This is a genomic window from Streptomyces sp. NPDC006140 (genome assembly GCF_040628815.1).
In the GTDB taxonomy this organism is placed as follows: domain Bacteria; phylum Actinomycetota; class Actinomycetes; order Streptomycetales; family Streptomycetaceae; genus Streptomyces.
Window position 1 is genome coordinate 1 of sequence record NZ_JBEXTS010000029.1, and the last position, 54,653, is coordinate 54,653.

Annotated in this window: 46 protein-coding genes, 6 pseudogenes and 1 riboswitch; of the genes and pseudogenes, 19 read left to right on the forward strand and 33 right to left on the reverse strand. The window is 68.8% G+C overall.

What is annotated here, in order from left to right:
* Positions 1-291: 291 nt before the first annotated feature.
* The 4 genes from ABZ386_RS40885 to ABZ386_RS40900 all read right to left on the reverse strand — a co-directional run bounded on the left by ABZ386_RS40885 (position 292) and on the right by ABZ386_RS40900 (position 1,853).
* A complete protein-coding gene (locus tag ABZ386_RS40885) occupies positions 292-747 on the reverse strand; it encodes a hypothetical protein (protein WP_356506333.1) in 456 nt (151 codons plus the stop codon).
* 385 nt (positions 748-1,132) lie between these two features.
* Positions 1,133-1,336: a hypothetical protein gene (locus ABZ386_RS40890; protein WP_355721877.1), complete on the reverse strand. Its 204-nt coding sequence runs from the start codon at positions 1,334-1,336 to the stop codon at positions 1,133-1,135.
* 113 nt (positions 1,337-1,449) lie between these two features.
* Complete coding sequence (locus tag ABZ386_RS40895; protein WP_355721896.1) at positions 1,450-1,608, reverse strand: hypothetical protein; 159 nt, start codon at positions 1,606-1,608, stop codon at positions 1,450-1,452.
* Positions 1,566-1,853 carry a cytochrome c biogenesis protein CcdA gene (locus ABZ386_RS40900; RefSeq protein WP_355721874.1) on the reverse strand — a complete coding sequence of 96 codons (288 nt, stop codon included), beginning with the start codon at positions 1,851-1,853 and terminating at the stop codon, positions 1,566-1,568. Before ABZ386_RS40900 ends, ABZ386_RS40895 begins: the two co-directional genes overlap by 43 nt.
* Here ABZ386_RS40900 and ABZ386_RS40905 point away from each other — a divergent pair.
* Together ABZ386_RS40905 and ABZ386_RS40910 are read left to right on the forward strand one after the other, a co-directional pair.
* Positions 1,839-2,117: pseudogene (locus ABZ386_RS40905) on the forward strand (four-helix bundle copper-binding protein); the annotation flags it as partial. The gene ABZ386_RS40900 and the pseudogene ABZ386_RS40905 sit on opposite strands and share 15 nt — an antisense overlap.
* 146 nt (positions 2,118-2,263) lie before the next feature.
* Complete coding sequence (locus ABZ386_RS40910; RefSeq protein WP_355721871.1) at positions 2,264-2,581, forward strand: metal-sensitive transcriptional regulator; 318 nt, start codon at positions 2,264-2,266, stop codon at positions 2,579-2,581.
* A 566-nt stretch (positions 2,582-3,147) separates the two neighbouring features.
* Here ABZ386_RS40910 and ABZ386_RS40915 read toward each other — a convergent pair.
* Both ABZ386_RS40915 and ABZ386_RS40920 read right to left on the reverse strand, forming a co-directional pair.
* The gene (locus ABZ386_RS40915) at positions 3,148-5,430 is read right to left on the reverse strand and encodes a heavy metal translocating P-type ATPase (protein WP_355721868.1); all 2,283 of its coding nucleotides are present in this window, start codon (positions 5,428-5,430) and stop codon (positions 3,148-3,150) included.
* A gap of 107 nt (positions 5,431-5,537) precedes the next feature.
* Entirely contained in the window at positions 5,538-5,831 is a 294-nt protein-coding gene (locus ABZ386_RS40920; protein ID WP_355722468.1) for a heavy-metal-associated domain-containing protein, read from the reverse strand.
* Positions 5,832-6,038: 207 nt separating this feature from the next.
* A riboswitch (cobalamin riboswitch) is annotated at positions 6,039-6,109 on the forward strand.
* A gap of 51 nt (positions 6,110-6,160) precedes the next feature.
* Here ABZ386_RS40920 and ABZ386_RS40925 point away from each other — a divergent pair.
* A complete protein-coding gene (locus tag ABZ386_RS40925; RefSeq protein WP_355722465.1) occupies positions 6,161-6,397 on the forward strand; it encodes a hypothetical protein in 237 nt (78 codons plus the stop codon).
* An 11-nt stretch (positions 6,398-6,408) separates the two neighbouring features.
* Positions 6,409-7,161, forward strand: coding sequence for a CbtA family protein (locus tag ABZ386_RS40930; protein ID WP_355722462.1), 753 nt, complete (start codon positions 6,409-6,411; stop codon positions 7,159-7,161).
* A 67-nt stretch (positions 7,162-7,228) separates the two neighbouring features.
* Here ABZ386_RS40930 and ABZ386_RS40935 read toward each other — a convergent pair whose 3' ends face one another.
* From ABZ386_RS40935 to ABZ386_RS40965, 7 genes and pseudogenes are all read right to left on the reverse strand, one after another.
* Positions 7,229-7,501 (reverse strand): cupredoxin domain-containing protein, encoded by a 273-nt coding sequence (locus tag ABZ386_RS40935; RefSeq protein ID WP_355722459.1) that lies wholly within the window; start codon positions 7,499-7,501, stop codon positions 7,229-7,231.
* A gap of 373 nt (positions 7,502-7,874) precedes the next feature.
* Positions 7,875-8,750, reverse strand: a complete 876-nt coding sequence (locus tag ABZ386_RS40940; protein ID WP_355722456.1) for a DUF5134 domain-containing protein — start codon at positions 8,748-8,750, stop codon at positions 7,875-7,877.
* A gap of 319 nt (positions 8,751-9,069) precedes the next feature.
* Entirely contained in the window at positions 9,070-9,675 is a 606-nt protein-coding gene (locus ABZ386_RS40945) for a M15 family metallopeptidase (protein ID WP_355722453.1), read from the reverse strand.
* A 448-nt stretch (positions 9,676-10,123) separates the two neighbouring features.
* Positions 10,124-10,765 (reverse strand): GNAT family N-acetyltransferase, encoded by a 642-nt coding sequence (locus ABZ386_RS40950; RefSeq protein WP_355722450.1) that lies wholly within the window; start codon positions 10,763-10,765, stop codon positions 10,124-10,126.
* A gap of 491 nt (positions 10,766-11,256) precedes the next feature.
* Positions 11,257-12,948 (reverse strand): VanW family protein, encoded by a 1,692-nt coding sequence (locus ABZ386_RS40955; protein ID WP_355722474.1) that lies wholly within the window; start codon positions 12,946-12,948, stop codon positions 11,257-11,259.
* Positions 12,949-13,759: 811 nt separating this feature from the next.
* Positions 13,760-14,056, reverse strand: a complete 297-nt coding sequence (locus tag ABZ386_RS40960; RefSeq protein ID WP_356619491.1) for a zf-HC2 domain-containing protein — start codon at positions 14,054-14,056, stop codon at positions 13,760-13,762.
* A gap of 746 nt (positions 14,057-14,802) precedes the next feature.
* Positions 14,803-15,549, reverse strand: a pseudogene (locus ABZ386_RS40965) (M23 family metallopeptidase); the annotation flags it as partial.
* Between the two features lie 830 nt (positions 15,550-16,379).
* Here ABZ386_RS40965 and ABZ386_RS40970 point away from each other — a divergent pair.
* A complete protein-coding gene (locus tag ABZ386_RS40970; RefSeq protein WP_356506332.1) occupies positions 16,380-17,081 on the forward strand; it encodes an ElyC/SanA/YdcF family protein in 702 nt (233 codons plus the stop codon).
* A 166-nt stretch (positions 17,082-17,247) separates the two neighbouring features.
* Here the strand turns inward: ABZ386_RS40970 and ABZ386_RS40975 are convergent, their stop codons facing one another.
* Positions 17,248-17,430 (reverse strand): hypothetical protein, encoded by a 183-nt coding sequence (locus ABZ386_RS40975; protein WP_355725204.1) that lies wholly within the window; start codon positions 17,428-17,430, stop codon positions 17,248-17,250.
* A gap of 289 nt (positions 17,431-17,719) precedes the next feature.
* Positions 17,720-18,934 carry an Ig-like domain-containing protein gene (locus ABZ386_RS40980; protein WP_355725201.1) on the reverse strand — a complete coding sequence of 405 codons (1,215 nt, stop codon included), beginning with the start codon at positions 18,932-18,934 and terminating at the stop codon, positions 17,720-17,722.
* Positions 18,935-19,160: 226 nt separating this feature from the next.
* Between ABZ386_RS40980 and ABZ386_RS40985 the strand changes: the two are divergent.
* The 6 genes and pseudogenes from ABZ386_RS40985 to ABZ386_RS41010 all read left to right on the forward strand — a co-directional run.
* Positions 19,161-19,361, forward strand: a pseudogene (locus ABZ386_RS40985) (cytochrome c biogenesis protein ResB); the annotation flags it as partial.
* A 70-nt stretch (positions 19,362-19,431) separates the two neighbouring features.
* Positions 19,432-20,178: pseudogene (locus tag ABZ386_RS40990) on the forward strand (cytochrome c biogenesis protein ResB); the annotation flags it as partial.
* 31 nt (positions 20,179-20,209) lie between these two features.
* A pseudogene (locus ABZ386_RS40995) lies at positions 20,210-20,546 on the forward strand (cytochrome c biogenesis protein ResB); the annotation flags it as partial.
* A 194-nt stretch (positions 20,547-20,740) separates the two neighbouring features.
* A pseudogene (ccsA, locus tag ABZ386_RS41000) lies at positions 20,741-21,637 on the forward strand (cytochrome c biogenesis protein CcsA).
* Between the two features lie 88 nt (positions 21,638-21,725).
* Positions 21,726-22,184, forward strand: a complete 459-nt coding sequence (locus tag ABZ386_RS41005; protein WP_355725198.1) for a DUF6153 family protein — start codon at positions 21,726-21,728, stop codon at positions 22,182-22,184.
* An 82-nt stretch (positions 22,185-22,266) separates the two neighbouring features.
* Positions 22,267-23,883: a multicopper oxidase family protein gene (locus tag ABZ386_RS41010; protein WP_355725195.1), complete on the forward strand. Its 1,617-nt coding sequence runs from the start codon at positions 22,267-22,269 to the stop codon at positions 23,881-23,883.
* 412 nt (positions 23,884-24,295) lie between these two features.
* Here the strand turns inward: ABZ386_RS41010 and ABZ386_RS41015 are convergent, their stop codons facing one another.
* The 5 genes from ABZ386_RS41015 to murJ all read right to left on the reverse strand — a co-directional run bounded on the left by ABZ386_RS41015 (position 24,296) and on the right by murJ (position 30,156).
* Positions 24,296-25,093 carry a C40 family peptidase gene (locus ABZ386_RS41015; protein WP_355728308.1) on the reverse strand — a complete coding sequence of 266 codons (798 nt, stop codon included), beginning with the start codon at positions 25,091-25,093 and terminating at the stop codon, positions 24,296-24,298.
* 507 nt (positions 25,094-25,600) lie between these two features.
* Positions 25,601-26,332: a hypothetical protein gene (locus ABZ386_RS41020; protein WP_356506331.1), complete on the reverse strand. Its 732-nt coding sequence runs from the start codon at positions 26,330-26,332 to the stop codon at positions 25,601-25,603.
* 713 nt (positions 26,333-27,045) lie between these two features.
* Entirely contained in the window at positions 27,046-27,900 is an 855-nt protein-coding gene (locus tag ABZ386_RS41025) for a hypothetical protein (protein ID WP_355715941.1), read from the reverse strand.
* A complete protein-coding gene (locus tag ABZ386_RS41030) occupies positions 27,893-28,468 on the reverse strand; it encodes a SigE family RNA polymerase sigma factor (protein WP_355715944.1) in 576 nt (191 codons plus the stop codon). The genes ABZ386_RS41025 and ABZ386_RS41030 overlap by 8 nt, the downstream gene beginning before the upstream one ends.
* Positions 28,465-30,156 (reverse strand): murein biosynthesis integral membrane protein MurJ, encoded by a 1,692-nt coding sequence (gene murJ / locus ABZ386_RS41035; protein WP_355715947.1) that lies wholly within the window; start codon positions 30,154-30,156, stop codon positions 28,465-28,467. Before murJ ends, ABZ386_RS41030 begins: the two co-directional genes overlap by 4 nt.
* Before the next feature lie 143 nt (positions 30,157-30,299).
* On the opposite strand from murJ, the gene ABZ386_RS41040 reads away from it, so the two are divergent.
* The gene (locus tag ABZ386_RS41040; RefSeq protein ID WP_355715950.1) at positions 30,300-31,469 is read left to right on the forward strand and encodes a peptidoglycan bridge formation glycyltransferase FemA/FemB family protein; all 1,170 of its coding nucleotides are present in this window, start codon (positions 30,300-30,302) and stop codon (positions 31,467-31,469) included.
* 392 nt (positions 31,470-31,861) lie between these two features.
* Here the strand turns inward: ABZ386_RS41040 and ABZ386_RS41045 are convergent, their stop codons facing one another.
* Positions 31,862-32,512, reverse strand: a complete 651-nt coding sequence (locus tag ABZ386_RS41045) for a TetR/AcrR family transcriptional regulator (RefSeq protein ID WP_356506330.1) — start codon at positions 32,510-32,512, stop codon at positions 31,862-31,864.
* 117 nt (positions 32,513-32,629) lie between these two features.
* Here ABZ386_RS41045 and ABZ386_RS41050 point away from each other — a divergent pair, with 117 nt between their 5' ends.
* Both ABZ386_RS41050 and ABZ386_RS41055 read left to right on the forward strand, forming a co-directional pair.
* Positions 32,630-32,797, forward strand: a complete 168-nt coding sequence (locus tag ABZ386_RS41050; protein WP_356506329.1) for a hypothetical protein — start codon at positions 32,630-32,632, stop codon at positions 32,795-32,797.
* 6 nt (positions 32,798-32,803) lie between these two features.
* Positions 32,804-33,370 (forward strand): hypothetical protein, encoded by a 567-nt coding sequence (locus tag ABZ386_RS41055; RefSeq protein ID WP_356506328.1) that lies wholly within the window; start codon positions 32,804-32,806, stop codon positions 33,368-33,370.
* Between the two features lie 35 nt (positions 33,371-33,405).
* Here ABZ386_RS41055 and ABZ386_RS41060 read toward each other — a convergent pair whose 3' ends face one another.
* On the reverse strand, positions 33,406-34,863 hold the full coding sequence (locus ABZ386_RS41060; protein WP_355715962.1) for an MFS transporter: 1,458 nt from the start codon (positions 34,861-34,863) through the stop codon (positions 33,406-33,408).
* A gap of 164 nt (positions 34,864-35,027) precedes the next feature.
* On the opposite strand from ABZ386_RS41060, the gene ABZ386_RS41065 reads away from it, so the two are divergent.
* Positions 35,028-35,831: a helix-turn-helix transcriptional regulator gene (locus ABZ386_RS41065; RefSeq protein ID WP_355715965.1), complete on the forward strand. Its 804-nt coding sequence runs from the start codon at positions 35,028-35,030 to the stop codon at positions 35,829-35,831.
* 36 nt (positions 35,832-35,867) lie between these two features.
* Here ABZ386_RS41065 and ABZ386_RS41070 read toward each other — a convergent pair whose 3' ends face one another.
* The 5 genes from ABZ386_RS41070 to ABZ386_RS41090 form a co-directional block, all read right to left on the reverse strand.
* Positions 35,868-36,737 (reverse strand): F510_1955 family glycosylhydrolase, encoded by an 870-nt coding sequence (locus ABZ386_RS41070; protein WP_355715968.1) that lies wholly within the window; start codon positions 36,735-36,737, stop codon positions 35,868-35,870.
* A gap of 22 nt (positions 36,738-36,759) precedes the next feature.
* Positions 36,760-37,785, reverse strand: coding sequence for an NlpC/P60 family protein (locus ABZ386_RS41075; RefSeq protein WP_355715971.1), 1,026 nt, complete (start codon positions 37,783-37,785; stop codon positions 36,760-36,762).
* A gap of 217 nt (positions 37,786-38,002) precedes the next feature.
* Positions 38,003-38,911 carry a M56 family metallopeptidase gene (locus tag ABZ386_RS41080; protein ID WP_355715974.1) on the reverse strand — a complete coding sequence of 303 codons (909 nt, stop codon included), beginning with the start codon at positions 38,909-38,911 and terminating at the stop codon, positions 38,003-38,005.
* Positions 38,908-39,273 carry a BlaI/MecI/CopY family transcriptional regulator gene (locus tag ABZ386_RS41085; protein WP_355716009.1) on the reverse strand — a complete coding sequence of 122 codons (366 nt, stop codon included), beginning with the start codon at positions 39,271-39,273 and terminating at the stop codon, positions 38,908-38,910. Before ABZ386_RS41085 ends, ABZ386_RS41080 begins: the two co-directional genes overlap by 4 nt.
* On the reverse strand, positions 39,156-39,545 hold the full coding sequence (locus tag ABZ386_RS41090) for a heavy-metal-associated domain-containing protein (protein WP_355715977.1): 390 nt from the start codon (positions 39,543-39,545) through the stop codon (positions 39,156-39,158). The genes ABZ386_RS41085 and ABZ386_RS41090 overlap by 118 nt, the downstream gene beginning before the upstream one ends.
* Before the next feature lie 148 nt (positions 39,546-39,693).
* Here ABZ386_RS41090 and ABZ386_RS41095 point away from each other — a divergent pair, with 148 nt between their 5' ends.
* The 3 genes from ABZ386_RS41095 (at position 39,694) to ABZ386_RS41105 (ending at position 42,296) form a co-directional block, all read left to right on the forward strand.
* Positions 39,694-40,110 carry a DUF6153 family protein gene (locus ABZ386_RS41095; protein ID WP_355715980.1) on the forward strand — a complete coding sequence of 139 codons (417 nt, stop codon included), beginning with the start codon at positions 39,694-39,696 and terminating at the stop codon, positions 40,108-40,110.
* Positions 40,111-40,199: 89 nt separating this feature from the next.
* A complete protein-coding gene (locus tag ABZ386_RS41100; protein WP_355715982.1) occupies positions 40,200-40,844 on the forward strand; it encodes a DUF305 domain-containing protein in 645 nt (214 codons plus the stop codon).
* A 429-nt stretch (positions 40,845-41,273) separates the two neighbouring features.
* Positions 41,274-42,296 carry a tyrosinase family protein gene (locus ABZ386_RS41105; RefSeq protein ID WP_355715985.1) on the forward strand — a complete coding sequence of 341 codons (1,023 nt, stop codon included), beginning with the start codon at positions 41,274-41,276 and terminating at the stop codon, positions 42,294-42,296.
* 234 nt (positions 42,297-42,530) lie between these two features.
* On the opposite strand, the gene ABZ386_RS41110 is transcribed toward ABZ386_RS41105, so the two are convergent.
* Complete coding sequence (locus ABZ386_RS41110) at positions 42,531-43,184, reverse strand: DUF3105 domain-containing protein (protein WP_355715988.1); 654 nt, start codon at positions 43,182-43,184, stop codon at positions 42,531-42,533.
* A 575-nt stretch (positions 43,185-43,759) separates the two neighbouring features.
* On the reverse strand, positions 43,760-45,694 hold the full coding sequence (locus tag ABZ386_RS41115; RefSeq protein ID WP_355715991.1) for a copper resistance protein CopC: 1,935 nt from the start codon (positions 45,692-45,694) through the stop codon (positions 43,760-43,762).
* Positions 45,695-46,327: 633 nt separating this feature from the next.
* Between ABZ386_RS41115 and ABZ386_RS41120 the strand changes: the two genes are divergently transcribed.
* Positions 46,328-47,344 (forward strand): TerC family protein, encoded by a 1,017-nt coding sequence (locus tag ABZ386_RS41120; RefSeq protein ID WP_355715994.1) that lies wholly within the window; start codon positions 46,328-46,330, stop codon positions 47,342-47,344.
* 51 nt (positions 47,345-47,395) lie between these two features.
* Here ABZ386_RS41120 and serA read toward each other — a convergent pair whose 3' ends face one another.
* From serA to ABZ386_RS41140, 4 genes are all read right to left on the reverse strand, one after another.
* Positions 47,396-48,985 carry a phosphoglycerate dehydrogenase gene (serA, locus tag ABZ386_RS41125; RefSeq protein ID WP_355715997.1) on the reverse strand — a complete coding sequence of 530 codons (1,590 nt, stop codon included), beginning with the start codon at positions 48,983-48,985 and terminating at the stop codon, positions 47,396-47,398.
* Between the two features lie 150 nt (positions 48,986-49,135).
* Entirely contained in the window at positions 49,136-50,434 is a 1,299-nt protein-coding gene (locus tag ABZ386_RS41130) for an MFS transporter (RefSeq protein ID WP_355716000.1), read from the reverse strand.
* Complete coding sequence (locus ABZ386_RS41135) at positions 50,431-51,636, reverse strand: PLP-dependent cysteine synthase family protein (RefSeq protein ID WP_355716003.1); 1,206 nt, start codon at positions 51,634-51,636, stop codon at positions 50,431-50,433. Before ABZ386_RS41135 ends, ABZ386_RS41130 begins: the two co-directional genes overlap by 4 nt.
* 2,080 nt (positions 51,637-53,716) lie before the next feature.
* Positions 53,717-54,337, reverse strand: coding sequence for a M23 family metallopeptidase (locus ABZ386_RS41140; protein ID WP_355716006.1), 621 nt, complete (start codon positions 54,335-54,337; stop codon positions 53,717-53,719).
* Positions 54,338-54,653: the final 316 nt, after the last annotated feature.

Below are 54,653 nucleotides of genomic sequence, written 5' to 3' on the forward strand. Positions count from 1 at the left end.
GACGTCGAACACCTCTCTCAACGGCACAGGAGCCTCGTGCGTTGCGGGAAGCCGCCCCGTCACCCGACCGGTGACCACTCTGAAAACGCTCAGTGAAAAACGGTCGTGGTGAAAGTGCGGCCCCGACGATGCCGAAGGGCATCGCCCAGGCAGGCGGGCCGAGCGGGCATCAGGAACCACGACCTCCGCCCGGCCGGAACGAGGCGCACAGGAGCAGGCCACCGGTGCAGCAGGCACATCAGGAACGGAGCGTGGCCGCATGGGGGCGGGTTATACGCGGTGGATTAGCCCTCATGGAGACACTGCGCAGACATTTGCGGTGCGCAGCCGCCGCACGAGCGCGTAGAGGAGCAGCGCGACGGAGGCCGCCGCGAGCACCGGCTGCACGGGGGCGAAGTACGCCAGGGCGCCGCTGATGCCGAGGGTGAGCACTACGAGCTTGTTGCAGATCGGACAGCCCACCGCGAAGGCGGCCAGCAGACCCGCGCCCAAGGCGCGTGCGGTGCGGGGACATTCGGCTGGCGCGGTCTCACGGGCTTGAGTCGGGCCGACGCGTACGTACGTGGCCACGAGGAGGCCCTCGAGTACGGAGCTGACCAGCCAGACCGGGTAGTTCCACCAAAGCACCGGGGTCATCCGCGTATAGAAGGGAGTCGGCACCACACCCGTCGGCACGCCGATGACGATGGCCGCCATCACAGTGACCGCTGCTGTCACGGCCCATCTGCGGGCGGGCCAGGTACGCATAGGGGCTGCTCCTCGTGATCGGGCCGCCGACCGGCAGGCCAGGCGACGGGGAGCACCTACTCGCGGACTCCCGGTCGGCGACTGGCCGCCATCCTAAGTCACTATTTTACTTAGTAAGAGCGGCCGATCCCTCTGGGCTGGCGGGGTCGGGCGATGCGATGTCCGAGGGCGAGACTGTACGAGTGTGCGTCGACCCGGTCGTGCAGCAGTAGGCCCGCGCACCATCGTTCCTCGTCTTCCAGTGCCGCACGTCGTCCTCGCAGCCGAGCGAGCGGCGGCAGGCGGCTCGGGCGAGACCAGGCGCGCGATGCCGTAACAGCTGGAGGTGAGGAGCAGCACGGCGATCAGTACGACTGCCGCTGTCATGGCGCTGTCGGTCTCTGTGTCAGTTCCGCGAGGGCTGGTGTGTGTGCGTCTGGGCGGCGCGTAGCTCGGCGATTTCCTTGCGCAGCTTGGTCAGCTCGGCCTGCCCTCTGAGGGAATCGTTCCGCCGCGATGTGTGCGAGCCTCCGCGCATCATCAGCCACATCATCAGGCCCATGCCGATCGGGCAGGCCAGGAGCAGCAGCGGGTACAGGGACTGGGGCATGGAGACCTCCTGGCGGGTGAAGGGTCACGTGTGGGCCCTGCCGATCACTTTTCTACTAAGTAATTTAGATTATGTCGGGTGGGCGTGCCAGCCTGGGGCAGGTCTGCGGCAGTTCACAGGGGAAGCCGAAAGCCGGTGATCAGCGTACGGAGCCGGGCGATCAACTGGCCCCACCAGCCGGTCACCTGTATCACGCCTACCGCTATCAGCAGCACGCCGCCGAAGCACATCACGGCCCGTGCGTGCAGCCGTGCCCAGGTGAAGCGCCGCATGGCCCCGTCAAGGACGCAGCAGCGAGCAGGAACGGGATGCCGAGGCTGTAGGTGAAGGACAGGGCGGCCCCGCGTCCTGCGCTCGCACTGTCCGCCGCGAGTGACAGGACCGCCGCGAGGGTGGGGCCGATGCACGGCGTCCAGCCGATCGCGAAGAGGGCGCCGAGCAGCGGCGCGCCCGCGAGCCCCGCACCAGGCCGGAAGGAAGGCCGGCCACCGCGGTTAAGGAGATGCTCGACACCCACCCCGCCGACCTGGGCCGGGTCGACCGCGAGAAGCTCGCCCGCTGCATCGAAGAATGCATCGCCTGTGCGTAGGCGTGTACGGCGTGCGCGGACGCCTGCCTGTCGGAGGAGATGGTCGGTGAGCTGACCAAGTGCATCCGCACTAACGCCGACTGCGCTGACATCTGCAATGCCACCGCGTCGGTGCTCTTGCGCCACACCGGCTACGACGCCAACATCACCCGGGCGATCCTCCAGGCCTGTGCCACTGTCTGCAAGGCGTGCGGTGCCGCAGCCCAGACCAGGGGGTGTCCAACACTCCTCCGGGCTTTCGGACACCCCTTTTCGTCCGCCGGGCCCAGCACCCTGATCCCCGGTGCAGAGGCGGACTTCCGTCCGTAGGGCATCGCCAGGTCATACCCTTGGACAGTATGACGCCGCTGGAGCCAGTCGAGGCCGAGCAGCCCCCGCCGGGCTACCTCGACGACAAGGACGCCGTCCTCAAGCGGCTCCGTCGTATCGAGGGCCAGATCCGTGGTCTGCAGCGCATGGTGCAGGAGGATCAGTACTGCATCGACGTACTCACCCAGGTCGCCGCGACCACCAAAGCCCTTCAGGCGGTGGCCATGCACCTGCTGCAGGAACACCTGAACCACTGCGTACACGACGCCATGGTCGGCGGAGGCCAAGTGGCCCAGGACAAGATCGCAGAGGCCTCGCGGGCCATCGAACGGCTGCTGCGCACGTGATCCGGCCTGGGCCGGGCCCGGCGGTATGACCTGGGCAGCGCGAAGGCCGGGCACGCGCTGCGCCAAGTCGTCGTGCGCCGGGTGTTACCGCCCGGCCGTACGACATATGGTCCGGCGGGTCAGGTCTACGACTTTGGTGACTGGGATGCGCATATCCATTAAGCGGGTTAGTACCGTGCGCTGTGAAAGGTCCGCCGCAGCGCGGCTCTGCCAGGCAGCGATTTCGGGCGGCGGCTTTAACCGGCGGGGCCGCAGACGCGGCGAAACCTGATCTGAAGCAAGCCCCGAGCCGCGCGCACGGGCAGGGGAGGTGCCACGTCCTCCAAAGGAGCCTGCCCTTGCGCGCACCCGTCGGTTTCCGACAACGGCGAGCTGGCAGATGCCGCTCGGGCGACTGGGCAACTACTGACTCTGCGTTCTCGTGGTGAGGGCAGGGACCTTTTCACGCCGGGGCTGACGGTGCCCAGACTGGCTCGGCGGCCGAGCGTGGGCGACCCGGGCCCGGGCAACGCTGAGGCGTCCGGCTACAAAGGCCGGACGTCTCGGAGAACCGGTTGTTCATCTGCCTACTTGAAGGACCGAAGGCGCAGGCTGTTGGTGACGACGAAGACCGACGAGAAGGCCATCGCGGCTCCAGCGATCATCGGGTTCAGCATGCCGGCAGCGGCGAGCGGCAGGGCCGCGACGTTGTAACCGAAGGCCCAGAAGAGGTTGCCCTTGATCGTGGCGAGGGTCTTGCGGGACAGGCGGATCGCGTCCGCCGCGACTCGCAGGTCGCCGCGCACGAGGGTGAGGTCGCCGGCCTCGATGGCGGCGTCGGTGCCGGTGCCCATGGCCAGGCCCAGGTCGGCCGTGGCGAGAGCAGCGGCGTCGTTGACGCCGTCGCCGACCATGGCGACCGCACGGCCCTCGCCCTGCAGTCGCTTGACCACGTCGACCTTGTCCTCGGGCAGGACTTCGGCGATCACCTCGTCGATGCCGACCGCCTTGGCCACGGACTCGGCGACGAGCTGGTTGTCGCCGGTCAGCAGTACCGGCGTCAGACCCAGCCTGCGCAGTTCGGCAACCGCCTCGGCGCTGGTCTCCTTGATCGCGTCGGCGACGGTCAGGACACCGCGGGCCTCGCCGTTCCAGGCGATGGCGACCGCCGTACGTCCCTCGGCCTCCGCGGCGGCCTTGGCGTCGGCCAGCTCGTGGGGCAGTTCGATGACCCACTCCTTGAGGAGCTTCTCGCGGCCGACGAGCACAGCATGTCCGTCGACGACGCCCTGGACGCCGAGGCCGGCGACGTTCTCGAAGTTCTCCGGAACGGGCAGGCTGCCGATTCGCTCGGTGGCGCCGGTGGCGATGGCCTGGGCGATCGGGTGTTCCGAGGCGTTTTCCAAGGCGCCCGCCAGCCGCAGCAGTTCATCCTTGTCCACTCCGGGCGCGGGGATGACGTCCTGGAGCTGCATCCGGCCCGTGGTCACGGTGCCGGTCTTGTCCAGGACGACGGTGTCGACACGGCGGGTGGACTCCAGGACCTCGGGACCCTTGATGAGGATGCCGAGCTGGGCACCACGCCCGGTGCCCACCATCAGGGCGGTCGGCGTGGCGAGCCCGAGAGCGCACGGGCAGGCGATGATCAGCACCGCGACGGCGGCGGTGAACGCGGCAGCGGCATCCCCGGTGACGAACAGCCACGTCAGCAGGGTGCCGAGGGCGATGAGGATGACGACCGGCACAAAGACCGCCGAGATCCGGTCGGCGAGGCGCTGCACCTCGGCCTTGCCGTTCTGCGCGTCCTCCACGAGCTTGGCCATGCGGGCGAGCTGAGTGTCGGCGCCGACCCGGGTCGCCTCGACGACCAGTCGGCCTCCGGCGTTCACAGTGGCGCCGCTCACGGCGTCGCCGACGGTCACGTCGACCGGCACGGACTCGCCGGTCAGCATGGAGGCATCGACCGCCGAGGCGCCCTCGACCACGGTCCCGTCCGCTGCGATCTTCTCACCGGGCCGCACGACGAAGCGGTCACCCACCGCCAACTGCGCGACGGGTTTACGTACTTCCTTGCCGTCACGCAAAACCGAGACGTCCTTGGCGCCCAGCTCCATCAGCGCCCGCAGCGCCGCACCCGCCTTGCGTTTTGACTTCGCCTCCAGGTAGCGGCCGGCGAGGATGAACGTGGTGACGCCGGCCGCGGCCTCCAGGTAGATGGAGGACGAACCGTCCGAACGGGAGATGGTGAACTCGAAGCCGTGCCGCATGCCCGGCATCCCGGCATGGCCGAAGAACAGCGCCCACAGCGACCAGCCCAGGGCGGCGAGCGTGCCGATGGACACCAGCGTGTCCATGGTCGCGGCACCGTGCCGCGCGTTGGTGAACGCGGCCTTGTGGAAGGGGAAGGCGCCCCAGACGACGACCGGAGCGGCGAGCGTCAGCGACAGCCACTGCCAGTGGTCGAACTGCAGGGCCGGGACCATCGCCATCAGGACCACGGGCACGGTCAGCACCAGAGACACGTACAGACGCTGCCGCAGGGACAGCAGCTCGCTGTCCGCCGCCGGAGTGGCCTCGCCCTCGCGCTCGTGGGCAGGGACTGAGGCGGGCGGGGATGGCTCCTCGGCCGTGTAGCCGGTCTTCTCGACGATGGCGATGAGGTCGGCGACCTCGATGCCCTCCGGGTAGGTGACCTTGGCTTTCTCCGTGGCGAAGTTGACGGTCGCGGCGACGCCGTCCATGCGGTTGAGCTTCTTCTCGATGCGGGCCGCGCACGAGGCGCAGGTCATGCCGCCGATGGAGAGTTCGACCTCACGGGCTGGCGCGGTGGCCGTGGAGGACGGGGCCTTCTCGGTAGCCGTGCTGGTCATGTGCGTATCTCCTGGGGGATGCCGGGACGTACGGCGTCCGTTTGAGCGGAGCGGTACGTCCCGGCGCGGGGGCACAGCGGGGCCGGGGCCCAGGGCACGGCAGTCGTTCAGGCGCGGCCGACGAGCTCGTAGCCGGCCTCGTCGACGGCGGCGCGGACGGCCCCCTCGTCGAGCGGCGCGGCGGAGGTGACGGTCACCTCGCCGGTCTTGGCGACGGCCTGGACCGAGGTGACGCCGTCAAGCGCGGAGATCTCCTTCGACACCGCGCCCTCGCAGTGGCCGCAGGTCATGCCGGACACCTTGTAGACGGTGGTGACGCCCGCGCCCTCGATGTCGACCGTGTTCCCGGAGCCGCAGGAACCGGTGCCGCAGCAGGAGCTGGTGTTCGTCTCGGTGGTCATGGCTTCTTCCTCAGGTTGCGTGCGTGGGGTCGTTCGGCGGGTTGCGGCTGGGTGTCCAGCCTCCCCGACGGATAACAACACTATACCCCCGAGGGGTATTGAGTCTGTGGTTCTGCCCACATGGCGTGTTTGAACGGTGCCGATTTCGCTAATTTACTTAGTAGCCGTCGCGATCTGCGACGACAACTTCACATCGAGGCGACGGTGAGCAGGAACCCGGTGAAAATCCGGGACGGTCCCGCCACTGTGACCGGGATTGTCCCGGGAGTCAGACACTGACCCGTCGTCCTCCTGAACGGCGGGGCGTGTGCACCCCGCGAGGAGGTTCCATGAGCGCTTCGGCGGCTCCACAGGCACGACCGGCCGCGGGCCTGGCCGTCCACCCGCTGCGAGACGGGCTGATCGCTGCCGCAGTGGTTATCCTCGCCCTGGTCGCGCTGGACGCGGTCTTCCTGGACCAGGGCGCGTTGCTGTCGCCGGTCCTGGGCAAGGTCGCGGCATCCGCCAACTATGTCCACGAGTTCGCCCACGATGGTCGGCACCTTCTTGCCGGCCCCTGCCATTGAGAGGGGCACTCGTGACGTCACTTCTGTCCCTGCTCGGGCGCGGTGCGCTCGCGGGTGGAGCTGCTGGCGTGGTCAGCGGAGGATTCTCGTGGCTGCTGGCCGAGCCGGTACTGGACCGGGCCGTGCGGCTGGAAGCCGTCCGTAAGGAGGCCGGCGGCGGACCGGCCGCGGCAGAGGTCTTCTCCCGCTCCACGCAGCACGCGGGCCTGCTGGTGGCCGCGGTCCTCACCGGAGCGGCGCTCGGCGTCCTGTTCGCCGTCGTGTACGCGATCCTGCACCGCCGGGATCCGGACACCGCGCCCTGGCGACGGTCGCTGGTACTGGCGGGCGCCGGATTCACCGGGGTTTGGCTGCTGCCCTTCCTGCGCTACCCGGCCAACCCGCCGGGCGTGGGTGATCCGGGAACGCTCGACACCCGTGTCAACGCATGGCTCGCGGCCATCGCGATCGGTTTGATCGCCGTCGTCCTGGCCTGGCGCGTCCACGAGTGGCTGGTGGAACACGGTCGTTCCACGCCGCTGCGTCAGCTGGCTGTGGCGGCCATCGTGGTGGCCGCGCTGGCGTCGCTGTTCGCGCTGCCGGACAACCCCGATGCCGTGACCGCCCCGGCCGGGCTGGTGTGGGACTTCCGGGTGCTGTCGGCCGCGTCCATGGGCCTGCTCTGGGGCGGGCTGGCTGTGGGCTTCGGACTGCTCGGCGTGCGGGCGTCGCGCGTCCGGACAGAGGCGAGCCTGCCCGCAGCATCCACCGTGTCCGTGGCCTGACGCCTCTGCGGCATGACCTCGGCCGACGCCCGTGTCAGGCGGTGCCGTCGGCCGGGGCTCGGACGGCTCAGCGTACGATCAGCGTGCCCGTCATGTTCGGGTGGAAGGTGCAGACGAAGGCGTACTCGCCGGCCTTGGACGGGGCCGTGAACGTCCCGGACTTCCCGTCCGCGATGCTGCCGGTGTCGAAGGCGTCGCCTTCCGTGGCGGTGACGGTATGGGCGGCGGAGTCCTTGTTCACCACGGTGATCTTCTCACCCGGCCGCACCTGGGGATCCTCCGGGCTGAACGCGAAGTTCTCCATCGTGATGCGATCCACCCCCGCGGTAGTGGTGGACATGGCGGGCGAGGGGCTGGGTGAGGTCGAGGCAGGCTCGTTGTCCCCGTCGGCACAAGCGGTTGCGAGCAGCAGGACGGCAGCTGCTCCGAGCGCCCACGGAACGCAACGCCTGCGGAGCTGTGGAGGCGACATCGGACCGGACCCTTCGGATAGGCGCCCGCAGGTGGGCCACGCTGGTGATCGCGGAATCCGGGCCCGCCCGGGCACGTCGATCGCTTGGGTCCATTCTTGCCGTTCCGGAGACCGAGCACGAGTCGCAGATCCGGACCGGTCGTGATTCCGGTCCGTGGCGATACGCGGCCCTGTGGATCATAGTTTGTGGGGCTATGGCACCGGGAGGCGCCGTCGTCGTGCCGGTCAGTGACGACCGGCGTCACACGGCCATCATCAGCAGCATCGCGGACATGGTCCCGCCCATGCCGATATGGGCCGCGAGCGCCGCGTCCGGCGCGGGTCCGAGCTTGCGGCGCCGACCGTGCCCGGACCGCTGGTCCGACCTGGTCCTGTCCCACACCGAGATGGTCAGCGACGCCAGGTAGACGAGCACCGTGTCCGGCATGGCGAGCAGCCAGCGGCCCGGGCTCGACCTGGAGCCCGCCCTCCGGCCGCCGTTCCCCGTACCGCGGATCCGGGCCCACAGGGATGCACCGACCGACAGCAGGAAATACACGGCGAGTGCCACGACCACATACCGCCACGCAGAACCCGACCCCGCGGAAGATCCGGCGTCGGCCGCGGCGTTCGTCATGCCTGGCGTGTCCATCCCGTGGTGCACGGAGCCCATCCCCTCGATGGACTCCATGCCGGCCATCTCGTGCGTGTGGGTCGAGCTCGCCATGTTCTCCATGCCCGGCATGTGCGCCATGGAGTGTCCGCCGCCCAGGGCGAGCACCGGTCCGGACGACGTACTGGTCATGGCCAGCGTCATGATCACCATGCCGACGCTGCCGACGATGAGGTGCACCCAGTGGCGGCCGCTCTTCCACCCGCACGAGCGCGTGTGCTTGACCATCATCGCCACGCCCCCAAGTCCCAGGAGACCGAACGCCGCCGCCCACCACATGCCATAGCCCGCGTACCAGCCGACCGTCGCGGGCAGCGCCATGGCGGCCATGCACAGGCCCATCAGCAGGTCACCGCCCGCCGCGAACCGCCCTTCACCGCTGGTGGTGACCAACCGGACCGCGCTGACGGCGGCAACCAAGGCGGAGACCAGCCCTATGGCCCAACTGAGCGCCAGAATTCCCATCTTTACCCTTCCCGATCGCCCGAGCACGGCGCGGCCTGCGCTGCCGACGCCGCCTCGTCGTACGAGGTACACAGAGGAGCCGCGTGGGCATTGACTGCTAGTGCCCTTAGTACGTTTCGGGGACGAAGAGTGTTCAGGTGGCCAGGGGTGTGTCCGGCTGTCGGCCGGAGCTATCAGCGGGGGTGGGGTCGATGGGCCGCCCACCGTAAACGCCTTCCGTACGGCGGCTGCTGCTCCGTTCGGGTCCCCCGACACGGCGTGATCGGCTGTCAGTGGCGTGTCGACCGGACCAGCTGCCCGTCGCCGGACCTTCTCCCGCTCACCCCGCCGAGGCCGACTGCCCCGCGGTCGACGGGGCGGCAGTGGACGGCCTCGCGCTGGGCCCCTTGAAGGGCTTGGACGGGTATCCGGTGTCGAAGTGCATGTAGTCGGGGACCTTGATGTCCTGCCAGACCCATCCCTCCTCGATGAACGCCCGCCAGACCAGGCCACCCTCGAGGATCTTGCCCCTCCCTTCGGTGCGCTTGGCGTACTTGGCGCTGGGCGACCACTTCTTGGTCCGCAGGTTGATCCACGGGTTCTCGAGCGGGTTGATGTCGATTGCGCGGCCGTTGGCGTGCGGGGACTCCCGGAAGGGCGCGTTGATCTGGTCGGGGCGGCGGCAGTTGAACGCGGAGGTGTTGTCGTCGGCCAGGCTGGCGTCGAGGTCTCCGTTGTAGACTTCCATCGGCTGCATACGGCGGATGGGGAAGCGTTCCTCGAACAGCTTGGAGAAGATGCGGACGACGCTGGCCGTCACGTCGGCGTTGACCACGAGGACGCCGCGGTGCACCTCGCTGTCGAAGCCCACGTAGTTCATCTCCACCCGGCGCAGCTGATCCCTGACGTCGGGACAGCCCTTGCGCCACAGCCCCGTTTTGACCATGCGGGACCACTGGGCGTCCGTGATCTCCGTGACAGCGGCATCCAGAGACCGTGTGGGCGATGGGGTGAGGGATCGGGTTGGGACTGGGGTCAGGCTGGGCGTAGGGGAGGGTCGTGCCGAGGACGTCTCGGAGCTGTCGGTACCCGGCGGCGTGGACGGCGCGTCCTCGGACGCCGACGAGGACGTGCAGCCGCTGACCAGAAGCATCGTCGTGGAGAGCAGCGCCACTCCTGCGAGAATGAGCTTGCAGCGCAGCGTGCGCGGGGACGCTGTGTCCCTGTGCGGGGGGCGAGGGCGGGTCGTGGTGCGCGTGCGCTCCGTCTCCGGTGCGTGGCTGGTCAAGCAGGATCTCCTGGAGTGCTTCCGGGGCAGCCGTGCCGAGCATGGCCACGATCCCGGTGAGAGGTTGATCTGGTCGGCCCTGGGCTGGGCGGACGAGGCCGACGCCTCAATGGCGCTCCCGCGTCGGGCCTTCGTTCAGCGGGAAGCCGTAGGTGAGGAGGCGGCGGCCCTCGGGCGTGCGGATCTCTCCCTGACGCAGCCATCCGTGCCGCTCGTAGTACGGTCCCGCCCCGCCCTCGGCTGCGGTGACGAGAGTGACAAGCGCACAGTCCGCATCGGTGGCGTCCTTGACGAACCGCGCGATCAACCTGGCCCCTATGCCACGGCAGCGGGCGTGCTCAGCCACGACGACGTAGTCCAGGACAGCGGTGATGCCGATGGGACCGGCGGCGGGAGATTGCGGGGCCGCCCGGTTCGGTATCAGCTTGCGGCCGTAGCGGACCAGCCGGGTACGTATGAAGTGCAGCGCGAGACGGGGCCGCAGACACAGGCTGCCCAGGGCACGCAGCAGCAGACCGCGCCCGGACTCGTGCAGCACATGGCGGCGGTGCGCCGCTGGGTCGACCTCGCCGATGAGGAAGCCCACCGGCTGTCCGTTCATCTCCGCGATGTAAGCACGCGCATCCGGGCCGGTGAGGTAGGTCCGGTTGTACGCGGCCAGAAACTTCGGCCCGAGCCGCGCGAAGAAGCCGTCCGGAAAGTACCTAAGGTGCTCAGCCACCACGAACGGCAGGTCGTCCATGTCCATGAACCGGATTCGGAAGCCCGTCTCCTCTGGCTGGTGATCGGCCTTCCTCGCCCCGGTCGCAGGCCCTTCGAGGGACCTGCGCGGGGTCGACAGGGCAGGGCTCGGGTAGGCGACTGAGCGCGTGTCTGCGTCCACGCAAAGAAACTACTACACTCCTTAATTACTTAGTAGATCTATCGGGCCGGACTATCCGCTGCCGAACCTGGCTGTGGCACTCGCCCCGGCCACCGCGCTGGCGGTCTGGGGTGAGGGCCACTGGGCGTTTCCTGCCCGGGCTGACGGTCGGCCGAGGACCGGCCCCGCCCTCGGGTGTCGACAGCGGCTGCCGCAGACGGCGGAGACCGGCCCTCGTGGTGCCGACGGCCGGATGCCCAGCTTTGGGTAGCAGCGCGCCGGGTCTGCCCGCGTCAGACGCGACCGGGCTTACGGGCGCGTTCTACCCGAAGTCGACCGGTCCGGGCCCGGAAGCGCACCGCTGGGTCCGTTGCCCGTCACCCGGCGGTCTCTCCATCGCAGGCGACCTTGTCGCGCGGCACATACCGCGTCTTGAACGTCTCCCGCTTGACTTCCTTGCCATCGTTCTTGAAGACCCGGTCGACCGCGACGTCGAAGCCTTCGAGCGGGGTCTGCGGCACGCACTTGTCGCCGGCGCCCTCGCGGGTTGCGGGCTTTTTGACGTCGGTGCGTGGGCCCTTGACCGATTCGATTTCGTCGTACTTCTTGGTGCCAAGGAAGGTGACCGTGATCGAGGTGTCCGTGGCACGCGCGTCGATGTAGATGGCGTTGCCCGAGTCGTTCCGGAATTTCAGGTCGAGGCTCCCCCAGGCCACCGTCGCCTCGCGGCCCTCCGGGTAGCGCTCGATGTAGAAGGAGTGCGCCCCGTACTCCACCGGCTTGACTCCGGCGAAGAAAAGGGCGTTGAAGGTGGTGGTGGCGACGGCGGAGACGCCACCTCCGGCCGCCTTCTCGAACTGGTTGTTGTTGATGATGATGCCTTCGACGAACCCGTTGGTCTCCGTCCGCTCGCCCACGGTGCGGTTGAAGCTCCAGGTCTCGCTGGGGAGCACGACGGACCCGTTGATCAGTTCCGCGGCGCGGCCGATGTTGGTGACGCGGTAGGGGGCGGGCTCGAAGTCGACCGTGAAGGTCGACATCTGCTCCTTGATGCCCAGGCGGCCGATGTTGTCCCGGGTCAGCTTGGGCTGCACCTGCTCGGTGGCCACTGATCCGGTGCGGGCTGTCCCGGTCTCGGTCAGCAGCGGCAGCACGGCCTTCTGGATCGCCTTGGCCGTGACCTCCTGCCCGGCTTTGCCATCCGAGGCTACTACCACGCGCCCGCCGTCCAGGCGCAGCTTCGCGTTGACCGCCTTGTCGGTGACCTGTGCGAGGGGACTTGCCACCGCGGGATCGGCCAGGAGCCCCTTACCGTCGAGCGCCGGCTTCAGCCTGTTCGCCTCGTCCGGCTTCATGGTGAGGTGCTTGCCGAGCGTCGCCGGGCTGATGTCGACCTTTCGGCCGTCCACGGAGAGCGTGACCGGCGCCGACATCGCGGGTGTGGCGAACTCCTTCATCGCGCGGTTCACCTCCGCCGTGCCGACGCGGGGTTCGGTCGTGCGGACCGGCAGATGGACCGGCTCCGTGCCCTGGCCGGGGACCACCGAAGCCAGGGCCCTGACCGCTCCGTCCACGTCCAGGGACTGTCCGGTCACGGGCTTCACGGTTGTCGGCTCTCCCGCGTGGAAGGTGACGGCGCCTTCCCGGACCTTCCGGTCATGTGCTTTCGCCGTCTTGACCAGTGCGGCGTTCACCTTCGACTCCTCCACGCGGATCACCGGTTCGACCTCGCGGTCACCGCTGGTGAACATGCGGCCGACTACGGTGAACGGGTCGGCCCCTGCCTGCGCGGCGCGGGCGACGGTCTCCTTGCTGTCCAGCGAGAATCCGCTCGCGTCGATGGCGGCAGCGCTGTCGCCGATGCGTACCTTCACCGGCTCCGACCAGGCGCCGCCCAGGTCAGTGTCCAGCTTCTTCTGTGCCTGCGAGCGGCTCATCCCTCCGATGTCCACACCGCTCACCCGGGTGCCCTCGGGTACCTCGTCGCTGGAAGCCAGCAGCCCGGCCAGATACAGCCCGCCGAAGCCGACACCCGCTGCCGCCCCCGCTGCGAGCGCGACACGTCCTATTCGGCGCCGAGCCGACGACCTGGGGTCTGCGGTGCCGGAGGGGCCGGTAGGGTCGGCGGGTGGGCCGAGAAGGGATGAGCGGAGCACTGGTTCTCCTCGTTCTGTGACGGTCGCATAGTGCGGGGGCAGGATTGGCGCGCAGCGGGCCGCATGCCGGGCGATGTGTGAAGGCGACGTTTGTTGTGGTTCCGTAAACTCCGTCGCCGGTCAGGCTCAGGAGTCGCTGTCCCGCCCCCGTCGGCGGCGGGGCTCGGTGCGCCAGGTGCGGGACCTGCTGCGAGTAGGGCAGGGAGGAAGAGTCAGGCGGGGGAGTCATACGTCATGCACCGCCCGCGGTGGTTTCATCCCACGCGGCGGCATGGGGCAGGGCATCGTGCGACACCATTTGAGCCGGGTCGAGATCACCGGAACGCCGGACGGCAGCGGGTCCGGTCCCCGCCGCATCGTGCTCCCACAGTCTCAGCGCGGCCACCGAGGATCTCGCCGACGAATCCCGGGTTCCGGACGCCCCGCGGGCTTCGTGCCGCGAGGCTCGATGCGCACGCGACGGGCTGTGCGTCGGCCCGACCCGGGCTCGGGAGTGGCGCCTCCCGCCGGTCCGGAACAATCCGCCTGTAGAGCAGAGGAATACAACTCCCCGAGCTGCCGGAAAGGGCGATGACATGGTGCGGGCGCGGCCCGACCGCTTGGGCGATGGACACGAAAGCTCCTGTTCCCCGGCAGGTGTCCCGTGGCGGTGGTGCCGTTCCGACTCGCCGCCGGGCCGGTTGCCCGTCCGGTCGGCAGGCATCTTATCCGCTAGGTCACTAAGTTAGTTAGTTGAATAGCGGCATCGCTTGGCCCGCCGTGTTCGCCAGGGGGCGCCAAAGGGGTCCTGCTGCCGTCCGCGACCGCGCTGTTCCAATGGAGCGCCGCGGTCTGCGGGAGGCGGCTGTGCCGATCCCGCCTCGTGACTCTCGGCCGGCAACGGCCGGACCTCGCGGAGCAGCCGGACCGCGCCGTCGAGGTTGTCGCGCTCGGAGCGGCACGCTGCACAGACGGCGAGGTGAGCCTCGATCGGCGCGTCTTCCCCCGGCTCCAGCGCCCTGATCACGTATGCCCCGAGCACTCACGGATTTCCTCGCATCCTGCTGGCGGATTCGACATGCGCCCTCACCCCTCTCTTTTCACATCCGGCGTTTTCCGGGAGCGGTCAGGTGGGGGTGGTCTGGGGCCCGAATGCTCCTTGCTCCACCAGAGGTGACGCTCTGCTGCTGTGGTCGGGCATGCCCTCGGTATGGCTTGTCCTGCAACGCCCGGCGGCCGTGGATCCTTGTCCGTCGCGACCGCAGCAATGGCCGGCGTCGCGCGGCCTCGGTGAAAACGCCCGGCTCACCGCCCGGCCGCCGTGCCGCGACAGCCCTCTCGACCACCTTCAACCGGCGCCGGTCAGCCTTCGTCGATGACTTCGCCTTGCAGGACGATGTGGATGGCATGAACATGCTTCCTTCACGGGCGGATCAGGAGGCGTCGGTGCGGGGCGAAATGGCCGTCTCGGGCGGCCCGCATGTTCCCGCGGCCCTTCCGTACCGCCCCCTTGCCTGCGGCCTCGCCATCGGATTCTACTAAATGACTTAGATTGAAGGTGACCGGTGCCGGGCGGGTACCGCATTGGCCGCGAATGGACTCGCTGCGCCGTGCCACTGGCGGACACGCCACAGCCGATCGGTGCGACAGGGTGCCTGCGTGTCGATGGCAGCCGCAGGGCATCAGGGGGCGTTACCCCGTGCGGTTGGCCACTGGCTTCCGCGTGCGGCGTGGCCCAGGTTGGGGCTGCCAGGACCGTCGGCGCACCCGCACCGACCCCCCGGCTCCTTACGTCGGGTCGAGACCGTGGCTGCGCAGCCAAGCCAGCGGATCGATCGCAGGACCGCCGTCTGGGTGGACTTCCAGGTGGAGATGAGGGCCCGACGAGTTGCCGGTGCTGCCGGCGTAACCGATGACAGTCCCCGCCTTGACGTAGCCAGAGCGGATTCGGGCGCTGGCGAGGTGTGCGTACCAGGTCTGCGTACCGTCGGGAGCGGTCACCTTGACGAGGTTCCCGTAGAACGGATTCCACTCGGCCGCGACCGTGCCATCGGTCACGGCCATCACGGGCGTGTTCGTGGACACCGGGAAATCGAGTCCGGTGTGCCGACTCGACCACATGGAACCGACCGCTCCGAACAGCTCGCCGACTCCCTTCTGCGCGACCGGGAGGGCGAACTTGGGGCGCAGTGCCTCTCTGCGTGCAGCCTCCGCCTTCTTGCGCGCCGCCTCGGCGACTCTGCGCCGCTGTTCCTCCTGCCGTTGCTGGTCGAGGTCGAGGCGTTCCTGGGTGCGGCTGGCGCGGTCGGCGAAGTCGTCGGCTTCCCGGCTGAGGGTGGCGAGCTGGGTGTCGAACTCGCTGTTGACCGCGGCGGGGTCGACGCTCGGAACGGCGGTGGCCCGCGATGCCTTGTCGCTGCCGCTCAAGCCGACGGAGGCGGCTGCGATCCCGGCCATGCCCAGAAACGCAGCTGAGGGGGCGACGACAGACAAGAACGCGGACCTCCGGCGAGGCGCCCGGCGGCCTCGGCCACCGGCGTGGTGCGCCGTCCTCCGGCCAGGGGAAGCGCCACGGCGAGAGCCGGCTTCAGGCCCTTCCGGGATGCCCGGGGACGTGAGTGTCTCGTCGCCTGAAGGGGCGGGGCTTGATATGTCTGCTTCGAACGATGCGCCTGCGCATGAGGCCGTAGAGTCCTGGCCGGTGGAGTCCGCCCACTGGCCCCCGTGCCATGGCTCGCTCAGCTCGGTCGGGTAACCGGGGTGGCCCCACGGGAGAGCCGCATCGTGCCAGCCACCGTGGGTGGCTTGCCATGTGTGATGCTGAGCGACAAGTTCGCCGTAGGTGCCCGGCGTCCCGCTGAACACCGGGTCCGTGTCAGCGTGATCGGCGTACGAGTGCGCGAATCCATGATCCGGGTGGCCGTGGGACTGGGATGACACTCCACGCCAGTGGTATTCCGGCTCTGACGCGAGCGGTATGTCGGGGACCACTTCCGGGGGCCAGGTTCCTGACACGTGACGGTAGTCCACCAACACCTTCTCTTTCACCGGGCAGCCGAGGGCGGCCGGCGACTGCGCGCGTGGTGAGACCGCCGGATCGAACATCAGGCAAATACTAACCTACTACGTAGCCATGTGATATCTGTGACGGAGTGAGCCCAGCGTGAGGCCGGACGGCAAGGGCCGAGGTGCCTGCTGCTTTGGGGCGCCGAGTGAAGTTGATCACGATGCGAGGTCGGGGGAGACCATGCCCAGCGTCCGTCGTTTATCCAGCAGCGGTTCCTTTCGAGTCGACAGGAACCGTCTCGACGCACAAGCCGCGCCGCCGAGATCGGTGGCCGACGACCTTGGGGGGAAGCACTGTCATGGGTCTGCCGCGCCCACACCTGAGCACCATCCGCTGGCCACATCTACCGCGCACCCGTGCGTGGCGGTGGGCTCTGTACGCGCCGATGATGCTGTGCGTGGTGGTGCTCCTGCCCGCGATGTGGGTGTTCGCAACGGCGGACGACCGGCTACGGACGACGGCTGATGTCCCGCGCACCGACGTCGCCGTGGTCTTCGGCGCGGGTTTGGTATGGAACGGCGAGCCGTCGATCTTCCTCGCCAACCGCCTCGACGCCGTTGCCAAGCTCTACCGCGAGGACCGCGTCAACGTGGTCCTGGTCACCGGCGACAACAGCAGCCACCAGTACAACGAACCGCACAGTATGCGGCATTACCTCACCCATCGCGGTGTCCCGGCCGACCGGATCGTCAGCGACTACGCCGGTTTCGACACCTGGGACTCCTGCGTAAGGGCCAAGAAGATCTTCGGTGTCGACCGGGCGATCCTCGTCAGCCAGGGCTTCCACATCCGCCGGGCGGTCACCCTGTGCCAGGACGCGGGCGTCGACTCTTACGGCGTCAGCGCGGCCGACCACCACGACGCGGTCTGGTACTACGGCGCAACCCGCGAGCTGTTCGCCGCGAGCAAGGCGGCCTGGGACGCGGTGGTCGAGCCGGACCCCCAATTCCTCGGGCCGAAGGAACCGGGAGTGGAGCGGGCGCTGGCGGATGCCCGCTAGTCCGGCGGCCGCGACCTGCGGCGCGGCGTCCGCGAAGCCGCGCCCGCTGGTCGGGCACTTGTGGGGGACGCGTGGACGGCCTCGACCCGCACTGCCGCCGACTCGGGCCGCCATTGGGTGGTACGTGTCATGGTCCGCGACCCGCCGCCGGGATGCGGACGCGTGCTCACGCCTGCGGCAGTGGTGTATGGCGGCCGGAGCGGGCGATGGCGAGCAGGGTCGCCGTCGACAGCTCGTACAGCGCGACGGTGGCGATCGTCCTGCCCGCGCCGTCCTTCTGCGGAGCGGAAGGGAGGTAGAGCGGCCGGGTCCCGTGCAGGATCTGTGAGGAGCCGGCCCGGACCGGCATCCAGGTCTCGGTCGTGGACGCCCCGGTCGGGCGAACGTGGCCACGATGGCCAGCAGATGGGGCGGGCTCCACAGCACTGCGTCCCGGCCGAACGCCGTGTGCCAGCCCTCGTCCGTCGGAGCCTGAATCCCCATGGCTCCGGCGGACATGCTGCCCATCGCAGCAGCGGATCCGCCGCCGTCGTACGAAGGCCCCGGCAGTGGATCCTGCCGACGCCCCGGCAGGCGCTGGCTGCGAGCGTTACCGTGAGGGAGCCGTAGAGAAGAACGCGGGGCGCGCCCTCTGCCGGTCAGTCGAGGGCGCTGCCCTTCTTCCAGGTCTGCCAGTCGACGTTCCAGGCTCCGTAGCCGTTGTTGATCGCCACGGTGTCCTTGGAATTGACGACGGTGACGGGATCGCCGAGGCGAACCTGGTCGTAGAACCACTTGGCGTCCGCCGTACTCATGCCGATGCAGCCGTGGCTGGCGTTGACGCGGCCGAACTTGCCCTCATTCCAGGGCGCAGCGTGGGCGTACGTCCCTGAGGGCGTGAGCTGGACGTCCCACTTCACCGCCTTCATGTCGTACGCCTCGGAGCCGAAGATGCCTACCGTGGCGGAGTTCATGCGGATGCTGGGGACCTTGCCCAGCACGACCATCGTGCCGTTCCAGGTCTCGAAGTCCTTCTTGCCGGTGGATACCTTCAGGGTGCGCAGCGTCTTGCCGTTCTTCGCTACCGTCATGGTCTTCTTCACGACGTCGACGGTGCTGGTCACGGCGTCTCCGATGGTGAAGTTCACGACGCGCTGCTGGGTGCCGTACACGCCGTCGCCCGCGTCGACGCCGGCCAGGTCCATGCGCAGGGTGACCTTGGTGCCCGGCCTCCAGAACTCCTTCGGGCGGTAGTCGACGCGGTCCTTGCCGTCTCGGTCCTTCATCCAGCTCCAGGCACCCACGACGGCGGGGGACGAGGTGACCTTGAGTTTCCGCTCGACCGCAGCCTTGTCGTGGATCGGCTTGTTGAACGTGATCGACACCGGCATCGCGACGCCGACCTTCGCTCCCTTGTCGGGGTTGTAGGTGCCGACGAAGGTGTTCCTGGCCGCCTCGGTGGTGAAGGAGGCGGTCTTGTCAAGGGCCGACCCGTCGGATGTCTTTCCCTTCGCGTTCACCGTGTAGGTCGCGCCCGGCGCCAGCGCGGTGCTGGAGGTCCATACGGACTTGTCCTTGGACCAAGTCCCGGAGAGCTTGCCCGGGCCGGGGGAGCGGACCTCGACGGACGACAGGGACCCGCCCTGGGCGCGCACCGTCACCTTCCGGCTGACCGGCACCTTCTGGCTGTTTGCGCCCGGCTCCACGACTATCGCGGCCGGGCCGCCGTTCTTCCCGCCGTCGGCTGCCATGTCCGAGCTGCTGTCCGCCTTGCCGCCGGCGCTGCACGCGGCGAGGGCGACGGCGGCGGCCGAGGCGAGGGCGAGTGGCCGTACGATCCGGCGGTTCAGCCGTGCTGTCAGGCGCTGTCGCATGAGACCCCTCTCCGTTCTCTCAAGAGCTAAGTGCCTTCGTAGACGATGGACGTGACTCGCCGGTTCCCGGTTCCGCTCGAAGGGTGACGGGGGTGGTCGGAGAATGGATTCTGCCGTGTGTCAGACTCTCTCCGTGGCTACTAATTACTTTCGTAGTCTCGCCGCTCCTCTCATGCAAGGCGATACCTGTACGAGCGAATCCGGGCCGCAGGGTCGCCCCGGTGGCATGGGGCCTGTCGGCTGGCTGCGCTGGGCCTGGCGTTCGCTGACCTCGATACGTACGGCGCTCGTCCTGCTCCTCCTGCTCCTGCTCGCCGCCGTGTCCGGCTCTCTGGTGTCCCAGGAGGGGAGGCAGCCTGCCCAGGCCGCCGACTTCCGCGAGCGCAACTCCGACCTGGCGCCGGTCCTGGACAAGCTCGGCTTCTTCGACGTTTACTCCTTCGCCCTGGTTCGCCGCCGTCTATCTGCTGCTCTTCGTCTCGCTGGTGGGCTGCATCGTGCCGAGGACCCGCCAGTACGTACGCACGCTGCGGTCCAGCCCGCCGGCGGCGCCGAAGCGGCTGGACCGGCTGCCGCATCACGACGTATGGACCGCATCGGCCGACCGGGGCGAAGTGCTGTTGAGGGCCGCCGATCTGCTGCGGCGGCGCCGGTTCCGGGCCGACGTCGACTTGGAGGGGAGCGCCTCGGTCGCGGCGGAGAAGGGACATCTGAGCGAGGCCGGAAACCTGATGTTGCACACCTCCCTGTTCGGACTGCTCATCGCGCTCGCCGTCGGAGGCCTCTTCGGCACGACCGGCCAGAAACTCGTCCTCGAAGGCGACAGTTTCACCAATACCCTCACGCAGTACGACGATTTCAGCCCCGGCCCGCTGACCTCCGCCGACAGCCTCCAGCCGTTCAGTTTCCCGATGAAAGGCTTCTCGGCCACGTATCAGCGCAGCGGCCCGCAGCGCGGCACCGCCCGTTCCTTCACCGCCCGCCTGAACTACAGCACGAGCGACGGCGGCCCGACGCGGGATGTCCGGGTCGAGGTGAACAAGCCGCTCGAAGTGGACGGCTCCAAGGTCTTCCTGGTCGGCCATGGCTATGCCCCGGTCGTCACCGTCCGCGACGGCAAGGGTGAGAGCGCGTGGCAGGGGCCCGCCGCGTTCCTTCCGCAGGACGGCAACCTGACCTCGGCTGGCGTGATCAAGGCACCGGACGCCCGCAACGGCAAACGGGACGGCCTCGGCTTCACGGGCCTCTTCCTGCCCACCGTCCAGCTGGACGGGAATGGCTGGCGGTCCTCCTTCCCTGCGGGACGACCTGGTGCTGGTCCTGACCGCTTGTCACGGCGATCTCGGACTGGACAGCGGGAAGCCGCAGAACGTCTACCAGCTCGACTCAAGCCGCATGACCCAGTTCCGCAAGGTCGACGGCTCCCCGTTTGCGCAGGCCTTGAGCCTCGGGGGCCGGATGAAACTCCCTGGTGGCGTCGGCTCGCTCACCTTCGACGGCATCAAGCAATGGGCGAGCTTCCAGATCGCCCGCAACCCGCAACAACACGGCTCTGTGGAGTTCGGTGGCCATGGGGCTCGGCCTGTGCGCGTCGCTGTTCATCCGTCGCCGACGTGTGTGGGTGCGCGTGGAGCCCGAGCGGAGGACCGAGGAAGTGACCGAACTCGCCTACGAGTTGCGCGAGCGGTACCCCGCAGTGAAGGCCGCCTCGCCGGACGTGAACACCCCCGAGCCCCTGCATCAGGAGCAGAAGTGAGTAACACCTCTCTCGCGGACCAGAACCTGGCCCAGCTCGCCAACTGGCTGATGTACTCGGTGATCGCCGTCTATCTGCTCGCCTTCTCGCTGCCTACGCGGAGTGGGCGTTCGGAGGCCGCGGCCCGGGAATGCGGAACACCGCCGCCCCTTCGGCGGTACAACAGACTCCGGTCGTGCCCTCGCGCGACCGGACAAGGAGCGCGGCCATGGGCGGTGCAACAGGAAGCAGCACGCAAGTGCTGGCACCGCCCGCGGCCGCGCCTCCGGAAGAACCCGTCACGGACACCGGCGACGGCCCCGGAGTTCCCCATGGCAGTCCCGAGGCGGACCTCGTCGGACGGATCGGCGTCTCACTGACCGTGCTCGGTGAGTCGGCCGCCGTGGGGCAACGTGTACGAGTTCTCCACCGCCTTCGCCCTGACGGCGTCGGCCGCGTACGTCTGCCTGCTCGCGGCCCGCAAGCCGGTCCGATGGCTGGGGGCTCCGGTCCTCTTCTCGGTCCTGCTCACCTTTGGTCTAGCGGTGTCGATGCTTTACGTCGACTCCGCCCAACCCGTGCCGGCCCTGCACTCGTACTGGCTGTGGATCCACGTCTCCGCCGCGATCATCTCCGGCGGCGGCTACCGTCCAGCCGGACGCTGGACAAGCTGGCGTATCGGCTGACCTTGCTGGCCTTCCCGCTGTGGAGGTTTGCGATCAGCGGGTGCGGTGTGGGCGGAGGCCGCGTGGGGCCGCTATTGGGGCTGGGTCCCCAACGAGACCTGGGCCTTCATCACCTGGGTTGCCTACGCGGCGTACCTGCACGCCCATGCCACCGCCGAATGGAAGGGGTGGCGTGCGGCGGTGCTCGGCCTGGGGGCGTTCGCCAGGTTCGTGTTCAACTACTACGGCGTCAACATCTTCATCACTGGTTTGCACTCTTATGGAGGACTTCCGGCGAAGTAACGATCACATTAGCGGACCACGACGGTACGTTAGGTACCCCCTAGGGGTACGATGCAGTCGACCGTCAAGTGAGATGCGGGTGGAGTTCATGGCGATACGGACAGCTCGCAGCGGCGGCAGGGCCGTCCGCTGGACGTACGGGGTGTTCCTCACCCTGTGCGTCGCGCTGGCCGTGCTCGTCCACCACGAGACGGCTGCAACGGGCGCCGCGCACATGACGAGTGCCTCATCGATGTCCGCGATGGATGCTTCTTCCGTGCCGAGCGTTGTCCATGCCCGGCACACCACCTCCGCCACGCCCAACGAGGCGGCGTCGGCCACCTGGGAGCCCTCCTCCACGCACAGCGCCGACACCGGCCCCTGTTCAGCGCCCGGCATGCAGCACTGCACTGCGGCGAGCGTCGGATCCGTACCGCTCGCCGTGCCCGAAGAGGCCGGGGTGCCCCTGCTCGCCGATCGCCAGCGGAACCCAGCCGGGCGCGTGCCCGCCAGCACGGTCGGTCGCGCCCCGCCCGACTTGTCCGTCCTCTCTCAACTGCGCATATAGGCCGCACCGGACGGCGCGCGATGCGTCGTGCCGTCTCTCCGCGACCACATCGGCAGTTACGAGAACAGAGGACACAACCCCCATGAACAGCATCGACCGCCGCTCAGTCCTGCTCGCCGGACTGGGAGTCGCCGGCACGGGCGTGCTCACCGCCTGCAGCAACGGGAGTGGCTCCGGCGGCAACGCCCTGATCAGCCCCTCCGCCTCAGCGGTCGCCGCCACCGAGAAGAAGCGGAAGAGCACCGGACGCCAGCAGAAGGTCACCCTGACCGCGGCGCCTGCCATGATCGACCTCGGCGGCGGCGTCATGCCGAGGACCTGGGCCTTCGACGGCCGCGCCCCGGGCAAGGAGATCCGGCTCTCCGTCGGCGACACCCTGGTCGCTGAGCTGTCCAATCAGCTCCCCGACAAGACCCACACGTCGATCCACTGGCACGGCATCGCCATGCGTAACGACATGGACGGCGTGCCCCCGGTCACCCAGTCAGCAGTCCGGGCCGGCTCCACCTTCACGTACCGGTTCATCACCGACCACCCGGGCACCTTCTTCTTTCACCCGCACGTCGGTGTCCAGCTAGACCGCGGCCTGTACGCCCCGCTGATCGTCGAAGACCCCAAAGAGAGCCTCGACTACGACGACGAGTGGGTCGTTCTCCTCGACGACTGGGTGGACGGCGTCACCGGCACCCCCGACGAGGTCTTCGCCGAACTCAGGCAGGGCATGGGAGGCATGGGCCACGACATGGGAGGGAGCAGCAGCCCCAGCTCCAGCGGCATGGAAGGCCATGACATGGGGGACATGGGCGGGATGGACACGGGGGACTCCCCTTCCCCGTCCGCCTCGTCCGGCGGCATGCCGATGAAGTTCATGCTCATGGGTGCCGAGAGCCCGCTGCTCGGTGGCGACGCCGGCGACGTGAAGTACCCGCATCACCTGATCAACGGCCGCGTGGCGACCGACCCGGACGTCTACGCCAGCAAGCCCGGCAAGAAGGTACGCCTCCGGATCATCAACGCCGGCGGGGACACCGCCTACCGCGTCGCCCTCGGCGGCCACAAGCTGACCATCACCCACACCGACGGCTTCCCGGTCCAGCATCAGGAGGTCGACGCCCTGCTGGTCGGCATGGGCGAGCGCTACGACGTCCTGGTCGCCCTTGGGGACGGGGTCTTCCCGCTCGTCGCCCTGGCGGAGGGCAAGAACGCCAACGGCTTCGCCCTGGTGCGTACGGGCTCGGGCAGGCCCCCGAAGCCGACCGCCCGTCCGAAGGAACTCAACGGCATGATCATGTCCGCGTCGCAGCTGCGTGCCGCCGACGACGTGCGTCTGAAGTCCGCCAACACCGATGTGACGCATCAGATCAAGCTGACCGGCGGTATGGACAAGTACAACTGGGCCATCAACGGCAAGCCGTTCGACATGAAGGCCCCCGAGGCGAACCCGATCCTCATCCAGGAGGGCCAGCGCGTACGACTCGACTTCATCAACGACACCGACATGTGGCACCCGATGCACCTGCACGGCCACACGTACCAGATCGGCGACTCCGGGCCGCGCAAGGACACTGCGATCGTGCTGCCCAAGAAGAAGCTGTCCGTCTTCTTCGACGCCGACAACCCGGGCCAGTGGATGCTGCACTGCCACAACGCCTACCACGGCGAGGCCGGGATGATGGCCAACGTGGCCTACCAGGCCTGACGATCACCTCGCGCCCTCCGGGCGGGCCGTCGACCGCCGACGAGCCTGCCCGGCGGCGGTGCCTGGCGACTGAACGGCGGCGGCACAAATGCCGGCTCGGCCAGGCAACCGCCACAGAGGTGGACCACCGTACGACGGGAGCGGCCGGACGTTCAGGTGTGCTGGCCCGCCGGATCAGCAGCCGGACCAGGAGCCCACGGTCGCGATCCGGCCGCCATCGCCGACCGTGACGACCAACCGGCCCCCTGCGCGCCCTCGACTACGACCGGCGGGTACGCCGCCTCATCGAGCCCACCATCCGCTCGGCCGTCTGCGCATCGCGGCCGATTCGCTGACTGCCGCCATCGCCCTCGTCGTGCGCTTGCTGGTCGTCGGCGGCCCGGGAACCGGGCCCTTCTGCGCCACCACCGGGTCAGAGCACGCGTACCGCCCCGGTCGGCGGGTCCCAGGCGAGGTCCTTCTCGGCGATACCCGTCGACGGATTCTGCGCTCCGACGAACTTGCCGTCGCCGACGTAGAGCGCCGTGTGGTAGGCGCTGCCGGCGGAGCCCCAGTAGAGGATGTCTCCCGGCTGGATATTGCTGAGCGAAACCGGAGTGCCCACGGTCGACTGGTCCTGCGACACCCTGGGCAGGCTGATGCCCGCCTGCTTGAAGGCGGCTTGGAGCAAGCTGGAGCAGTCCCAGGAGTTGGGGCCGGTGGCGCCGAGTACGTAGGCGTCGCCGATCTGTGCCTTGGCGAAGGTGATGACCGCCGCCGCCGAACCACCCGCCGTGGACGAGGAGGTGCTCGGGGCTGTCGCGCTGTCGGCGGACGAGGCCAAAGTGGTCCGCTCGGAGGAGCGCGAGGCGGCGGCCTCCTCGCGTGCGGCCTCGGCCTTCCGCGCGGCTTCGGCCTTTGCCTGGGCGAGGTCCGCCCGGGCCTGCTTGGCGGCCTTGGCGGCGGCTGCGTCACGCTCAGCCTGCAGTTCGTAGTTGGCCGCGGCCTGCTGGGTGGCCTCCGCAGACCGCGCGACCTGTGCGGCCAGGTCGGCTGTGAGGGTGGGCAGTTCGAGCGTCTGAGTCGCCGGCTCAGCAGCGTTTGCCGAGGCAGCCCCACCAGCCACTGCCAGCGTGCTGAGGACGCCACTGGCGACCCCGGCCCGCACGGCCATTCTCGATGTGTTGCGGCGGGGTTTCCTGTGGCTTGATATGTGAGCGGTGTGGGACATGGGAACAACCGGTATCAGGGTCTCCTCCATATCTTCAAGCGACGTGGGTGCACCACACTTGCCAGCTAGGGCGCGGAATTGCCAACTCACCGCTCCTCCTTGATTCCATATCGGGCATTCCGGGCTCCGTGTCTGAGCCTGCAATCAAGGCTCTTCGCCGTTACGCCCGAATTGCCCCTCGACTTGCTGCTGGCGGGAGTTGGCGGTCAGGTCAAGATCCTGGAAGTTGAACGGTGTGGCGCAAGTCATGGACCCACTCGTCGCCGGAGCGTCTACGGCGGAGGCTCAGCCGCCAGGCATCCTCGATGGCGCGTTTCCTCCCTCCAGGTCAGCTCTGCGATCAGGAACGCCATCCGGGTCACTGCCAGAACCATCGCAATGACCTTGACAGCGAAGGCCCTGAGGGGGATCCGCTCTGGTCATCCTTGAGATCTGGTGCAAACCCGGATGGCGGTGGTGATGCCGTCCGGCGTATCGGCGTTGGTGTGCCAGCTGAGGGCTTAGGCCTCAGTGGCTGTGTCCGTCGCCGGTGTGACCGGATTCCGCATCGGTTGAGGCGGTCGTCTCCGGTGTTTCCGACTCCGAGGAGGACGCAGGAGGCTCCTCTCCGGTCTCATGCTCCTCCGCTTCCTCCTCCGCGCCGCCGCCGTGGCTGTGCCCGCTCTCGCCAGATGTTGCGGCCAGGTCGTCCGCGATCGTGCGCAGGCCGAAGAAGCTGACGGTCGCGGTGAGGAGGACGGCCAGCCCCAGAGGGCCGAAGATGCGGCGCCAGGAGGACTCGCGGTCCCTGAGTACGAAGGCGATGAAGGAGACGGCTATCCCCAGGGGGACGAGCACTGCGCCCCGGGCGGGGAAGTCCTCGAAGTGCTGCAAGCCGCCGCTGAGCATGCCGATGCCGAACGAGAGCAGCAGCGACGCGGCGATGACGAGGATGGCGCGGGGCAGCGTGGGGCGGTCAGCGGCGAGCAGGAATTCGTTGACCAGCGTCGCAACCAGGAAGACGAGGACGCCGATTACGGCGATCATCGTGTATCGGGCCGGATCCAGTGGGTGGTGCACCACGGCGCCGCTGATGAGGCCCGCGCCGACGAAGTACAGCACGTATCCGATGTAGCGGCCCGCGAGCGGGGCCGGCTTGCGGGCGCGGCGGCGGCCGCGCCCACGGCGGGCGGCGGCACGGCCACCTCCGGGGTGCGGCTGATGTGCGGAACGTGCGGGGCGGTCGGTGACGATAGACAAGGAAGGGCCTTTCGGCGGCTCGAAGGATTCCGAAGATCCGGAGAGGAGAAGTCGCGGGCAGGGCAGGTCGGGCCATGGATCAGTCGCGAGACGCTCGGCCGTGGCCGAGCGGCAAGGGTTGCCGTGTCGCTCTTCCAGGGCGCGCGGGGGCACCAGGGAACCCAACGGCGCCGGTGAACAGTGGCTCGGCAGGCGGGACGTGCCCGGTCCGTTCTATATGCGCAATACGGATGTCGCGTGAGGAGAGCCCGTGTTCGGGCTATCCGTGACGGCACGCATGCCGGAGTGCGGCAAGCGGCCGCAAGGATGGCTCACTTCCAACGGCGATGCGCCCGGCGCGCCTACGCGGAACATGTCGTGCGGCTGCATCGGCGCGCAGCTGTGCGCGGATTCCTCAGACTCGCCGTCGTGCTGGGGGTGATCCTGATCGGCGGAAGACTCCGCGTGTACGGGAAGTGACGCGGTCATGCCCGTTTCGAGGTGCCCTGCGGCACTCTCGCCGTGCAGTCCATGCGTGAACAGCAGGCCGAACAGCAGCGCCGCGAGCCACGCGAGACGGGTCAGCTGCGCAGCCCGCCTGCGGCCTCGCGAGGGGGCTGTGGCTGTCCGGTCCGTGAGCACGGCGTGATCATAGCCAGTCCGGACAGGTGTGCGGTCAGTTTCAGCGCACCCGGGGTAACGCGGCTGCCGTCGTCGCCGTTGCAGGGAGTGGCTCAGCAGTGCCTCGTCGCCGACGGCGAGGGGCTGTGCGGCTGTGCGGAGTTCGCGGTCTTCTCCGGGCAGCTTTCTGTCCGCGGATCGGCGTGGGCTTGATCGTCGACCTGCGGGGTGGCGAGTACGAGGACGGCGACCCGGTGGTCGGACTGGACCAGCGTCACGCGCAGTGGGGCTTGCACCCCGTGCGTGAGGACGTATTCATGAAGCGAGGGTGCCGCCGAGTCGAGTTCATGTGCATGGAGACTTCGGGTCTCGTGCCAGCCGCACTTGTGCAGGGCTGCGGCCAGCTGTCCGGCGGCGTGCTGGGCGGCGGAGTTGTCTGCGTACGCCACGATGCGGTGCTGTGCGGCTGTGCCGCTGTCTCCTGTATACGTGCGGGTGATCTGCCATCCGGCACCGGTCCCGTCGAACCATCGCAGAGCGCAGTCACCTGTCCCGCCGGTGGGCAGGGGAGTGGTGACACCGTCGCCTGTGGCTGTGGTGCGCCAGTGATAGGCGGCGTTCCAGGGCAGGGCGGAGGGGGGCAGCAGATCCGTACGGGGGTGGCGGCCGTCGCTGTTCGGGGAGGGCAGGATCGAGGCGGCCGAGACCAGGCCGGGACTGGTCCGCGGGGGACGGTCGGCGGATGCGCCGCCGAGCAGAGAGGAAAGGCCCCAGAGGCCGAGCGAGAGCAGGGCGGCGCAGCCCGCCGTGGTGGCCGCCAGTCGGCGGCGAGTCCGGTGACGGCGTACCCGCTCGTGTACGTCCGCGACACCCCCGCTTAGGGCGATCAGAGGCTCGGCGTCGTCGGCGTAGCCGTGGAGCAACGTGCCGAGGTCGTCCTGCGGGGGGCGGCGGGTCTCGTCACTCATGCGGGAAAACCTCCTTCCGGGGCTGTGCGGCGGTCGCCGGACGGCTTGCTCGTGTCGTCGGTGTGTCCGGCGAGTCGGTGAGATGGGTGCTGAGGATGCGGCGGGCACGCATGAGCCGTGAGCGTACCGCCGTGCTGGTCGATCCGGTCTCGCGGGCGACCTCCTCCACCGGGAGGTCGAGGAGGTGGTGCAGCACCACCGCGCGCCGCTGTTCGGGGTTGAGGTGCCGCAGTGCGGCGACCAGGGCGACGTGGTCGGGTGCGAGGCCGGGCAGGTCGGGTGGTGGACCGTGCTTGAAGTGGGCGCGGATCCGGTTGCGGGTCCTGCGCCAGGAGCTGACCGCCAGACGCAGGGCGACTGTACGCACCCACGGCGTCGGATCCCCTTGTGCGACCAACTGCTCCCACCGGGGCCAGGCCTTGGCGTACGCTTCCTGGACCGCGTCCTCCGCCTCGCCGAGGTCGCCCGTCACGGCGTATACGACGGTGACGAGCCGCTTCACGCTCTGGGCATAGAAGCGCTCGAACTCCGTGCGGGGTTCCGGCGCTTGGCCCTGGCTGTTCGTCATCGGCCCCTCCTGTGACGGCCGTTCCGTCCGAAACGGCGAGTCAGTGGCGCAACGAGCTCACCGACCTCGGGGATGCGCAGCGGGCACGCCAACACCGCGACGGACAGGCCGATGACGGCGGCGCCGACCACCAGGCCCGACGCGTCCCCCGCGAGACCGTCACCCAGCCGTTTCGTGAACCAGTCGCTCACCGCGTACGCCAGGGCGGCGCCCGGCAGGCACGCGAGTCCGAGGCGCAGGTGCGTGCCGAGGACCCGCTCCAGGGGACGGCCCAGCCTACGGCGCAGCACGAGCGCGGTGCAGCACAAGCCCGCCGTACAGGCGACCGCGTACGCGGCCGCGATGCCGGTGACCGCCCAGCGCGCGGGCAGTACGACGTACGAGGCCACGGACAGCCCCGCGTTGACGCCGGCGATGACCAGGGTCAGCAGGAAAGGCGTGCGGGTGTCGCCGAGCGCGTAGAAGCCACGCGAGAGCACGTATTGAGCGGAAAAGGCCGCCAGCCCGGGTGCGAACGCCGCCAGCACCCAGCCGATCGCCCGGGCATCGGCGTCGCTCACCTGCCCGTACTGGTAGGCGAGACCAGCGAGTTGGGGCGCGAGCATCAGGAAGAGGAAGACGGCGGGCACGATCGCCACCGCTGTCGTTCGCAGGGTCCGGGACAGGCCAGCGGCGACCCGAGCCAGGTCGCCGTCGGTGGCGGCCCGGCTCATCCGCGGCAGCAGCGCGGTGACCAGGGAGACGGTGACGATGCCCTGCGGCACCGCCCACAGCTGATAGGCGCTGCTGTACGCGGTATAGCCCACGCCCTCCCTGACGCCCTCGGCGACGGCGCGCACCCCGGCGGACGTGGACAGCCGAGTCACCACCCAGTACGCGACCTGGTTCACCAGGACCAGCAGCAGAGTCCACACGGCGGCCCGCACCGGCCGCCCGAGTCCCGACCCGCGCCAGTCGAACCGCGGCCGCCACCGGAACCCGGCCGCCCGCAATGACGGCAGCAGCGCCAGGGCCTGGACGGCGATGCCCGCCGTACTGCCCAGGCCGAGCAGGAGCAGCTGGCCGTCCGTGACCTCGTCCGCCGTGCTTGCGGCACGGGCGACCCCCAGGTAGAGCCCGAACACCGCGATGACGGTGACGTTGTTGAACACCGGGGTCCACATCATTGCCCCGAACCGGTCGCGGGCGTTGAGGATCTGGCCGAGCACGGTGAACACGCCGTAGAAGAGGATCTGCGGAAGGCAGTAACGGGCGAGCGCGACGGTCAGGTCGCGCTGGGCTCCCGTGTAGTCGGTGTACGCGGAGACGACCCACGGCGCGGCGAGGACAGCAAGAGCCGTGATCGCGATAAGGGCGGTCAGGCAGAGCGTGAGCAGCCGGTCCGTGTACGCCACCCCGCCATCCGCGTGCTCCTTCGCCGCCCGCACCAGCTCCGGCACGAACACCGAGTTCAGCGCCCCGCCGATCAGCAGGATGTAGACGATGTTCGGCACGGTGTTGGCGACGTTGTAGGCGTCCCCGAGCAGCGCTGTACCCAGTGCGGCGACCACGACCGCACCGCGGACGAATCCGGTGGCCCGCGACGTCAGCGAGCCGAGCATCATCACGGCCCCGCCGCGCAGCCGGGGCGCCGAACGGGGCTTCAAAGCCGAACCGGTGGCGGCTTCCCCCTGTTCCTGAGCCGTCACGCCGTGTGTCCTCCCCGTAGTTCGAGCAACTCAGCGAAATGCCCCGCCACAGACCGGGGCCGCCAGGCGTGCAAGCAGCGAGCGGGGCCATCCCGCCGCCCTCCCGGCGGAGGGGTACGGAACAGATCGAGGAGACCTGCCACATGGCCGTGACAGAGGCGCAGATGTCCGAAGCCACACACACTCGCAGCCACGAGGTGCTGACCACGACCCCCGAACAGCACCTGGGATATCTGGACTCTCTCCCCGGACAGGTGAGCTTTCTGCAGTACCCGTCCTGGGCCGCGGTGAAGGCAGGCTGGAATGCGGAACGGCTCGGCTGGTTCGACAGCTCGGGACGCCAGTGCGGCGCGGCCCAGGTGCTGTACCGGCCACTGCCCGGAACGCGCCGGTACTTCGCCTACCTGCCGGAAGGACCGGTCGTGGACTGGGCGGACCCGCGGCTGCCGCAGCTGCTTCAGCCGTTGCTGGACCATCTCCGGACGGCCGGCGCCTTCGCGGTGCGGATGGGGCCGCCACTGCCGTACCGACGCTGGAGTGCCGCGACCCTCAAGGCGACGGTGGGTCCTGGCCGACGCGTCGGCGACGTGCTGCCGGACCTCGTAGATCCGATAGGCGCGGCCGTCGCGGACCGGCTCCGGGCGGCCGGATGGCAGCGCTGCGGCGAGGAGGGAAACCCCGGCGACGCTCAGCCCCGCTACCTCTTCGAGGTGCCGCTCGCAGGCCGCAGCCTCGAGGACCTGTGGGCGGGCCTGAACCAGGAGTGGCAGCGCAACGTAAAGAAGGCGTTGAAGTCCGACGTCGAGCCTTGTGTCGGTACGGCCGACCATCTGCCGGAGTTCTACCGGCTGCTGGAGCTCACCGAGCAGCGCGACGGCTTCCGGCTCGGACGCTCGCTGGAGTACTTCCAGCGCCAGTACGAGCAGCTCAACGCGGAAGAGCCCGGCCGCATGCGGCTGTACCTGGCCTGGCACGACGGGGAGGTGCTCGCCGCGCACACCATGATCGTGGCGAGCTGCCGGGCCTGGTACCAGACCGGAGCGTCCGCGGACCACCGCCGCGAGGTGCGGCCGAGCAACGCTCTGCAGTGGCGGATGCTCAAGGACGCGCACGCGCTGGGTGCCGAGGTGTACGACATGCGGGGTGTGCCCGACGTACTGGATCCGCAGGAGCGGTCGTTCGGCCTGATGCGCTGGAAGCTCGGCACGGGAGGCCAGGTCGTCGAGACGCTCGGTGAATGGGAGCTGGCGCTTGAGGGTGCCGTCAACAAGACCCTGCACCGTGCCATGCAGAGGTATCTGGCACGGCGCTGAGGGAAGCCCCGGGGCATGCGGATCGGTCATGGGGCAACAGTAGCCGCGAAGTTCTAAGCAATTTAGTACTGGGTCTCGCTCTGCTGAGTCAGCGGAAGCCCGGGGGCGCGGGAGGCGCGCGCCTCCCCGATCAGGCGCCCGTCTGACAAGGCTGTACGCCGCCGTGGGGCCCGAAGCCAGCCGGGAAGCGCAACGGTGCCGCCGGAGTCCGCACCCTGTGCCTGGTCACCGAGCAGCGCGACGGCCGCCGAATCGTCTACTGCCCATACGCCGACCAGGCGTGGGATGGTCTGCTGCCCGGTGCCCTCGTCGCCCTCGCGCCGACGGCGGGCATCCGGACGAGTCGTACCCTCTGCCCGACCAGTGTCAGGTGGCAGTGAGAACGACCGAGCTCAGTGACCTGCGTGTCCCGTGTGTCGACCGTGGTGCTCGCGTCGGCTCGTCGGCCGCTGGTCGTCCGGCATGGAGTGCCCGTCCCGCAGTCCGGAAAGGGTCACCGTGACGAGCCGGTCAGCCGCCGCTTCGGAGGGCAGGGCGGCAGCAGCCGTCAGGGCGTGGAGGCAATACGTCGCCAGCTCGTCGGGTGTGACGTCGTCGCGGAAGATACCGGTCTGCGCACCCTCGGTCAGCAGGTCCCGAATCATGCCGTGGAGCTGCTGCTGTGCTTGGACGACGCGCTCGTCCCGGTGAAGGAACACCCCGAGTTCGGTGCCGTGGTGCCCGCCGGACTGGCGCGAGATGTGAGCGAACGCCCTCAGGACCGCCTCAAGTTGGCTGCCGGGACCATCGGCCTGGTCTCGGACCTCCGTCAGCTGTCCCAGGTGTTCGGTGATCTGGCGATCGTGCCAGGCGAGCAGGATCGCCTCGACGTCGGAGAAGTACTTGTACAGCGTGGCCCGGCCGATGCCGGCCTTCTCGGCGATCTGCGACATCGTCACTGACCGCACTCCGTGCTCGGCGGCCAACTCCGCCGTGGTGTTCAGAATCGCGTCGCGCACCGCGCGGCGGTGTGCATCGATCGTCTCGTTCCACAGCTTGGGCACCGCATCAGTGTACGCGGTGGCGATCTCGATACACAGTGGTTGACATCGTAGACAGTGTGTCTCGTAAAGTGTGAGTACGGAACCGCACGACATCCACGCACTATGAGGGACACGCACATGGTCGAGCCACCTTCTCGCCCCTATGCCACCGGTCACGGGCCCGATCCCGCGGCACACCCCGGCATGCCGCGCTGGGCGAAGGCGTTCGCCATCGCCGTCGGTGCCGCTCTGCTCGTGGCGGTTGTACTCATGCACACGCTCGGCGGCAACATGGGTAACCACTGATCGTCGATGACCATGAACCCTCGCCTCCGCAAGTTCGCGCTGACCATGCACGTCACTTCATCGGTCGGCTGGCTCGGCGCCGTCGTCGTCTTCCTCGCCCTCGCGATTGCGGGTCTGACCAGTCAGAACGCCCAGACGGTGCGCGGGGCCTATCTCGCTATGGAACTGACCGGCTGGCTTGTCCTGGTCCCGTTGAGCCTCGCCTCGCTGCTCACCGGGCTCATCCAGGCGCTGGGTACGGCGTGGGGCCTGTTCCGTCATTACTGGGTGCTGTTCAAGCTCGCGATCACCGTCGTTGCGACCGTTCTTCTACTGGTGCACATGCAGGTGGCCGGTCACGTTGCCGATGCCGCAGCCAAGACGAACCTGTCCGGCGGCGACCTCAACGGGATGAGGATCCAGTTGCTGGCCGACGCCGCCGCTGCCCTGCTGGTACTGCTCGTGGCGGTCACGCTGTCGGTGTACAAGCCGAGAGGCCTGACCCGTTACGGATGGCGCAAGCAGCATGAGCTGCGCGCTCAGCAGCAGCCCGCGGCCCGAGGCGACCAAGCAGCAGGTCTGACGGCCTCCTGATACCGGGACAGGCGAAACGCGCCTGGCACGACCCGCTACCCCTGGTCTGCCGGAGCTTCGCGAGCGTCGACCGCGTGCCCCGTGTGCTGTTTCTTCCCGAGTAAAGCGGCGATGAGGCCGGCGCCCAGCACCAGGAGGACGGCTGCGACGGTGAGCGCAAACGAGAAGCCTTCCGTCGCCGCGCGCTCCGGGGTTACCGAGTCGGCCAAGTGGTCGCTGCGGCGCGCCGCCAGGGTGACCAGCGCCGCCAGCCCCACCGCGCCGCCGACTTGTTGCACGGAGCTCAGGACCGCCGAGCCGAGGCCGGCGTTCTCCCCGGTGGTGCCCGTGAGCGCGGCCACCGCGAGGGCGGGCAGACTCAGTCCGCAGCCAAGACTCGTCACGAGCATGCCGGGCAGCACTCCGGACGCGTAGCTGTCGCCGGCTGCCACACCGGACAGCAGGAGTAGTCCGGCTGCGCTGATCAGAAACCCTGTGACGAGGGTCGTGCGTACCCCGAGCCTGAGCACCGCGCGGGAGGAGAGCCACATGCCGGCGAGGATGCCGCCTCCGTAAGGGAGGTATGCGACGCCGGCTGTCAGCGGACTGTAGTCCAGAACGGTCTGCAGGTGCAGCATCAGCAGGAACGCCATCGCGTAGAAGGCGGCTGAGAACAGCAAGGTCGTGCCGTTGGCGACGGCGCGGATCCGTGCGGACAGGAACGCCAACGGCACGAGGGGCTCGGCGGTACGTGTCTCGACGGCAAGGAACGAGACCGAGAGAACGACGGCCAGGAGCAGCGGCATGACGGAGGCCGCATGGCCCCAGCCCGACTCCCCGGTTTGCAGGAGGCCGTAGACCAGGGACACGAGCGCGCCGGTGCCCAGCACTGCACCAGGCGCGTCCATGCGTGCCTGGCGGAGTGCCCTGCTCTCGGCGACCAGGCGCGGGAGCAGGGCGAGAGCCACAGCGGCCACCGGCAGGTTGATGAGGAAGATCCAGCGCCAGGACGCGAGGCCGGTCAGCGCACCGGAGATCACCAGGCCCAGCGTGCCGCCCAGACCCGCGATGCCGCCCCAGATGCCGAGTGCCTTGGCGCGCTCCTCGGGGGCGGGGAACAGGAGTGTGATCAGTGCCAGCGCGGCGGGACTGGCCATGGCCGCGCCCGCACCCTGGACGAATCGTCCGGCCACGAGCTGCCAGGGTTCCTGTGCGAGACCGCAGACCAGGCTTGCCGCACCGAACAGCGCGACACCGGCCAGGAAGACCCTCCGGCGGCCCAGCAGATCAGCCGCGCGACCGAACAGCAGCAGTAGTCCGCCGAAGGCGAGGAAGTAGGCGTTGACGACCCAGGCCAGGCTCGCGGTGCTGAAGCCGAGATCGCCCTGCATGCTGGGGAGCGCGACGCTCACGACTGTGTCGTCCAGGACGAGCATGAACTGCACGAAGCACAGCACGATCAGCGCGGGGAGACGGCGGTTGCTGCCCAAGGCCTGGGCCGGTGCGGAGGTCATGCCGGGTACCTGGTCGTGAGCCTGCCCGGCGCGTTGATACGGCGATGGCGGCGTCCTTGGCGCGGATGAGTGATCGGCATGAAGCGAGGCTATGCACCGGCCAGGTTGGCCGCCATGCGCTACGAGGTCATGTCGTATCGCATTGAGGACATACGCTGGGATGCATGGATGAAGCCCTCGCATGTGCTGCCCCAACCGGGATAGGCGCAATCGTCGTTGGCAGCTTCCCGCTGTCGTCGGGGCAGTGGTTCGAGCCGCACAGCCATCCGCAGCACCAGTTGGCCTGGACTCGACGTGGTGTGCTCGGTGTCGCCGTCGACGACGCGTACTGGGTTCTGCCGCCCACACGGGCGCTGTGGTTGCCCGCAGGGGTCGTCCACCGGACCGGTGCGACCCGCGACGCGGTGATGTGCAGTCTCTATCTCGAACCGGACCGCTGCGGCCTGGACTGGGCCGTGCCCACGCCGGTCGGCGTCGACGGACTGCTCGCCCACCTGATCGCTTACCTTGCCCGTACGGACCTCGCCGATGACGCCCGTCTGCGGGCCGAGGCGGTCGTGATGGACCTGCTGCGCCCGCTGCCCGCCACGCCCATCGACGTGCCGTATCCCGTCGACGAGCGCCTGCGCACCGTGGCCGACACACTGCTCGCCGACCCCGCGGACCCGCGCGGCCTCGATGCGCACGCACGGGTCGTCGGAGTGAGCCGACGCACCCTGACACGGCTGTTCGTCCACGACACCGGCATGAACTTCGATCGCTGGCGCACTCATGTGCGGCTGCGGGCAGCTCTGTCTCTCCTCGCCGAGGGCCAGCCCGTGTCCCGCGTCGCACACACCGTGGGGTACGCGACAGCGAGCGCCTTCCTGGCCGCGTTCCGGCGAACCGTCGGCACTTCCCCCAGGCGCTACCTCAACGGCGATGCCATGTTCGGGGCATCCGAGCAGAGTCCCGGCTCCGGTGAATGACCGGTCACTCCGTGATCAGCGACCTGCTGCTTACGGTCAGGAAGCAAGGGGCGCCAGCTCGGAGAAGGTCTTGCCTCCGTCGCGCGACTCGTACACACCCGCCATCGTCGCCGCGAGGACGCGGTCGGCGCTGACTGCGGTCAGCGCCTGAGGCTGTCCGCCTGGCACGGTCGCGAGGTTCTTCCAACTCTTGCCGCCGTCCGCGCTGCTGCTCAGCTTCCCGGACGTGTCGATGCCGAACAGGGACTTCTCCGCGGGCCAGGACACAAACGCCTGGACGTTCCCGGTGTCCTTGCGGAAGGTACGGCCGCCGTCGGCACTGGTGACGACGCCCTCTGCCGTCGTGGCCAGCAGCTTGTCGCCGGTCGGGCTCACCGCGAGGTCGAGGGCCTCCAGTGTCGCTCGGTCGTCCCAGTTCTTCAGGTCGCTGCTGACCCGGACGCGGCCGCCCTCGTATCCGTAGACGGTGCCCTTGGCCGAGTCCAAGGAGTGGAAGTCGGCTTCCCCGGACAGCGACCGGGTGGACCACGTGCGACCAGCGTCCTTGGTCTCGATCAGTCCGACATTGGCCGGACGGTCGCTGCCCGGGGCGCCATGTCCGCTGGCGATGAAGGTGTTCTCGCCGGTCACGGTGAAGCCCATGAAGTCGTCCTTGCGGTCGCCGACGAGCTCTGGCTTCTGTCCCTTGGCGACCGTGTACAGGCCGTTGTGGGTGGCGACGTACACGCGTCCGTCGGCCGGGTCGACGCCCAGCCCGTGCACGTGGGAGAGCGCCTCCGACGATGTCGACGCGGCGGACGACTCATCCGTGTCCGATGACCCGCCCCCGCAGGCGACGAGGATCGGAAGGGCGATCGAGGCGCCCGCGATGGCGAGCAGGGAGCGGAGGGCCGGGCGTGAGTTCACGAAACTTCCAAGGTGGTGGCGCTCAGGGCCTGCTGGCGGCGAAGAACGGCATGGAGTCCAAGGGGACGATCTCCACGTTCTTGCCTGTGCGCGGCGCGTGGATGGCCTTGCCGTTGCCGACGTACATGCCGTTGTGCTGGTTGTCGTTGTACCAGTAGATGATGTCACCCGGCTGCAGATCAGACCTGGCCACCTTGCGGCCGGCATCGTACTGCTGCTTGACGGTGCGAGGCAGCGAGACGCCCGCAGCGCGCCAGGCGGAGCCGGTCAGGCCCGAGCAGTCGTAGGAGTTGGGTCCGGTGGAGCCCCACTCGTAGGGCTTGCCGAGCTGCGCGTAGGCGAAGTCGATCGCGGCCTTGGAGCGGCCGCTCGCCGGGCCGTTGTAGGTGGCGGGCGCGTCGCTGGCCCCCGCAGCGGCGTCCTCGCGCTTCTGATCGGCTTCCATTTTGGCGCGCTGGGCGGCGGTCAGGCTGTTGAGGAGCTTGCGGGCATCGGCGAGCTTGCCCTGGACTTCGTCCTTCTTCTCCTTGGCCTTCGCGCGCGTCTCGGCCAGGGACTCCAGCTGCTTTGCGGCGGCCTGTCGTTCCTGTGTGAGTTCGCGTTGCTTGCTCTGCAACGCGCGCAGGGCGGCGGCCTGCCGCTCGCTGGTACGGCCGAGCGCTTCGGCCTTGTCGAGATAGTCGTCCGGGTCGCTGGAGAGGAAGAGCTGCACGCTCGGGTCGATACCGCCGCTGCGGTACTGCTCCGCCGCCAACGGTCCGATGCGTTCCCGCAGCTCGTTGATCTCCTGCTGCTTGCGGGCCAGGCGGTCCCGAGCGCCGTCGACCTCGCGCTGGAGCTTCTTCTGCTTCTCCCGGACGCCGTTGTACTCCTCGGTGGGGCCCTCGGCCTCCTCGTACAGGAGCTCTACCTGCTTGCGCACCTCGTCCACCGTGGGCTTGGGCGCCGCCTGGCTCTGCGTCGGCAGGAGGCTGACCGCGCCGGCCGCCATGCCGAGGGTGGCTATTCGGGCGCGGCTGGGCGGTTTCGGCCGACGGTGCGTTCCCATCGTGGGCTGACTCCTCTGCACGTCTGTGGACCGAGCGACGGGTCCTGGCCGTCCGGCCGACAACAGTCAGCTTCGGCACTCTCCCGTGGATCCGACGACGCTGGGCGCGAGCCGTGGCCCGCGCCCAGCGCCGCATTCATCGAGCAGGTGAGAACTTAGTAGCTTCGTAGTGTGTATCGCAAGTGAGGTCCGGTCACACCGGTCTCACCAGCAGCAGTCAGAGACCTGGCGGACAGGCGACCAGCAGCGGCAGCAGCGGCACTGTCGCGGCCGCGGCGGCCACGGAGCCCCACAGGGCGGGATGCGTGGTCCTGCGCGGGCCGAGGACGCGCTTCAGGCGGATCAGGGTGGTCTGGCCGCCCGCCGCCAGGGCGCCCTTCGGAGTGCGGGCCGTGGCCATTTCGTACATCGCGGTGGCCAGCACCTCGTGGGAGTGGCTGCGCAGGGCACGGTCGTCGGCGATCATCTCCAGGAGCAGGGCCGTCTGCTCCCGGGCGTGGCGGGCCAGCGGCAACCACCGGAAGATCGAGTGGAACGCCTCGACGGCGGCGAGGACCAGGTGGTGGCGGCCCGCGATGTGGGCCTGTTCGTGTACCAGCACGGCGCCCAGTTGCTCGGGCGTCAGCCGGCGTACGGCCGCGTCGCTGATCACGATCCGGGGGTCACGGCCCGGCAGGCAGTAGGCGGCGGGGATGTCGTAGGGCAGGACGGTGGCGCACAGGCGAGCCGAGTGGCGGCCCACCAGGTCGACGGCTTCCCGGTGCTCGCTCCGCGCCCGACGCGCCCGCACGACGTGGAAGGCGAAGCTCGCCACGAGGGCGATCCCGATGGCGGCCGGAACGCCGACCGCCAGCCGACCTGCGGTTTCCGCGTCCGGCTGCCCCGCGCCCACGTCCAGCCCGCAGGCATGCAGCAGGCCCACCAAGCCCGCGTGCAGGTGCTCGGCCGGCATGGCCAGACTTGCCGCGGAGAGCGCAGCCCCGAACGAGAATGACACCGCCAAGGCGTGCCACACCGCTGCCGCTAGGGCCGGGGCCCGGTGCGGCCAGGCGGCGCGCAGGAGCAGGTGCGGGGCGGCGAAGCCCACCGCTGCCGTGTAGCTGACCAGGGCGGGCGCCGCGTTCAAGAGTCCGCCTTCGCCTGGCGTCCCGCGTTCCGCAGAGCCTTGCGCAGGGCTGCCTGCTCCTCCTGGGACATGTTCTCCACGAAGTGAACCAGCGCGGCCGGGCGGTCCTTGCTTTCTCCTAGACCGTCCTCCATGAGCGCGGCGGCGTACGCCTCACGGCTGCGGACCGGCGAGTACATCCAGGCCCGGCCCTGCTTGCCCCGCAGCAGCCAGCCCTTGGTGTAAAGGATGTTGGTGACCGTCATCACCGTGGTGTACGCGATCGGGCGGGTCTTATTGATGTCATCGACGATCTCGCGCACCGTCGCGGGACGCTTCCACGTCCAGAGACGATCCATGATCTCCGCTTCGAGATCTCCCAGCCGCCGCATGGCCTGACTTCCCTTCGCCACCGAATACGCAATGCCATAGTAGACGGCCGTTCGGGCAGGCCTTCGGTGCGAAGGTGGGCATCACGCTCGCCTGGTGAGTTCGTAGCCCGCCTCGTCGATCGCCTCACGTACCTGGGAATCGTCGAGTGGGGGGTGAATGTCACGGTCACACGGCCGGTAGGGACGTCGACCTGGACGTCGACGACGGTTTCGGGTGCCGTGACTTCCTGCTTCACGGCTTTCTCGCAGTGGCTGCAGGTCATGCCGGTCACGTGGCATCCGGTGGTCAGTAGGTCGGGCCCGGCTCTCTCCCCTCGGCGTTGTCATACCCTGGGCGGGTATCGTGTTCCGTGTCTACTCCGGTGGTAACCGGGATGCACGCCGCTCATGATCCATGCATAGGATGAGGCCGTGACCCGCCTCGGACAGTTCATGCGACCGCACTCGATGGTGCGGTCCTTCGGGCTGCTCGTGTTCGCTCTGCTGCTGGGCCTGCTCGGCATGCACGGTCTCGGGCCGGTACCCGGCGCCGCCGCTGCCTCGTCCGGATACGATCGGATGGCGGTGGTCGCGCACACGGATGTCATGGCGTCGATGCCTGAAGGATGTGATCACGGCGAAGGCGGCTGTACGGGCCACACGGATCATGCCGACCCGACGTGTGCCTCGGCATCTGTTGCCGGAACTCCTGTGGTGGCGCCGGTGCTGCTGCCCGATGTGGTGACCTGCGCAGCGTCGGTGCATGCGCGTACGTCTCCGGCCGGCAGCGGTCCCGACGGTGGTCGCGCCCCACCCTCACTCTCCGAGCTCCAGCTCCTTCGGATATAGAGCGGCCCGTGCGTCGCCGCGTGTCCATGCGGATGCGGCGAGGTGCTCTGGCACGTCCTTCACCAGACTTGAAATCCAGGAGCTCAGGCATGACTGCACACCGCAAGCTCATCCGTCGTACCGCACTCGCCGTCACCGCCGGTGCGGCCGCGCTCGTCCTGGCCGCCTGCGGCGGCAACGGCGGTGGTCACGACATGGGGTCGATGAACTCCGACTCCAGCCCTTCCGCGACCGCCTCCGTCAAGACCGGCGACCACAACGAGCAGGACGTCTCCTTCGCCAAGGAGATGATCCAGCACCACCGTCAGGCCGTCCAGATGGCCGACCTGGCCGCCGACCGGGCCTCGTCGCAGGAGGTCAAGGACCTCGCCACGAAGATCAAGGGGGCGCAGGACCCGGAGATCAAGACGATGTCCGGCTGGCTCACCTCGTGGGGCGAGGAGGTCCCCGCGGACATGTCCGGCATGGAGGGCCACGACATGGGCGACATGTCGTCCGACATGCCCGGCATGATGAGCAGCGAGGACATGGACAAGCTGGAGAAGGCATCCGGCGCCGAGTTCGACAAGATGTTCCTCGAGATGATGGTCAAGCACCACGAGGGCGCCGTCGAGATGGCCGAGACGCAGAAGGCCAAGGGCAAGTACGGTCCCGCCGAGAAGCTTGCTGATGACGTGATCAAGGCTCAGACCGCCGAGATCGAGGAGATGAACAAGATCCTCGGCAAGAGCTGACCCGTCGACAGAACGGTGTGGCGACGGTGCACCCGCGCCCGTCGGCCACACCGTTCCCTGCCTTCCGTACGCGGTTGTGGGATTCCGCCCGGAATCTGTGATGTGTGAAGAGCCCGCTGCATCCGTGCGCGGATACGCTTGCATTGCCGTAGATGTCGCTGGTGGTGCTCGGCCTCGCCTACGCCGCCGCTGTATAGCTTGCACCGCACTGGCGGTCTGACGATCCGTGCGGTCGCTGCCTGTTGCCGCCTAATCCACCGGTCGAGCGCCCCGGACGAGTCAAGCACGCGCCCCCGGGAGGACAGCCGACCTGCTGCGACTCCTCCTTTCGGTCTGCTCAGGTCGCCTCCCTTCGGTCGGCCTCCCACAGTGGGACAAGCGGCCCAACCGACAAGGTATGGGCGACCGGCAGTAAGGAGTGAGCAACGAATGCATCCTCACGACGTGGCGCAAAATCGTTTCCCCACCGCTGAAGACGCCCAGCGAATCGCCTCTGAATGGGCGCCGGCTCAGCTCGTCGACAGCGAGGAGATCGGCCTGCGTCTGGGGCGGATGATGAACGCCGCACCCGCGGGACTCGTTGCGCTCTCTCCCGTACCGTCTGCACCCGGTCCTGCAGCTCACGTCGCCCCCGTCGGCCTCGGCGAAGCCCTGCCGACCGCGACCGCCCTCTCGGCGTCGCCCGCGCCCGTGACGATGGAAGATCTCCGCTCCCTGGTGACCACGTTGGTCCGTGCGTCACAGAGGGTGCGGAAGGACCACCGGCAGCTGAGCGAGGACGAGAGGGAGCAGTTCAACCGTGCGCTGCGCCAGGCTCACGACAAGCCTGAGTACAAGCAGCTCGTGGCGACCCACCAGGATATGAGCCACCGGCATCACACCATGGGCGGGGCGCCGCCCTCTGCCACGCAGCGGTTCCTGCCCTGGCATCGCGCCTACGGGCTCAAGTTCGAGGACCTGCTTCGTACGGTCGACCCCCAGATCACGCTCCCGTACTGGGACTACGCCAACGATCACAACCGTCCCGACTGGGTTTGGCAGCCCTCTACAGTCAATCGGCCGACTCCCGGGTCCGAAGACCCGGAGGCCGCCCTTCCTACGCAGGCCACTATCGACGGCCTCCTGGCCCGCCCCACCTACACGGCTTTCACGTTCGGGAGGGTGATGGGCGGCGTCGTGAATCCCGGCCTGGAAATCGCGGCCCACAACAACGTCCACAACTGGTGCGGTGGAACGCTGGGCAGTCCCATGACCTCATCGGAAGACCCGATCTTCTTCCTGCTGCACGCCAACGCGGACCGCATCTGGGATCAGTGGCAGTTGACGCACAGCGGCATGCCGAACGTGACCGGCACCGACGCCGGGCTGGACCCGTGGTGGACGCCGACGGCCGGCGGGCTCACCACCGATGACGTCAAGGACATCACCGCTCTGGGCTACTCCTACCAGTAGGCGGCGAGTGATCTCACGTGCCACAGTGCAGCGGGTTACGGCTGCGGCAGCCGCGCCTTCGTGCGTACCGCGGCAGCGGAGGGCGCGGCGGGGTCCGTTGATCAGGCTTGCAACCCCAAGTCCCCTGGTCATGGACTTGGGGTTGTGCTTAGGGACAGTCGTTGGCCCGGTTACGGCACTCTCCTGAGCCCTCCGCCGACGGCTTGTTCCGTTGCCGTCACGGCCTGTCCTTCATCAGGCGGTCAGCCCGCCTGTGCAGGCGGCACCCGGCTCGGGGGTCTGCGCGCCCTGGACGTACTTCGTGAAGAACTGCTGGACCCTGGGGTCGGACGCCTTCTCCACGGTGAGCTGGCTGCCCCAGGCCGACAGCGTGATCGTTCCGGACTGATCGTTGACCGGGCTCATCAGGGTGTAGGGCGTCTCGGAGACCTTGTCGCTCAGCGTCTTGATGTCCGTCTCGGTGGCCTTGTCGTTGTACGTGACCCAGACCGCGCCGTGCTCCAGCGAGTGGACGGCGTTCTCCTTGGCTATGGGCTTGGAGTACACGGTACGGTCGCAGGTCATCCAGGCCTGGTTGTGGTCGCCACCGACCGGAGGGTTCATCGGGTAGTCGACGGTGCCTTGGACGTGGTTACGGCCGAGCTTCTTCGCGTCCCAGGTCTTCTCACCGCGTACAGGCTGCTTGGCCGCGGCGGACTGCTGCTCCTCCTTCTCGTTGGCGCTGTTGAGGGCGTACCCGCCCCAGCCGATCAGGCCGCCGACGATGATCGCGCTGAGTGCGATGGTGATGATCCTGTTGCGGCGGTCGCGGGCCCGCTCGGCCCGGCGCGCCTCCTCTATCTTGGCCCGTCGCGCGGCGGCGGTCGCCTTCTTGTTGGTCTTGCTCATGACGGTGTGTTCCTCGTCCCCGCCGTGTGGCGGTCGGTGCAGGGTGGATGGGCGGACGTGAGACCGTGCGCGGGAGCGCACGGCGCGACGTCCGTCTAGGTCCGTTGCACCTGGAGGACGTGGAGATCGGGAGCGCGTGCGGTCGGCGCGGGTGGAACGGAGCCCGGAGCGGTGTCCGGCCGCCGGGGGAGATGCGGCATGCGGGGCAGAACCGCCGGCAAGGGCTGGGTCGGCGTGGCTAGCACGGCTCGTACGCCGTCGGTGGCTGCGTCGCAGCACTCGTCATCGGAAGGACAGTCGGCCGGGTGGGCGACTTCCGGGCCATGGTGAGTCGTGCTGTCCGCAAGCATCGTTGTGGCGGACACAGTCGTCATGGAAGCGGCGCCCGAGGCGGCGCTGTTGCCGGTCACGCACGCCTGGCACACCGCCAGCGCGGCGAGCAGCATCGCCAGGGCAGAGCAGAGACCCGAGGCCCGCGTGGTCCCCCACGCTGCGCGGGTCGTGTGCTGTCTCCGGCTCTCCATCACTGGCGATATTAGGCGGTCGTCGCCGGGTAGCCGGCTTCACCTGGACGATCAGTGGTCATGACCGTCCTCGTCCGCCTCGGCGTAGACGAAGGTGCGGGTGACGAGGTGGTTGGGGGCGGCCAGGGTCTCGTGGAGGATCCGGCCGTCCTTGTCGAGGGTGAGGTCGAGCTGGGTGTGCTCGGCGGGGTAGGCCAGTGCCAGGCGACGGTGACCGTTCTCGTCGGGGAGACGGGTGATCACGGGGGCGGTGCCGCTGCCGTACGGCTCCGAGGCCAGGAACTCCTTCCCCGTGATGGGAAGCTTCCTGAGGTCGCCGAGGCCGCGAGCGGTGTTGCTGGTGACCAGCTCGTGCAGGGTGAGGCTGGGGACTTTCTCCATGGCGGCGACCGTCTCGCGCAGGAGGCCTGTTTCCGGGCGGGGCGGCCAGGTGACGGACAGCCCCGCGCGGCCGCCGGCCCATTCATCCCCGGCGGAGGCGGTGAGGGTGAGGTGGCTGGTGCCCTTCTGCCACGTCATCGCGGTGTAGAAGCAGCCGGTGCCACAGCCCCGGAGCTTCAGTGCCCGCCGGGTGCCGCGCGGGTCGGCGAGCGTGGCCTTCAAGCCGTACGTCTGCTTCTCGCTTCCGCTGATCTGTGGCGCGGTGAGGTCGATGACGAGACGGCCGGCCGCGGCCCGGGCGCTGATGCCGATCTCCCCTGCGCGGGTGCCCGCGGGTACGACCGGGCCGTCGAGCGGCGGTGCGAAGGGAAGAGGCCGGTTGGCGTCGGCGGGGACGGACAGCACGGTGAGCGTCGCGGACACAGCCAGGACGACAGCGAGCAGGCCGGTCTCGGCGCGAGCCGGACGCTGCGGTGAGCCCGTTCCGGTGTGGCGCAGGCGACGGCGGGCGGTGAGCGCGAGGCCCGCGACAACGGCGACCAGGGTGATCTTGGCCAGCAGCACTCGCCCGTACGTGGTGGTGACGAGCTCGTCGAGCGGGACGAGGAGCAGGGCGGAGATCAGGCCCGTGACGACAACGGCGGCGAACAGCCAGGCGGCGTGGCGGGCGTAGGAGAGCAGCAAAGGGCGTACGGGGGCGCGCTCGACGCGCCATACGACCAGGGTACGCAGGACATGCAGCAGAGTTCCGGCCCACAGGGCGGCCGCTGTGAGGTGGACGAAGGTCAGTAGCGGGCCCCCGACGGACTGCTCGGCCTGCGGGTGGGCGCGCAGCGCCTCGGCGACTAGGACGGCTATGAGCGGGAGGACCGCCCAAGCATGGCGGCGTACCAGAACTGCCATCGCAGCGAGGCCGAAGCCTGCCACCTCGACCAGGGACAGTACGCCGGGCCGTGTGCCGGTGAGAGAGGAGAGGGAGCCGTCCCCGACTTGCAGGGCGGACAGGCCGAGCGCGGCGACGGTGGCGAGGAGGGCGGCGGGCAGGGCCCAGGAGCGTGGGCGTTGGGCAGGGGTGTCGGTGAGGCGGTCGGTGAGGCGTCGGCCCGCCGCCTCACCGAGCGCGATGGCGAGGGCTGCGAAGAGCAGCCAGCGCAGGATCGTGGTCGGCGCGGCGTCCTTGGCGGCTGTCGTCTGGCCGGAGCCGAGGGCGATCGTGCGGGGGCCCACGGCGAAGCGGTAGCTGCCGGTCATGACATCGCCGTCTCGGGCGGTGACCTGCCAGTCGATGGTGTGCGCGCCCTCGGCCAGTGCGGTACCGACCGGGATGGTGATCTCTTGGCCGCCACGGCTGAGCGTGGGAGTGCCCAGGCCGACCGCGGGTTCGACGCGGACGGAGGTTCCGCTCACGCTCACCGGTTGGTCGAAGACCAGGACCAGCGCCCTCGGCGAGTCGGCCACCGTCGCGTCCGCGGCCGGGCTGGTGAACAGCAGGGTCGCGTGGGCGGATGCGGGGGCGGCTGTGCCCAGCAGGAGGGTCAGGACGAGGGAGACGAGGGAGCCGATCGCGACGGTGGAACGCCGGACCGTTGGTGCGGAAGAGGTCACGTGTCGAGGATCTCCGACCCGTTGGCGGGTGCGGCAGTCGGGGTGGCCTGAGCGCGCATCCGCCGGGCTTCCTCGCGGGCATGCTGCGGCTTTTCCTGAACCTTCGGATGCCTGCGTCTGCTGAGGGCTCTGGAAGAAGCGGTTATTGGCCGGGGGACGTGCGCAGACCACAAGGTCAGAGTCGCGGCGAGCCGGCTCGCCGCGAGCGAGAACCGGCTGCCGGTCATGCCGGGTGTTGTGCGGGTGGTGCCCCGGGCTCGCTGCGCAGGGCTTCGATCTCCTTGCGAAGGTCGTGCAGACACCTGTAAGGATCTCCTTGCGGCGGGTCCGGGGACCGCACAGACGGCGCCGGTCGTCTGCCCGCTCCCTCACGGCGGCGAAGGCTGCTGTCAATCGGCGGGCGAGTCGGGTGGCGCGGCGGCGTACTGGCGGTCGGGGGGAACGGTCGGTGCAGAGCCTGCGCGGCAGGGCCGGTCGGGCAGTTCCTGACTGCGGTCAGCAGGGGCGGACCAGGGTGTCACCGCGATTCTGTGGGAATCTGGCACGAAATGGGACATGATCAGGTCGAGCGCGGCTCCCGTGTGCCGCAGCGGACGTCCGGCCGACGACGAGCGACGCGACGTGGAGGTTCCGGTGGAGGTCACCGCGGTCGGGTGGGTGCTGACGATCGGTGTGATCGTGGCGCTGCTCGCCCTGGATCTGGTGCTGGGTACGGTGCGTCCGCACGCGGTGGGATTCAAGGAAGCAACCGCCTGGTCGGTGTTCTATATCGCGGTGGCTGTGCTCTTCGGTCTGGTTTTCGCAGCCCAGGTGGGGTGGGAACACGGGGCTGAGTACTTCGCCGGCTATGTCGTGGAGAAGAGCCTGTCGGTCGACAATCTCTTCGTCTTCGTGATTATCATGTCGGCGTTTTCGGTGCCTAGGGAGCATCAGCAGCGAGTGCTCACCTTCGGTATCGTCGCCGCTCTGGTATTGCGAGCGGCCTTCATCGCCCTGGGCGCCGCGTTGCTGTCGTTGTTCTCCTTCATGTTCCTGATCTTCGGTTTGCTGCTGCTGTGGACGGCGGTGCAGCTGTACCGTCACCGCGACGAGGACCCTGACGTGGAGAACAACGCGCTGGTGCGTACCTGCCGTCGAGTACTGCCGGTCAGCGACACCTACATCGAGGGCCGCCTGACCGCCCGCGTGGAGGGCCGGCGGGTGGTCACGCCGTTGTTCGTGGTGCTGATCGCCATCGGCGGCACGGACATCCTGTTCGCCTTGGACTCGATTCCTGCCGTGTTCGGCGTGACGGAGGAGCCGTACATCGTCTTCGTGGCGAACGCCTTTGCCCTGCTGGGTCTGCGCGCGTTGTTCTTCCTGGTGACCGGTCTGCTCGATCGGCTGGTGTACCTGTCGAGTGGGCTGGCAATGATCTTGGCGTTCATCGGTGTGAAGCTGGTGCTGGCCTGGGGGCATGGCCTTGATGATCGGGTGCCCGAGATCCCTACACCCCTGTCGCTGGCGGTCATCGGCGGGGTGCTGGCCGTCACCACGGTGGCCAGCCTGGTCAAGTCCCGGCGCGATCCGGCGGCCCGGGCACACGCCGGAGCCGTTATCGGTGCCCCACATCGCGCCGCCGACGGTGAAGACCGCGCTTCGGGAGGCTGACACCCGGCGCCCGCTGAACGGCACCTGGGCTCGTTCAGCGGGCGTTGTGGTTCAGCCGAGGCTGACCGCTCGGACGGAGATGGCGCCGATCTCCTGGGCGATTTCGCTGAGCACATGCGAGGGAACGGTGTTGTCGACGCTCAGGACGATGAGCGCCTCACCGCCCGGTACGGAACGCGACACCTGCATGCCGGCGATGTTGATACCAGCTTGGCCCAGGATGCCTCCGACGGTGCCGATGACGCCGGGGCGGTCCATGTAACGCAGGAAGATCAGGTGATCGGCAACCGGGAGGTCGATGCCGTGCTTGCCCACGGACACGATTTTCTGGATGTGCCTCATGCCCGCCAGGGTGCCGGAGACCGCGATCTCCTCGCCGTCGGTGAGCGTGCCGCGGACGGTCACCATGGTGCGGTGGTCGGGGGAGGCGGAGTTGGTGGTCAGCCGGACCTCGACGCCGCGCTGCTGCGCGAACAGCGGGGCGTTGACGTAGGAGACGGTCTCTTCGACGACGTCCTCGAAGACACCCTTGAGCGCGGACAGCTCCAGCACCTTCACGTCGTGCTGGGTGATCTCGCCGTACACCTCGACGTCGAGGCGGACTGCGACCTCACCGGCGAGCGCGGTGAAGATGCGACCGAGGTTCTCGGCGAGTGGCAGGACAGGGCGGACGTCCTCGGAGATGACGCCGCTCTGGACGTTGACCGCGTCCGGCACCAGCTCACCGGCGAGCGCGAGGCGGACGGACTTGGCGACGGCGATGCCCGCCTTCTCCTGGGCCTCGTCGGTGGAGGCGCCGAGGTGCGGGGTGGACACGACCTGGTCGAACTGGAACAGGGGGGAGTCGGTGCAGGGTTCCGTCGCGTACACGTCGAGGCCGGCGCCGGCGACCCGGCCCTCCTTCAGCGCGGAGAACAGCGCGTCCTCGTCGACGATGCCACCGCGCGCGGCGTTGATGATGCGGACGGTCGGCTTGACCTTGTGCAGCGCCTCGTCGCCGATGAGGCCGAGTGTCTCAGGAGTCTTGGGCAGATGCACGGTGATGAAGTCCGAGACCTCCAGCAACTCGTCGAGAGAGAGCAGCTTCGCGCCCATCTGCGCGGCGCGTGCGGGCTGGACGTAGGGGTCGTAGGCGACGATCTTCATGCCGAAGGCCGACATGCGCTGGGCGACCAGGACACCGATGCGGCCGAGGCCGACGACGCCGAGGGTCTTCTCGCTCAGCTCCACGCCCGTGTACTTGCTGCGTTTCCACTCGCCGTTCTTCAGTGCGGCGTCGGCCTGTGGGATGTTGCGGGCGGTGGCGATGATCAGGCCGCAGGCGAGCTCGGCGGCCGTGACGATGTTCGAGGTGGGTGCGTTCACCACCATCACGCCCGCCTGTGTGGCTGCGGTGACATCGACATTGTCGAGGCCGACGCCGGCGCGGGCGACGACCTTCAGGCGTTTCGCGGCGGCGATGGCCACCGCGTCGACCTTGGTGGCCGAGCGGATCAGGATCGCGTCCACGTCGGCGATGGCCGGGAGCAGCTCGGCCCGGTCGGCGCCGTTGCAGTGGCGGATCTTGAAATGCGGGCCCAGGGCTTCGACGGTGGCGGGTGACAACCGTTCGGCGATGAGGACGACAGGCTTCGGGCTCACAGTAGTTTTCAGTCCTTACATGTCTTCTGGAGGGCGCCGGCCCGGAGGCGAAGGGCTCTTGCGCGGTCCGGCGGATACGTGCAGGCAGGGGTGATCGGCCGGAGGGGACGGAAGGAGATCCGTCCGCCCCCTCCAGCACAGGACGTCGTGTTATGCGTTCGCGGGCTCTGGCTGCGCCTCGCGCACCGGTTGTGCCAGGCGGCCCGTGCGGTGCAGCGCGTAGAGGGCGGCGGCGCAGGCGAGGCCGAGTGCGACCAGCGCCACCCACGGCAGGGCGGACATCCCGGCGGCCCGTGCGGCGTCGAGCGCGGCACCCGTCAGCAGGTTGCCGAGGGTGATGCCGATGCCGCAGATGGTGTTGTACAGGCCGTAGTGGGTGGCGACGAGGCGGTTGCCGGAGAGGCGGACGATGGTGTCCATCTCGAAGGGGTAGGCGATCATCGTGCCGATCGCGAGGAGCAGCGCGGACAGGGACGGAGGCACGGCCGCGAGCAGCCACAGCCCCACGCCGCCGTCCGGTACCGGGATGGCCGTGGCCACCAGCAGCGGAACAAACCCCAGCCCCATGGTCAGCAGCCCCCAGGTCAGCGCGCGGCCCGGTTCCATGCGGGCCTTGCACCAGGCGGTCACCTTGGTCTGGAAGAGGATGGTGCTCAGGCCCGAGACGGCGAACAGCACCGCCACCGCCGCCGTGCCGAACGTCCCGTCGCCACCCAGGCGGCGCACCTCCAGCGGCAGGGCCAGATAGACCTGGAACTGCATGACGTAGAAGCCGATCATGGCAACCGAGAACAGCAGGAACGGCCGGTTGGACACGATGCCCCGCCACTGGGACAGCACGCCTTCCTGGTCCTGCCCGCGCTTGGCGTCATCGCCCCGGCGAGCGGGCAGGGCCCGGATCTGGACGATGCTCAGCAGAGCGAAGATCCCGGCTGCTGTAAGGCACGTGACGCGGAAGCTCACGCCGGTCAGCAGCATGCCCACCAGCGGACCGAGCAGGATCCCGGCCTGGTAGAAGACGTTGAACAGCGCGAACGCCTCGACCCGGCGTTCACCTGCGTCCGCTGCGACGTAGGCTCGTACGGCCGGATTGAACAGGGCCCCGGCCAGTCCCGTCGCCGCCGAAGCGGCCAGCAGGGCGGGTACGGACTCCACGAGTCCGAGAGTGGCGAAGCCGACGATGCGCAGCACCAGCCCGGCGATGATCATGGGCTTGTAGCCGAGCCGGTCGGCCAGGGTTCCGCCGAGCAGGAACATGCCCTGCTGGCTGAAGTTGCGTACGCCGAGAATCAGCCCGACCAGCCAGCCAGCCAGCCCCACGGGACCTGCCAGATACGCCGCCAGGTACGGCATCAGCATGTAGAAGCCGAGGTTGATGGTGAACTGGTTCACCATCAGCAGTTGGACGCTGCGTTCGTAGGAACGGACCTGTGCCAGGGTGCCCCTCACCGGTTGCCCTCCTCGGACTCGTCGAGGTCCTCAAGCTGCACGGTGATGTCGCCGTCCACCATCGCCTCGGCTTCCGTGTCGGACGCTTCGAGCGGACCGCCCGTGTCATCTCGCCGCTGCTGTGAATCGGCCAGCGTGAGCGGGTCCACGACGTTCTCGCATCGCGTCCAGCGTGTGACCTCCTTCTCGTCCAGGCGGCCGATCACCTCGGGTTCCGGCGCGGGCGGGGAGTCGAGCAGGCCGTGGGCGGCGCAGTAGTCGTCGTCGTAGACGGTGCCGAGATAGCGCTGCGGGCCGTCGGGGAAGATCGCCGCGATACGGGCGTCCGCGGGCAGGGTCCGGGCCAGCCAGCCTGCGACCAGCGCCACGGCCCCGACGCTCCAGCCGCCGGTGGCGTAGTGCGAGGCGGCGAGCTGGCGGCAGGTCCACACCGACTCGGCCGGGGAGACCCAGTGCACCTCGCTGAAGTTGTCGTAGGCCACATTTCGCGGGTAGATGCTGGAGCCCAGGCCGCGCATCAGCCGGGGCCGGGCGGGCTGGCCGAAGATCGTCGACCCGATGGTGTCGACCCCGACCAGCTTCAGACCGGGGTAGAGCTGCTGGAGCACCCGGGAGACTCCGGCGGAGTGCCCGCCGGTGCCCACACTGCACACCAGGACGTCGATGTGGCCGAGCTCCGTGGCCAGTTCGAGGGCGAGCGGGGTGTAGGCGGTGGTGTTGTCGGGGTTGTTGTACTGGTCCGGGCACCAGGAACCGGGGTGCTGCTCCATCAGCTTGGCCACCCGGTCCCGGCGTGCCTGTTGCCAGCCGCCGGTGGGGTGCGGCTCGGAGACGACGTTGACCTGGGCCCCGTACGCCGTCAGCAGCCGGGACATGGACATCTCCAGGCCCGGGTCGGTGACCAGCGTGACGGGGTGGCCGTAGACCATCCCGGCCAGGGCGAGCCCCAGGCCGAGCGTGCCGCTGGTCGACTCGATGATGCGGGCACCCGGCCGGAGGTCACCGCGGGAACGGGCCCGCTCGACCATGTGCAAGCCCGGACGGTCCTTGATACCGCCGGGGTTGAAGCCCTCCAGCTTCGCCCAGAAACCTCGCCCGGCTGGGGCGAGGGGCTCCGATACCCGCAGCAGCGGGGTGTTGCCGACCAGCCCGGACAGGGCAGAGCGGGTGGGGGGTGTCATGTCAGTGGTCGGAGAATGCATTGTCCGCTCTCGTTCGATGATGTGCGTCGGATGTTCGCTCATCTCGCGTGCGGCCCTTCGTGGCAGGGAACAGTCCCGTCTCCGCGGGCGGCAAGCGGCAGCCGTTGCCTACGGCTGCGACCGAGAGGTCTAGATGCGCCACCGACAGACGATCGTGAGCGTCGAGCGGCCCGGCGTGGCTATCCGGTGTCCACGAGGCCGGAACCTGAGCGCGGAAAGCCATACGGCCACAACCGCGGAGACGCCAGTGAGAGGGAGCAGCGCTCCGGCGCGGGTCAGCGAATCTGACCCGCCGTGAATCTGCGGGATCAGACCGGGGGCGGTGCACGCGGCAGCGCCATGCGAATGCCCGGACTCGTTCTGAAGTGCAGATTCGACTTCCGGCGCTGCGCCACCGGCCAGCACTAGCGACGGCTGGTGACCGTGATCCCTGTCATGTGGAAGGGCAAGACAGTGAAAGAGCCCCGCCAGCAGTAGGGCGCCCAGCACCCAGGCCAGCAACCGGCGCGGCGATGGCAGAGCAGGCTGGTCCAGACGTGCGGGGGACTGGTCGTTCGGCACAGGTCCTCCGTGCGGCAGCCGTCTCCCCCGGCATCATGGGCAAGGGAGAACAGCAACAGGTCGGCGAGCAGTGGGCGAGCGCCGTCGTCCGGACCGTTCAGCCTGCAAGCGGCCCTACGGGAAGTCTGGCGCCACAATCCGGCCAAGTTCGCGCACAACGGACACTAGCGGTCCGTTCGTTTCACTGCGCGGTATTGACCAGTCGGAGGCGTGCCGAATCTAGACCTGTAGCACGGTTGATGTTCTGGACTCCATGGGTGACGAGACGGTCACCCCGACCCTTCCTGGGGCAGTTCGGCGGATGTCCGCCTTGGAGTGCGACAGTTCCTCGCTCAACGGGGAAGGGCAGGGAGCACCGAAGGTGACTCCCTGCTGCGGCTGCCCCGGGGTGCACTCCTGTGCGGGGTGAGAGGGAGCGTGGTCGTCGGGGTGCGAATCGAGCGGCTCGGTTTCGAGCGCCCGCTCAGCATCAAGGGCCAAGGCCGTGGCCTGGCTGCCGGCGACGCCCTGCGAGGTGGTTGTTGCCGTGGCGTTGATGTGGCCTGCGATGCCCTCGGTGCTCACGCTGTGGGCGTATACAAGGCCGAACAGCAGTGTGGCCAGCCCAAAAAGGTGCAGCAGAGCAGCCCAAGGGCGTGTCCGCTGCACTCCACGGGGAGACCAGTTCGTAACCACGCCGTGATCCTACCGTCCCATGAGACACAGGACTGACCTGTTCCTGGGCCGCGCGCATTAACAAGCCATGTGCGGATTGCGGCAATCACGCATCATGAACGAAACCGAAGCAGCACCCCACAAATGGTTACGCGACGGGCACCGCCCTGGGGTGCAACAGACGGCCTGCGAGGGAGCAAACCCTGGTCGGCACATCTGGTGCCTCTCGGCTTCGCATGAGAGTACGGCTCGCCTGTCGGTTGACTGTCCGAGGGTCGGACGCTGCTCCTGGAGGCGAACGACGTGGGTCAGCCGCACGCTGAGCTGAGCCAGGCAGCAGGCGTATCCAAACGGTCACCAACCCCGTGACCTTGCGTGACGCGTACGCCGACCCCCGGGCAATCGGGTGCCGGCCTGGTCCGTCGGATGATGAGGTTCTCGTGGCCCTCAGCGCAGTCACGGTTCGTCCTTCGGTGACCCAGGACGCCGGATGCCGGATGCCGGATCGGGGCGGCGCGGTGACCCCGCACGACATGTATCTGGTGTTGCTGGTCGGTGGCGCGGTGCTGCTGGCCAGCATCGATGTGGCTCGAATGGTGCACGGGATTGTTCTGCCCGGCCTGCTGCTGTTCCTGGCGGTTGGTGTGATCGTCGGTGAGGGCGCCATAGGGCTGCTGACCCGCCCACCTGTCGCCCTGAGCCGGCCTTGGTGGACAGGGGCTTGCGGAGACGACCTTGCCCATGAGTTCGGTGGAGCGCAGGGTGCTGCTTCGTGGTCCACGGACCGATCTGCCAGACACAGGCGGGCATCTGAGAGCAGCGCCCGGACGCAGCGCCGTGGCCCACGCCTCAGACCGCGCGACGGTCAGACGGTGACACCCTGCGAGCGCAGGAAGGCCATGGGGTTGATGGAGGAGCCGAAGTTCGGGCTCGTGCGGATCTCGAGATGCAGATGCGGGCCGCTGGAGTTGCCGGTGTTGCCGGACCGGGCGATGGTCTGCCCGGTCTTCACGGTCTGCCCGACCTTCACATCGATCCGGGACAGGTGCGCGTACTGCGAGTAAGTCCCGTTGCCGTGCTTGATCACGACGGCGTTGCCGTACGCCGGTCCGTCCCCGCCACCGTTCGGGCCGGCCTTGACGACGGTGCCGCCGCGCACAGCGCCGACCGGCGTGCCGAGAGGCACAGCAAAGTCCTGCCCGGAGTGGGTCGACGACCACCTGCTGCCCGACTGGGCGTAGCCCGCGGTGAGCTTGTACTCCTTGACCGGGACGACCCATGAGGGCGCCTTCTTCGCGGCCTTCTTGACGGCGGCGGCCTGGGCGGTAGCCGAGCCGGACAGCGCTGAGGTGGTCTTGCCGGCCTCCGCAGCCACCGCGGTGCCCACCCCGAGCAGTGCCGACGCTCCGAGGCCTACTGCTATGACGGCAGCCCGAGTGCGGAGCAGGGACGAGCGGGGATTGTGGGAGTGAGCGCGCTGGGACATTCGGGATTACCTCCGGGCATGAATGGACCCGGCACACGAGCCACATGCCGGGCGGGCCAGTCCTTGGTAACCCACGCTCCCGTGGCTGCTCAAAGAGCCGTTCCACTAACCGAAGTCGTATACGTGGGCTTGCGTCCCGGTCCCTTTGACGCCTGTCCCCTTCCGGTTGGATCACCTCGAAACGGCCATCAGGCCGTCGTCGGCGAAGAGGTGCAGCCGCACTAGGGTCTGTCGCCAAATGATCTCCGGTCGGGGATCATGGTCAGGTGATACGTCGCCATGAACTGTCCGATGCCGAATGGGCCTTCGTGCAGCC

Excerpts from the sequence above, each read along its gene's own strand:
- ABZ386_RS40935 (WP_355722459.1), bottom strand. The coding sequence starts at position 7,501 with ATGTCCACCACTACCGCGGGGGTGGATCGCATCACGATGGAGAACTTC.
- ABZ386_RS40920 (WP_355722468.1), bottom strand. The coding sequence starts at position 5,831 with ATGACCACCGAGACGAACACCAGCTCCTGCTGCGGCACCGGTTCCTGC.
- ABZ386_RS41100 (WP_355715982.1), top strand. The coding sequence starts at position 40,200 with ATGACTGCACACCGCAAGCTCATCCGTCGTACCGCACTCGCCGTCACC.
- ABZ386_RS40970 (WP_356506332.1), top strand. The coding sequence starts at position 16,380 with ATGGGTCTGCCGCGCCCACACCTGAGCACCATCCGCTGGCCACATCTA.
- ABZ386_RS40925 (WP_355722465.1), top strand. The coding sequence starts at position 6,161 with ATGAGCGCTTCGGCGGCTCCACAGGCACGACCGGCCGCGGGCCTGGCC.
- ABZ386_RS41110 (WP_355715988.1), bottom strand. The coding sequence starts at position 43,184 with ATGAGCAAGACCAACAAGAAGGCGACCGCCGCCGCGCGACGGGCCAAG.
- ABZ386_RS41065 (WP_355715965.1), top strand. The coding sequence starts at position 35,028 with ATGGATGAAGCCCTCGCATGTGCTGCCCCAACCGGGATAGGCGCAATC.
- ABZ386_RS41105 (WP_355715985.1), top strand. The coding sequence starts at position 41,274 with ATGCATCCTCACGACGTGGCGCAAAATCGTTTCCCCACCGCTGAAGAC.
- ABZ386_RS40975 (WP_355725204.1), bottom strand. The coding sequence starts at position 17,430 with ATGCCGGTCCGGGCCGGCTCCTCACAGATCCTGCACGGGACCCGGCCG.
- ABZ386_RS40945 (WP_355722453.1), bottom strand. The coding sequence starts at position 9,675 with ATGGTCAAAACGGGGCTGTGGCGCAAGGGCTGTCCCGACGTCAGGGAT.
- ABZ386_RS40915 (WP_355721868.1), bottom strand. The coding sequence starts at position 5,430 with ATGACCAGCACGGCTACCGAGAAGGCCCCGTCCTCCACGGCCACCGCG.
- ABZ386_RS40895 (WP_355721896.1), bottom strand. The coding sequence starts at position 1,608 with ATGCGGCGCTTCACCTGGGCACGGCTGCACGCACGGGCCGTGATGTGC.
- ABZ386_RS41025 (WP_355715941.1), bottom strand. The coding sequence starts at position 27,900 with ATGAGTGACGAGACCCGCCGCCCCCCGCAGGACGACCTCGGCACGTTG.
- ABZ386_RS41040 (WP_355715950.1), top strand. The coding sequence starts at position 30,300 with ATGGCCGTGACAGAGGCGCAGATGTCCGAAGCCACACACACTCGCAGC.
- ABZ386_RS41010 (WP_355725195.1), top strand. The coding sequence starts at position 22,267 with ATGAACAGCATCGACCGCCGCTCAGTCCTGCTCGCCGGACTGGGAGTC.
- ABZ386_RS40980 (WP_355725201.1), bottom strand. The coding sequence starts at position 18,934 with ATGCGACAGCGCCTGACAGCACGGCTGAACCGCCGGATCGTACGGCCA.
- ABZ386_RS40950 (WP_355722450.1), bottom strand. The coding sequence starts at position 10,765 with ATGGACATGGACGACCTGCCGTTCGTGGTGGCTGAGCACCTTAGGTAC.
- ABZ386_RS41090 (WP_355715977.1), bottom strand. The coding sequence starts at position 39,545 with ATGACCTGCAGCCACTGCGAGAAAGCCGTGAAGCAGGAAGTCACGGCA.
- ABZ386_RS40940 (WP_355722456.1), bottom strand. The coding sequence starts at position 8,750 with ATGGGAATTCTGGCGCTCAGTTGGGCCATAGGGCTGGTCTCCGCCTTG.
- ABZ386_RS40910 (WP_355721871.1), top strand. The coding sequence starts at position 2,264 with ATGACGCCGCTGGAGCCAGTCGAGGCCGAGCAGCCCCCGCCGGGCTAC.
- ABZ386_RS40885 (WP_356506333.1), bottom strand. The coding sequence starts at position 747 with ATGCGTACCTGGCCCGCCCGCAGATGGGCCGTGACAGCAGCGGTCACT.
- ABZ386_RS41135 (WP_355716003.1), bottom strand. The coding sequence starts at position 51,636 with ATGCATTCTCCGACCACTGACATGACACCCCCCACCCGCTCTGCCCTG.
- ABZ386_RS41030 (WP_355715944.1), bottom strand. The coding sequence starts at position 28,468 with ATGACGAACAGCCAGGGCCAAGCGCCGGAACCCCGCACGGAGTTCGAG.
- ABZ386_RS41015 (WP_355728308.1), bottom strand. The coding sequence starts at position 25,093 with ATGTCCCACACCGCTCACATATCAAGCCACAGGAAACCCCGCCGCAAC.
- ABZ386_RS41140 (WP_355716006.1), bottom strand. The coding sequence starts at position 54,337 with ATGTCCCAGCGCGCTCACTCCCACAATCCCCGCTCGTCCCTGCTCCGC.
- ABZ386_RS41055 (WP_356506328.1), top strand. The coding sequence starts at position 32,804 with ATGACCATGAACCCTCGCCTCCGCAAGTTCGCGCTGACCATGCACGTC.
- ABZ386_RS41060 (WP_355715962.1), bottom strand. The coding sequence starts at position 34,863 with ATGACCTCCGCACCGGCCCAGGCCTTGGGCAGCAACCGCCGTCTCCCC.
- ABZ386_RS41005 (WP_355725198.1), top strand. The coding sequence starts at position 21,726 with ATGGCGATACGGACAGCTCGCAGCGGCGGCAGGGCCGTCCGCTGGACG.
- ABZ386_RS41075 (WP_355715971.1), bottom strand. The coding sequence starts at position 37,785 with ATGGGAACGCACCGTCGGCCGAAACCGCCCAGCCGCGCCCGAATAGCC.
- ABZ386_RS40890 (WP_355721877.1), bottom strand. The coding sequence starts at position 1,336 with ATGCCCCAGTCCCTGTACCCGCTGCTGCTCCTGGCCTGCCCGATCGGC.
- ABZ386_RS41050 (WP_356506329.1), top strand. The coding sequence starts at position 32,630 with ATGGTCGAGCCACCTTCTCGCCCCTATGCCACCGGTCACGGGCCCGAT.